The 56,649-nt window shown below is 40.6% G+C and carries 61 protein-coding genes and 10 tRNA genes (1 of these 71 only partly in view); 23 read left to right on the top strand and 48 right to left on the bottom strand.

Annotation, left to right across the window (positions count from 1 at the left end):
* The 9 genes from ptsN to F8B77_RS12130 form a co-directional block, all read right to left on the bottom strand.
* Positions 1-99, bottom strand: the 5' portion of a protein-coding gene (gene ptsN, locus F8B77_RS12170) for a PTS IIA-like nitrogen regulatory protein PtsN (protein ID WP_151655532.1). The gene continues 345 nt to the left of window position 1, outside the view; only the first 99 of its 444 coding nucleotides appear in the window; its start codon is at positions 97-99; the stop codon falls past the left edge of the window.
* 1 nt (position 100) lies between these two features.
* Complete coding sequence (hpf, locus tag F8B77_RS12165; RefSeq protein WP_151655531.1) at positions 101-388, bottom strand: ribosome hibernation promoting factor; 288 nt, start codon at positions 386-388, stop codon at positions 101-103.
* Positions 389-407: 19 nt separating this feature from the next.
* Complete coding sequence (locus F8B77_RS12160) at positions 408-1,835, bottom strand: RNA polymerase factor sigma-54 (RefSeq protein WP_425277989.1); 1,428 nt, start codon at positions 1,833-1,835, stop codon at positions 408-410.
* A 66-nt stretch (positions 1,836-1,901) separates the two neighbouring features.
* The gene (gene lptB / locus F8B77_RS12155; RefSeq protein WP_130044394.1) at positions 1,902-2,627 is read right to left on the bottom strand and encodes an LPS export ABC transporter ATP-binding protein; all 726 of its coding nucleotides are present in this window, start codon (positions 2,625-2,627) and stop codon (positions 1,902-1,904) included.
* A 2-nt stretch (positions 2,628-2,629) separates the two neighbouring features.
* Complete coding sequence (lptA, locus tag F8B77_RS12150; RefSeq protein WP_151655529.1) at positions 2,630-3,127, bottom strand: lipopolysaccharide transport periplasmic protein LptA; 498 nt, start codon at positions 3,125-3,127, stop codon at positions 2,630-2,632.
* Positions 3,108-3,635, bottom strand: coding sequence for an LPS export ABC transporter periplasmic protein LptC (lptC, locus tag F8B77_RS12145; protein ID WP_244298257.1), 528 nt, complete (start codon positions 3,633-3,635; stop codon positions 3,108-3,110). The genes lptA and lptC overlap by 20 nt, the downstream gene beginning before the upstream one ends.
* 32 nt (positions 3,636-3,667) lie before the next feature.
* Complete coding sequence (kdsC, locus tag F8B77_RS12140; RefSeq protein ID WP_151655527.1) at positions 3,668-4,228, bottom strand: 3-deoxy-manno-octulosonate-8-phosphatase KdsC; 561 nt, start codon at positions 4,226-4,228, stop codon at positions 3,668-3,670.
* Complete coding sequence (gene kdsD, locus F8B77_RS12135; RefSeq protein ID WP_151655526.1) at positions 4,228-5,202, bottom strand: arabinose-5-phosphate isomerase KdsD; 975 nt, start codon at positions 5,200-5,202, stop codon at positions 4,228-4,230. Before kdsD ends, kdsC begins: the two co-directional genes overlap by 1 nt.
* A 199-nt stretch (positions 5,203-5,401) precedes the next feature.
* Positions 5,402-6,370: a calcium/sodium antiporter gene (locus tag F8B77_RS12130; RefSeq protein ID WP_151655525.1), complete on the bottom strand. Its 969-nt coding sequence runs from the start codon at positions 6,368-6,370 to the stop codon at positions 5,402-5,404.
* A gap of 199 nt (positions 6,371-6,569) precedes the next feature.
* On the opposite strand from F8B77_RS12130, the gene mlaF reads away from it, so the two are divergent.
* The 9 genes from mlaF (at position 6,570) to idi (ending at position 12,586) form a co-directional block, all read left to right on the top strand.
* Positions 6,570-7,376, top strand: coding sequence for a phospholipid ABC transporter ATP-binding protein MlaF (mlaF, locus tag F8B77_RS12125; protein WP_167512817.1), 807 nt, complete (start codon positions 6,570-6,572; stop codon positions 7,374-7,376).
* Positions 7,369-8,163 carry a lipid asymmetry maintenance ABC transporter permease subunit MlaE gene (gene mlaE, locus F8B77_RS12120; protein ID WP_151655523.1) on the top strand — a complete coding sequence of 265 codons (795 nt, stop codon included), beginning with the start codon at positions 7,369-7,371 and terminating at the stop codon, positions 8,161-8,163. The genes mlaF and mlaE overlap by 8 nt, the downstream gene beginning before the upstream one ends.
* A 2-nt stretch (positions 8,164-8,165) precedes the next feature.
* Positions 8,166-8,660 carry an outer membrane lipid asymmetry maintenance protein MlaD gene (gene mlaD, locus F8B77_RS12115; RefSeq protein WP_130044386.1) on the top strand — a complete coding sequence of 165 codons (495 nt, stop codon included), beginning with the start codon at positions 8,166-8,168 and terminating at the stop codon, positions 8,658-8,660.
* Positions 8,660-9,301: a phospholipid-binding protein MlaC gene (gene mlaC, locus F8B77_RS12110; RefSeq protein ID WP_130044385.1), complete on the top strand. Its 642-nt coding sequence runs from the start codon at positions 8,660-8,662 to the stop codon at positions 9,299-9,301. The genes mlaD and mlaC overlap by 1 nt, the downstream gene beginning before the upstream one ends.
* Complete coding sequence (locus F8B77_RS12105) at positions 9,301-9,621, top strand: STAS domain-containing protein (protein WP_130046914.1); 321 nt, start codon at positions 9,301-9,303, stop codon at positions 9,619-9,621. Before mlaC ends, F8B77_RS12105 begins: the two co-directional genes overlap by 1 nt.
* Positions 9,621-9,878 carry a BolA family iron metabolism protein IbaG gene (gene ibaG, locus F8B77_RS12100; RefSeq protein WP_122036590.1) on the top strand — a complete coding sequence of 86 codons (258 nt, stop codon included), beginning with the start codon at positions 9,621-9,623 and terminating at the stop codon, positions 9,876-9,878. The genes F8B77_RS12105 and ibaG overlap by 1 nt, the downstream gene beginning before the upstream one ends.
* 12 nt (positions 9,879-9,890) lie before the next feature.
* Positions 9,891-11,159, top strand: a complete 1,269-nt coding sequence (gene murA / locus F8B77_RS12095; RefSeq protein WP_130046913.1) for a UDP-N-acetylglucosamine 1-carboxyvinyltransferase — start codon at positions 9,891-9,893, stop codon at positions 11,157-11,159.
* A gap of 88 nt (positions 11,160-11,247) precedes the next feature.
* Positions 11,248-11,973, top strand: a complete 726-nt coding sequence (locus tag F8B77_RS12090) for a 1-acylglycerol-3-phosphate O-acyltransferase (RefSeq protein WP_130044382.1) — start codon at positions 11,248-11,250, stop codon at positions 11,971-11,973.
* A gap of 73 nt (positions 11,974-12,046) precedes the next feature.
* Entirely contained in the window at positions 12,047-12,586 is a 540-nt protein-coding gene (gene idi, locus F8B77_RS12085; protein ID WP_130046912.1) for an isopentenyl-diphosphate Delta-isomerase, read from the top strand.
* Between the two features lie 79 nt (positions 12,587-12,665).
* Here idi and F8B77_RS12080 read toward each other — a convergent pair whose 3' ends face one another.
* The 5 genes from F8B77_RS12080 to arcA all read right to left on the bottom strand — a co-directional run bounded on the left by F8B77_RS12080 (position 12,666) and on the right by arcA (position 17,168).
* Complete coding sequence (locus F8B77_RS12080; RefSeq protein ID WP_005417516.1) at positions 12,666-13,055, bottom strand: RidA family protein; 390 nt, start codon at positions 13,053-13,055, stop codon at positions 12,666-12,668.
* A 116-nt stretch (positions 13,056-13,171) separates the two neighbouring features.
* Positions 13,172-13,636: an aspartate carbamoyltransferase regulatory subunit gene (gene pyrI / locus F8B77_RS12075; RefSeq protein WP_130087030.1), complete on the bottom strand. Its 465-nt coding sequence runs from the start codon at positions 13,634-13,636 to the stop codon at positions 13,172-13,174.
* Between the two features lie 12 nt (positions 13,637-13,648).
* Positions 13,649-14,578: an aspartate carbamoyltransferase gene (pyrB, locus tag F8B77_RS12070; RefSeq protein WP_130046911.1), complete on the bottom strand. Its 930-nt coding sequence runs from the start codon at positions 14,576-14,578 to the stop codon at positions 13,649-13,651.
* Between the two features lie 267 nt (positions 14,579-14,845).
* Positions 14,846-15,850 (bottom strand): ornithine carbamoyltransferase, encoded by a 1,005-nt coding sequence (gene argF, locus F8B77_RS12065; protein WP_130046910.1) that lies wholly within the window; start codon positions 15,848-15,850, stop codon positions 14,846-14,848.
* A 97-nt stretch (positions 15,851-15,947) separates the two neighbouring features.
* Complete coding sequence (arcA, locus tag F8B77_RS12060; RefSeq protein ID WP_151655522.1) at positions 15,948-17,168, bottom strand: arginine deiminase; 1,221 nt, start codon at positions 17,166-17,168, stop codon at positions 15,948-15,950.
* A gap of 153 nt (positions 17,169-17,321) precedes the next feature.
* On the opposite strand from arcA, the gene rraB reads away from it, so the two are divergent.
* Together rraB and F8B77_RS12050 are read left to right on the top strand one after the other, a co-directional pair.
* A complete protein-coding gene (gene rraB, locus F8B77_RS12055; protein ID WP_151655521.1) occupies positions 17,322-17,738 on the top strand; it encodes a ribonuclease E inhibitor RraB in 417 nt (138 codons plus the stop codon).
* Between the two features lie 75 nt (positions 17,739-17,813).
* Complete coding sequence (locus F8B77_RS12050; protein WP_151655520.1) at positions 17,814-18,656, top strand: glycosyl hydrolase 2 galactose-binding domain-containing protein; 843 nt, start codon at positions 17,814-17,816, stop codon at positions 18,654-18,656.
* Between the two features lie 110 nt (positions 18,657-18,766).
* Here the strand turns inward: F8B77_RS12050 and F8B77_RS12045 are convergent, their stop codons facing one another.
* The 3 genes from F8B77_RS12045 to pepA form a co-directional block, all read right to left on the bottom strand.
* Positions 18,767-21,628, bottom strand: coding sequence for a valine--tRNA ligase (locus tag F8B77_RS12045; protein ID WP_130044439.1), 2,862 nt, complete (start codon positions 21,626-21,628; stop codon positions 18,767-18,769).
* Between the two features lie 111 nt (positions 21,629-21,739).
* On the bottom strand, positions 21,740-22,183 hold the full coding sequence (locus F8B77_RS12040; RefSeq protein WP_130044376.1) for a DNA polymerase III subunit chi: 444 nt from the start codon (positions 22,181-22,183) through the stop codon (positions 21,740-21,742).
* A gap of 95 nt (positions 22,184-22,278) precedes the next feature.
* On the bottom strand, positions 22,279-23,787 hold the full coding sequence (gene pepA, locus F8B77_RS12035; protein ID WP_130046907.1) for a leucyl aminopeptidase: 1,509 nt from the start codon (positions 23,785-23,787) through the stop codon (positions 22,279-22,281).
* Between the two features lie 190 nt (positions 23,788-23,977).
* Between pepA and lptF the strand changes: the two genes are divergently transcribed.
* Positions 23,978-25,090 (top strand): LPS export ABC transporter permease LptF, encoded by a 1,113-nt coding sequence (lptF, locus tag F8B77_RS12030; protein ID WP_151655519.1) that lies wholly within the window; start codon positions 23,978-23,980, stop codon positions 25,088-25,090.
* Complete coding sequence (lptG, locus tag F8B77_RS12025; RefSeq protein WP_151655518.1) at positions 25,083-26,159, top strand: LPS export ABC transporter permease LptG; 1,077 nt, start codon at positions 25,083-25,085, stop codon at positions 26,157-26,159. The genes lptF and lptG overlap by 8 nt, the downstream gene beginning before the upstream one ends.
* Positions 26,160-26,235: 76 nt before the next feature.
* Here lptG and F8B77_RS12020 read toward each other — a convergent pair whose 3' ends face one another.
* A complete protein-coding gene (locus F8B77_RS12020; RefSeq protein ID WP_167512813.1) occupies positions 26,236-26,700 on the bottom strand; it encodes an RDD family protein in 465 nt (154 codons plus the stop codon).
* A 180-nt stretch (positions 26,701-26,880) separates the two neighbouring features.
* Between F8B77_RS12020 and F8B77_RS12015 the strand changes: the two genes are divergently transcribed.
* Positions 26,881-26,965, top strand: a tRNA-Leu gene (locus F8B77_RS12015).
* Between the two features lie 132 nt (positions 26,966-27,097).
* Here F8B77_RS12015 and F8B77_RS12010 read toward each other — a convergent pair.
* The 14 genes from F8B77_RS12010 to mutY form a co-directional block, all read right to left on the bottom strand.
* Entirely contained in the window at positions 27,098-27,355 is a 258-nt protein-coding gene (locus tag F8B77_RS12010; protein ID WP_151655516.1) for a DUF2999 domain-containing protein, read from the bottom strand.
* A 21-nt stretch (positions 27,356-27,376) separates the two neighbouring features.
* Entirely contained in the window at positions 27,377-27,763 is a 387-nt protein-coding gene (locus F8B77_RS12005) for a diacylglycerol kinase (RefSeq protein ID WP_130044358.1), read from the bottom strand.
* A gap of 108 nt (positions 27,764-27,871) precedes the next feature.
* Positions 27,872-27,947: transfer RNA gene (locus F8B77_RS12000), tRNA-Asn, on the bottom strand.
* Positions 27,948-27,954: 7 nt separating this feature from the next.
* A tRNA-Phe gene (locus tag F8B77_RS11995) sits at positions 27,955-28,030 on the bottom strand.
* A 7-nt stretch (positions 28,031-28,037) separates the two neighbouring features.
* Positions 28,038-28,113, bottom strand: a tRNA-Thr gene (locus tag F8B77_RS11990).
* Between the two features lie 75 nt (positions 28,114-28,188).
* Positions 28,189-28,264, bottom strand: a tRNA-Asn gene (locus F8B77_RS11985).
* 32 nt (positions 28,265-28,296) lie between these two features.
* A tRNA-Thr gene (locus F8B77_RS11980) sits at positions 28,297-28,372 on the bottom strand.
* Between the two features lie 43 nt (positions 28,373-28,415).
* A tRNA-Asn gene (locus F8B77_RS11975) sits at positions 28,416-28,491 on the bottom strand.
* Positions 28,492-28,497: 6 nt separating this feature from the next.
* Positions 28,498-28,573 (bottom strand) — tRNA-Phe (locus F8B77_RS11970).
* Between the two features lie 7 nt (positions 28,574-28,580).
* Positions 28,581-28,656: transfer RNA gene (locus F8B77_RS11965), tRNA-Thr, on the bottom strand.
* 76 nt (positions 28,657-28,732) lie between these two features.
* Positions 28,733-28,808: transfer RNA gene (locus tag F8B77_RS11960), tRNA-Phe, on the bottom strand.
* Positions 28,809-28,917: 109 nt separating this feature from the next.
* Entirely contained in the window at positions 28,918-30,054 is a 1,137-nt protein-coding gene (gene mltC, locus F8B77_RS11955; protein WP_151655515.1) for a membrane-bound lytic murein transglycosylase MltC, read from the bottom strand.
* A 103-nt stretch (positions 30,055-30,157) separates the two neighbouring features.
* Positions 30,158-30,430 carry an oxidative damage protection protein gene (locus tag F8B77_RS11950; RefSeq protein ID WP_151655514.1) on the bottom strand — a complete coding sequence of 91 codons (273 nt, stop codon included), beginning with the start codon at positions 30,428-30,430 and terminating at the stop codon, positions 30,158-30,160.
* A 2-nt stretch (positions 30,431-30,432) separates the two neighbouring features.
* Complete coding sequence (mutY, locus tag F8B77_RS11945; protein ID WP_151655513.1) at positions 30,433-31,485, bottom strand: A/G-specific adenine glycosylase; 1,053 nt, start codon at positions 31,483-31,485, stop codon at positions 30,433-30,435.
* 218 nt (positions 31,486-31,703) lie between these two features.
* On the opposite strand from mutY, the gene trmB reads away from it, so the two are divergent.
* A complete protein-coding gene (trmB, locus tag F8B77_RS11940) occupies positions 31,704-32,420 on the top strand; it encodes a tRNA (guanosine(46)-N7)-methyltransferase TrmB (protein ID WP_151655512.1) in 717 nt (238 codons plus the stop codon).
* A 130-nt stretch (positions 32,421-32,550) separates the two neighbouring features.
* On the top strand, positions 32,551-33,471 hold the full coding sequence (gene glsB, locus F8B77_RS11935) for a glutaminase B (protein WP_130046899.1): 921 nt from the start codon (positions 32,551-32,553) through the stop codon (positions 33,469-33,471).
* Between the two features lie 304 nt (positions 33,472-33,775).
* Here the strand turns inward: glsB and hemW are convergent, their stop codons facing one another.
* The 7 genes from hemW to F8B77_RS11900 form a co-directional block, all read right to left on the bottom strand.
* A complete protein-coding gene (hemW, locus tag F8B77_RS11930) occupies positions 33,776-34,936 on the bottom strand; it encodes a radical SAM family heme chaperone HemW (protein WP_151655511.1) in 1,161 nt (386 codons plus the stop codon).
* A 3-nt stretch (positions 34,937-34,939) separates the two neighbouring features.
* The gene (locus F8B77_RS11925) at positions 34,940-35,536 is read right to left on the bottom strand and encodes an XTP/dITP diphosphatase (RefSeq protein WP_130044351.1); all 597 of its coding nucleotides are present in this window, start codon (positions 35,534-35,536) and stop codon (positions 34,940-34,942) included.
* Between the two features lie 10 nt (positions 35,537-35,546).
* Complete coding sequence (locus F8B77_RS11920) at positions 35,547-35,978, bottom strand: DUF4426 domain-containing protein (RefSeq protein ID WP_130044350.1); 432 nt, start codon at positions 35,976-35,978, stop codon at positions 35,547-35,549.
* An 89-nt stretch (positions 35,979-36,067) separates the two neighbouring features.
* Complete coding sequence (yggU, locus tag F8B77_RS11915) at positions 36,068-36,361, bottom strand: DUF167 family protein YggU (protein ID WP_130044349.1); 294 nt, start codon at positions 36,359-36,361, stop codon at positions 36,068-36,070.
* Positions 36,362-36,368: 7 nt separating this feature from the next.
* Positions 36,369-36,923 carry a YggT family protein gene (locus tag F8B77_RS11910; RefSeq protein WP_151655510.1) on the bottom strand — a complete coding sequence of 185 codons (555 nt, stop codon included), beginning with the start codon at positions 36,921-36,923 and terminating at the stop codon, positions 36,369-36,371.
* Between the two features lie 64 nt (positions 36,924-36,987).
* Entirely contained in the window at positions 36,988-37,806 is an 819-nt protein-coding gene (proC, locus tag F8B77_RS11905) for a pyrroline-5-carboxylate reductase (protein ID WP_151655509.1), read from the bottom strand.
* A 64-nt stretch (positions 37,807-37,870) separates the two neighbouring features.
* Positions 37,871-38,566 carry a YggS family pyridoxal phosphate-dependent enzyme gene (locus F8B77_RS11900; RefSeq protein ID WP_151655508.1) on the bottom strand — a complete coding sequence of 232 codons (696 nt, stop codon included), beginning with the start codon at positions 38,564-38,566 and terminating at the stop codon, positions 37,871-37,873.
* A gap of 23 nt (positions 38,567-38,589) precedes the next feature.
* Between F8B77_RS11900 and F8B77_RS11895 the strand changes: the two genes are divergently transcribed.
* Both F8B77_RS11895 and F8B77_RS11890 read left to right on the top strand, forming a co-directional pair.
* Positions 38,590-39,627 carry a type IV pilus twitching motility protein PilT gene (locus F8B77_RS11895; RefSeq protein WP_151655507.1) on the top strand — a complete coding sequence of 346 codons (1,038 nt, stop codon included), beginning with the start codon at positions 38,590-38,592 and terminating at the stop codon, positions 39,625-39,627.
* Positions 39,628-39,629: 2 nt separating this feature from the next.
* Positions 39,630-40,736, top strand: coding sequence for a PilT/PilU family type 4a pilus ATPase (locus tag F8B77_RS11890; RefSeq protein ID WP_151655506.1), 1,107 nt, complete (start codon positions 39,630-39,632; stop codon positions 40,734-40,736).
* A gap of 128 nt (positions 40,737-40,864) precedes the next feature.
* On the opposite strand, the gene ruvX is transcribed toward F8B77_RS11890, so the two are convergent.
* The 7 genes from ruvX to metK form a co-directional block, all read right to left on the bottom strand.
* Entirely contained in the window at positions 40,865-41,290 is a 426-nt protein-coding gene (gene ruvX / locus F8B77_RS11885) for a Holliday junction resolvase RuvX (protein WP_130046893.1), read from the bottom strand.
* Positions 41,287-41,850 (bottom strand): YqgE/AlgH family protein, encoded by a 564-nt coding sequence (locus F8B77_RS11880; protein WP_151655505.1) that lies wholly within the window; start codon positions 41,848-41,850, stop codon positions 41,287-41,289. The genes ruvX and F8B77_RS11880 overlap by 4 nt, the downstream gene beginning before the upstream one ends.
* An 82-nt stretch (positions 41,851-41,932) precedes the next feature.
* Positions 41,933-42,880: a glutathione synthase gene (gshB, locus tag F8B77_RS11875; RefSeq protein ID WP_151655504.1), complete on the bottom strand. Its 948-nt coding sequence runs from the start codon at positions 42,878-42,880 to the stop codon at positions 41,933-41,935.
* Positions 42,881-42,893: 13 nt separating this feature from the next.
* Positions 42,894-43,625 carry a 16S rRNA (uracil(1498)-N(3))-methyltransferase gene (gene rsmE / locus F8B77_RS11870; protein WP_130044340.1) on the bottom strand — a complete coding sequence of 244 codons (732 nt, stop codon included), beginning with the start codon at positions 43,623-43,625 and terminating at the stop codon, positions 42,894-42,896.
* Positions 43,626-43,703: 78 nt separating this feature from the next.
* The gene (gene endA / locus F8B77_RS11865; protein WP_151655503.1) at positions 43,704-44,408 is read right to left on the bottom strand and encodes a deoxyribonuclease I; all 705 of its coding nucleotides are present in this window, start codon (positions 44,406-44,408) and stop codon (positions 43,704-43,706) included.
* A gap of 114 nt (positions 44,409-44,522) precedes the next feature.
* Positions 44,523-45,014 (bottom strand): SprT family zinc-dependent metalloprotease, encoded by a 492-nt coding sequence (locus tag F8B77_RS11860; RefSeq protein WP_151655502.1) that lies wholly within the window; start codon positions 45,012-45,014, stop codon positions 44,523-44,525.
* A gap of 286 nt (positions 45,015-45,300) precedes the next feature.
* Positions 45,301-46,455 carry a methionine adenosyltransferase gene (gene metK / locus F8B77_RS11855; protein ID WP_151655501.1) on the bottom strand — a complete coding sequence of 385 codons (1,155 nt, stop codon included), beginning with the start codon at positions 46,453-46,455 and terminating at the stop codon, positions 45,301-45,303.
* A gap of 386 nt (positions 46,456-46,841) precedes the next feature.
* On the opposite strand from metK, the gene tkt reads away from it, so the two are divergent.
* The 4 genes from tkt (at position 46,842) to fbaA (ending at position 52,566) form a co-directional block, all read left to right on the top strand.
* Positions 46,842-48,836, top strand: coding sequence for a transketolase (gene tkt / locus F8B77_RS11850; protein WP_130044336.1), 1,995 nt, complete (start codon positions 46,842-46,844; stop codon positions 48,834-48,836).
* A gap of 149 nt (positions 48,837-48,985) precedes the next feature.
* Entirely contained in the window at positions 48,986-50,005 is a 1,020-nt protein-coding gene (gene epd / locus F8B77_RS11845) for an erythrose-4-phosphate dehydrogenase (protein WP_151655500.1), read from the top strand.
* 166 nt (positions 50,006-50,171) lie between these two features.
* A complete protein-coding gene (locus F8B77_RS11840; protein WP_151655499.1) occupies positions 50,172-51,335 on the top strand; it encodes a phosphoglycerate kinase in 1,164 nt (387 codons plus the stop codon).
* A 154-nt stretch (positions 51,336-51,489) separates the two neighbouring features.
* The gene (gene fbaA, locus F8B77_RS11835; protein WP_130044335.1) at positions 51,490-52,566 is read left to right on the top strand and encodes a class II fructose-bisphosphate aldolase; all 1,077 of its coding nucleotides are present in this window, start codon (positions 51,490-51,492) and stop codon (positions 52,564-52,566) included.
* 351 nt (positions 52,567-52,917) lie between these two features.
* Here fbaA and srmB read toward each other — a convergent pair whose 3' ends face one another.
* Both srmB and F8B77_RS11825 read right to left on the bottom strand, forming a co-directional pair.
* Positions 52,918-54,162 carry an ATP-dependent RNA helicase SrmB gene (gene srmB / locus F8B77_RS11830; RefSeq protein ID WP_130086940.1) on the bottom strand — a complete coding sequence of 415 codons (1,245 nt, stop codon included), beginning with the start codon at positions 54,160-54,162 and terminating at the stop codon, positions 52,918-52,920.
* 87 nt (positions 54,163-54,249) lie between these two features.
* The gene (locus tag F8B77_RS11825) at positions 54,250-54,954 is read right to left on the bottom strand and encodes a tRNA1(Val) (adenine(37)-N6)-methyltransferase (protein WP_151655498.1); all 705 of its coding nucleotides are present in this window, start codon (positions 54,952-54,954) and stop codon (positions 54,250-54,252) included.
* Positions 54,955-55,241: 287 nt separating this feature from the next.
* Here F8B77_RS11825 and brnQ point away from each other — a divergent pair, with 287 nt between their 5' ends.
* Positions 55,242-56,555: a branched-chain amino acid transport system II carrier protein gene (gene brnQ / locus F8B77_RS11820; protein ID WP_151655497.1), complete on the top strand. Its 1,314-nt coding sequence runs from the start codon at positions 55,242-55,244 to the stop codon at positions 56,553-56,555.
* Positions 56,556-56,649 lie beyond the last annotated feature (94 nt).

The raw sequence follows: 56,649 nt of genomic DNA, 5'->3' as shown, positions 1-56,649 counted from the left end.
TGCCGCAATTTCACTAATAAGTTCTAATGCGCGTTTTTTACTTGAGCATTGGACTGCGCTTTTAGTGCAGTCCAATGAAAGAATGGTGCTTAATTGCATGTTAATGACTACTTAGTTTTTCTTTATGTTTATTGAGCTGGCGAACGAGTTTGTCCACCAAACCATCAATAGCGGCATACATATCTTCTGCGTCAGAATGGGCGTGTATGTCACCTTGATTTACATGAAGTGTTGCTTCAGCTACATGCAGTACTTTTTCTAATTTTAGTACAACATGGGCATGGTTAATGTGTTCAAAAAAGCGTTCGAGTTTTTGGAATTTGGTATCGACATACTCACGAAGGCTATCGGTTAGTTCGACGTTTTGACCTGTGATGTTTATTTGCATAACACTTCCTTTCTGTTAATTAAAGTAAACGCTTACGCTGATTCGATGGGGCAATACCTAGTGATTCACGATATTTAGCTATGGTGCGTCGTGCTACTTGGATACCTTGTTCAGCTAATAAGGTTGCGATTTTACTGTCACTTAACGGTTTGGCTTGATTCTCAGCCGCGACCAACTTTTTCACTAGTGCTCGAATAGCGGTAGATGAACACTCACCCCCATTATCCGTACTAACATGACTAGAGAAGAAATATTTTAATTCAAAAATACCACGAGGGGTATGCATGAATTTTTGTGTTGTTACACGAGATATCGTTGATTCGTGCATTTCAACGTCTAAAGCGATGTCATTGAGTACCATTGGCTTCATCGCTTCTTCACCATATTCGAAGAAATCTTGTTGATGTTCAACTATACAACGCGCAACTTTGAGCAGCGTCTCGTTTCTGCTCTCTAAGCTTTTAATTAACCACTTTGCCTCTTGCAAATTGGTTCGAATGAATTGTCCGTCAGGACTGTTACCTAATCCTTTACCTAATGCGGCATATTCTGCATTTACTTTTAGGCGAGGTATGCTGTCTGGGTTAATCGTCACAACCCATTTGCCATTATGTTTAAAGACTGAAACGTCAGGAATAACGTATTCTGTGTCAGTATCAATAACTCGATTTCCAGGCCTAGGATCAAGTTCATGAATTAGCATCATGACTTGTTTTAAGTCAGTCTCTTTAAGCTTAGTCTCTTTTGCTAATTGTCGGTAGTCACGATTGCCTAATAGATTAATGTAATTGGTTAAGATCAATCTTGTTTCTTGAAGCCAAGGTGTATCCGCTGGATAAGTGGCAAGTTGTAACATTAAGCATTCAGCAAGATCGCGTGAAGCTACGCCTAATGGATCAAATTGTTGAATGCGTTTTAATACGACCTCAACCTCATCCATTTCAACATCATCATTACCAAGGCTTTCTAATACGTCATCAAGACTGATGGTTAAATAACCATAGTCATCTAATGATTCAATAATGGTGGTTGCAATAGTACGGTCAATATCACTGAAAGGGGTCAAATCCGCCTGCCACATTAAATAGTCTTGCAGGCTTTCAGTCGTTTCACCCTGATATAATGGCGTATCATCATCAATAGCTAACCCTGTACTGCCACTGTTAGCGCTATATACATCATCCCAGCTCGCATCCATTTCAAGCTCTTCTGAAATATTATTGCTTTCAATAACATCGCTACTGTCAGTAATAGGATCTTCTTGTTCTGCACTTGCAGTTTCTTTTTCAGGCGTTGGCTCTGGAGATAATAAACTTTCAGGCGTACTTAATTGCTCTTCTTCAACATCAAGGAGAGGATTAGAGTCGAGAGCTTCTTGAATCTCTTGCTGTAGGTCAAGGGTCGACAATTGTAATAATCGTATTGCTTGCTGTAACTGAGGCGTCATAGCAAGTTGTTGGCCCATTTTTAACTGAAGAGATGCTTTCATTATATAGTGATACCTTTATATAAATTACAACTTAAACTGATCACCAAGATAAACGCGTTTAACGTGTTCATCATTTAATACATGGTCAGGAGTCCCATTGGCAATCATGTGGCCTTGGCTTACGATATAAGCGTGCTCACATACATCAAGTGTTTCACGAACGTTATGGTCTGTAATTAACACTCCTAAACCGCGATCTCGTAAATGTTGAATGATTTTTTTGATATCAATTACAGAAATAGGATCGACACCAGCAAAAGGTTCATCAAGTAGAATGAACTTTGGATTTGCAGCTAGTGCGCGCGCAATTTCAACTCGACGACGTTCACCACCTGAAAGCGCCATACCATTACTGTTACGAATATGCTGAATGTTGAACTCATCTAATAGCTCTTCAAGCTTATCTAAGCGCTCTGCTTTTGATAAATCTTTACGGGTTTGCAGAACAGCCATAATATTATCAAAAACAGACAGTTTTCTAAAAATAGAGGCTTCTTGAGGTAGGTAACCTATGCCCATTTTTGATCTGTTATGCATTGGCTGTAATGAAATATCAACACCATCGATAGTGATAGAGCCTTCATCACGAGAGACAAGACCTACGATCATATAGAAAGAGGTCGTTTTACCTGCGCCATTTGGTCCAAGTAAACCCACAATCTTTCCTGATTCAACCGTCAAGCTCACATCGGTAACCACTTTACGGCTGCCGTATGTTTTTGCGAGGTTTTTTGCTTCTAAAATGGCCATAATTATTTTTTATTCAATTGGCTAGGCTGAAGTATGGTAGTAACTCGTTCATTTTTACCACCATCAGCAATTAATTTTTGAGTCTTCATATTATAGGTAATTACTTTACCTTTAATGATGCTGTCGTCTTGAGTTAATTCAGCGTTATTCGTCATTTTTAGAAATTCTTTTTCTAATTCATAACGCAATTTATCAGCTTTACCTCTTAAGGTTTTACCGTCATCTGTTAGCTGACTAAAACGAGCGGGTTTACCATAAGCTTCTAATATTTCACGACCTTCTTGTCCTTGAGGGCGGATAACGATAAGTTTATCAGCAAAAATTTCAATACTGCCTTGCTTTAAGGTTACATCACCAATAAATGTCACTTGATTACTTTGCATATCAAAGTCTTGTGAATTTGAATTAATGTGAATTGGTTGCTCTGTGTCGCTGCTTAATGCCCAGCTTGGAGAGCTTAACAATAAGCCAGCAAGTAGACTAACGTGTGAAAGCTTCATAGATACCTTGTACATTTTTTAATAGGGTCGTTTGTTGGCTAGTAAAGTTACCTTTCATACCTACGCCTGTTGTTTCAAACGTTGGGCCAACTAAGTTAACGACATCTTCTGTCGAAAAATCCTTGGTGGAAAGTTCTATTGTTATGCTATCGGTTGTCATTGTGTCAAATGCTGCGCCAGGCAGTAAATTTTTCACAATGACATTACCGCTTAAATAGAGCTCATGTTTTTTATTTAGGACACCAATATCAGAAATTACTTCCCACTCTTTTAATTCGCCATCTTTAAAAACAAAAAGGTGCGGGGTTGTAAAATTAGTTTCACCAGTTTTAGCAAAACGCTCCAAGGCTTTTGCATCGATTTGGTAATTACGAACACCACTTTCGTCATAGTTATTATTGCTAATGTCTCTGCCTGTAAAGACAGGAACTTGTTGATCTGGCGCTATTTGCTGATTATTTTGAGCGTATTCGTAATACAAGTAATACCCTGACCAGCTGGAGATCATCAATAATATTGCCATGAAAAAGTGTTTCAAGGTCATATGCTTAAACCTTTATGTTGCTCAAGTTCGCCTTTGGCTTCTAGGATAAGATCACTGACTTCGCGAACTGCACCATGGCCTCCCTTAATGGTGGTCACATAATTTGCACGTTGTACGAGTAGTGGATGCCCATCAGAGACGCAAACTTTTAACGCGACCTTTTCCATTACTGGCCAGTCAATAAGATCATCACCAATATACCCAGTATGCTCAGGCGCGACATTGAGTTTAGTTAAAATATCTTGATAGGCTTGCAGTTTATTATCTTGTCCTTGATAAATTAGTTTAATACCAAGGGCCGTCATACGGTTTTCTACAATTTTAGAATTGCGTCCTGTGATGATGGCGATTTCTACGCCCGCAGACATTAATGATTTAACACCGTAGCCATCGCGAGTATGGAAGGTCTTTAACTCTTCACCATCATTACCCATATAAACTAGGCCGTCAGAAAAAACGCCATCCACATCGCAGATAAGTAATTTAATGTCTTTTGCAATATTAAACACGGTTTCGTCGACATTACCGTAGAGTGTTGAAATGAACTTAGTCGACATTACATTACCCCCGCTTTTAGTAAATCGTGCATATTAAGTGCTCCGACTAAACGATGGTTTTCATCGCATAACAGTAGGCCATTAATTTTCTTATCTTGCATTAAGTTGAGGCCTTCAACTGCCAGCAGGTTTGGATTTGCAACGGCTGGAGAGTGTGTCATCACCTCACCAATTGTTTGGGTGTGAATATCAACTCGATTATCCAATAAACGACGTAAATCACCATCAGTAAAAATACCAATGACTTTTTGTTCGTTATCAACAATGGCTGTCATCCCTAATCCTTTTTCAGACACTTCAAGCAGTGCTGTTTTAATTAGAGCGTCTTTGGTTACCATTGGCAGCTCATCATCTTTGTGCATGATATCAGACAATAATAGCAGTAATTTACGGCCAAGTGCCCCACCAGGGTGAGATAAGGCAAAATCATCCGCAGTAAATCCTCTTGCTTGCAGCAGAGCGACAGCAAAAGCATCACCCATAGCAAGAGTTGCTGTGGTGCTTGACGTTGGTGCTAACCCTAAAGGACATGCTTCTTGAGGTACGGTAATCTGTAAGTTTACATCGGCTACTTTTGCCATGCTTGAATCAGGGTTACCTGTCATGGTGATTAATGTAATACCAAGGCGTTTAATAACCGGTAATAGCGCTAAAATTTCACCCGCTTCACCTGAATTTGAAATGGCAATTACTACATCGCCTTTTTCTATCATCCCCAAGTCTCCATGGCTGGCTTCACCTGGGTGCACAAAGAAAGAGGAGGTGCCTGTACTTGCTAATGTTGCTGCAATTTTATTACCAATGTGGCCCGATTTCCCCATGCCCATTACAACTACTTTACGCTTACATTCCAACATTAATTGGCATGCTTTAGCAAAATCATTATTAATGTAGTTGTTCAGTTGAGTGAGTGCATCTATTTCAATTTGAAGTACATTTTTTCCTGCGGTGCAGAAATCAAACTGAGTTGCCATCGGAGTACCACCTTTATTTTGGTTATAACAGATGTATGATTTGGATGAGTAGCGTATACAATTATTATGCCATATACCAGAGGTAGTTCAAGCTAGTGGGGATGGTTATGAGGATGAATAAATGAAATGTGTATGGGTTGTTAATTAATAACGTGTTTTTACTAATTCACAACCCTATATTTTTTAAATGAGAGTACGCTTATATCGTGTAAAAAAGGTAACCTTGATATACCAAGAAGCATGTCACTAACACACCGCCTTCAATTCGGTTAATACTACGACTCTTACCTAATGCCATAAATAGCAATAAAACAGAAACGCCCATCATGACATAAAAATCACGACTCATTAAATCAGGGCTAATTGCTGATGGGTTGATAAGTGCTGGTAGCCCCATAACCGCAAGAATATTGAAGACGTTTGAGCCGATAATATTACCTGCGGCCATGTCATCTTCACCTTTTAATACACCCGCGACAGACGCAGCCAGTTCAGGAAGGCTTGTGCCTAATGCAATAATCGTCAAGCCGATCACTAGATCACTCATGCCAAAGAATTTAGCAATAACAACGGCATTATCAATCAGCATGTTTGCACCAACGGGTAGCAAAATAAGCCCAACGACAACCCAAAATAAGGCAATTTTATTATCTACGCCTTCAGGAATTTCAGACTCTTGCTCTTCGAGGAGGATATCCCCATTTTGCTGTTCGCTTTTACTGATATAGAGCATTGCGATAATGAAAACAGCAAAAAGCGCAATCAGTAACACACCTTCGTAAAAGCCAAGGTAGTTGTTATACATGATAGCCCCAGCAAGCAAGGTTACAATCAGCATGAGAGGTAATTCTCGGCGGATAATGCCAGAACTAATCGCAAGCGGTTTAATTAATGCAGTAATACCTAAAATTAACGCAATGTTCGCAATGTTAGAACCTATTACATTACCTACTGCAGTATCTGTTTTACCATCTAATGCCGCTGCGGCTGATACCATCATTTCTGGTGCGGATGAGCCCATAGCCAAGATAGTCATACCAATCACAAGAGGAGAGATACCGTAGTTTTTCGCTAATGCAGCAGAACCAAATACCAGTTTATCAGCGCCCCAAACGAGCAGAGAGAGGCCGACAATAAGAAGTAGAGTTGGCATGAGCAGCTCTGTCATTGTGTTAATTTCCTTTTTTAGAAGATATTTTATAGTTGAGGGGAACAATTTTGACGCTTATCTGACAAAAAGGAAAGAGAAAAGGACACCTTTACTTAGGGATTCTCGCAAGAATGTTGAAAAAAGAAATAGAATCGGTAACTTAACGTATACTTATGCAGGTGTTGTTAGAAAGTGATTTTAAATGAATTATATTGATATGGATAACGAAACAACCTTAATAAAAGTAGAAAACCTCACTTTTAAACGTAGTGAGCGAGTGATTTTTGATGGCATTAGTTTGTCTGTCCCAAAAGGAAAAATCACCGCCATTATGGGGCCGTCAGGGATAGGTAAAACGACACTATTACGATTGATTGGTGGGCAGATTTTACCTGAGTCTGGAGATATTCATTTTGAAGAGTGGAATATTCCTAAACTAGGCAGAAAGGCGCTTTACTTAGCTCGAAAAAAAATGGGGATGCTATTTCAATCAGGGGCACTTTTTACTGATATGAGTGTGTTTGATAACGTCGCTTTTCCATTACGAGAGCACACTCGATTACCAGAAAAGCTTATACGTACTTTAGTGCTATTAAAGCTCGAAGCTGTAGGGTTGCGCGGTGCTTCTGATTTAATGCCGAGTGAGTTATCGGGTGGTATGGCCCGTCGTGCAGCATTAGCTCGCGCGATTGCATTAGATCCTGATTTAATTATGTATGACGAACCTTTTGTTGGCCAAGATCCTATAACCATGGGGGTCTTGGTTGATTTGATCCGTAATTTAAATGATGCATTAGGTTTGACATCAGTGGTGGTCTCTCATGATGTACCAGAAGTCATGAGTATTGCGGATTATGTTTATTTATTAGCAAATGGAAAAGTCATCGCTCAAGGCTCGCCAAAAGAATTAGAAGAGAACCCAGACCCTCAAGTACGGCAGTTTTTGGATGGACGATCTGATGGCCCTGTTCCTTTTCGATTCCCAGCCAAACCATTAAATGAGGTGTTATTTTCTCATGAGTAACTTTTCTCTTATCGCATCTATCGAGCAACTTGGTAAGCGTTCTTTATCGGTTTGTGAAGCATTTGGGCGTGCGACGTTCATGTTATTAGGCGCTTTGATTTCAAAACCTCAACCCCTCAAAATGTTTCCATTGCTATTAACGCAGCTGTATTCAGTTGGGGTTCGCTCTTTAGTTATTATTGTCGTCTCTGGCTTATTTATCGGAATGGTTATCAGTTTACAAGGCTACATTATCTTGGTTGATTACGGTGCTGAGACTAGCTTGGGACAGCTTGTCTCTTTATCACTATTAAGAGAGCTAGGGCCTGTGGTTACGGCATTATTATTTGCAGGGCGCGCTGGCTCTGCTTTAACCGCAGAAATTGGGTTAATGAAAACCACCGAGCAACTCTCAAGTATGGAAATGATGGCGATTGATCCTCTACGCCGTGTTATTGCACCGAGATTATGGGCTGGAATTATCTCAATGCCATTACTTGCAATGATCTTTATGGCGGTAGGAATATGGGGCGGTCAAATTGTCGGTGTTGAATGGAAAGGGATTGATTATGGTAGCTTTTGGTCATTAATGCAGTCATCAGTTGATGTGCGTTATGACATCGTAAACAGTTTAATTAAGTGTGTGGTGTTTGCGTTTATAGTTACGTGGATTGCCTTATTTAATGGTTATGATGCGACGCCAACGTCTGAGGGTATTTCGCTGGCAACAACACGAACGGTAGTGCATTCGTCACTGGCGGTATTAGGAATTGATTTTGTGCTGACAGCACTGATGTTTGGGAATTAATTATGCAACAGACACGTAAAGTAGAATTTTTTGTTGGCCTTTTTGTATTAGCCGGAATGGCAGCGTTACTCATGCTATTACTTAAAGTTGCGGATGTTCGAAGTGGTGGCAGTGGTGAGTATTATACGCTAAATGCTCAGTTCGATAATATTGGCAGTTTAAAGTCACGCTCGCCTATAAAAGTTGGTGGTGTTGTGGTTGGGCGTGTAGAAGGCATCACGCTAGATACTGAAAGTTATTTACCAATAGTAAGCATGGAGATCGATAAACAATTTGGTTCTTTTCCTGAAACCTCTGCGGCACAAATTTTAACCTCAGGATTAATTGGTGAACAATACATAGGCATAGTACCTGGCTTTATTGATGAAGACATTGATATGCTTGGAGACGGTGATTATATAGAAGACACTAAATCGGCTTTAGTTCTAGAAGATATGATAGGCCAAGTGCTGTATAGCATTGGTGGTGATTCGTCAGAGAAAAGTGAGAATGAGTAATGAAACAGTGGATTAGCCTATTTGCCCTTATAGTAAGTTTATTTACAGGTACAGTTCAGGCTCAAGATATCGATAAAACAAAACCATACGAAATGATGGCTCAGGTATCTGAAATGACGTTTGCACGCTTGAAAGCAGAGCAAGCTGCGATTCAGTCTGATCCTAACGTATTAAAAACGGTGGTTGATGAAGAGTTAATGCCATACGTCAATGTGAGATATGCCGCTTATAAGTTATTAGGCACTCATTTAAAGAAAACCTCACCAGAAGAACGTGCTGAGTTTGTTACTGCGTTTCGTGATTATTTAGTGTCATCTTATGCTCAAGTATTAACGCTATATACAAACCAACAAATTGTATTAGAAAAAGCGAAAAAAATACCTGAGGGTAAAAGAATTATCAGCGTTCGTGTTGATATTTTAGATTCTGCTCGCCCAACGGTAAAAGTGGATTTTAAACTGCGTAAGAATAAGAAAACGGGAGAGTGGCAGGCATTTGATATGGTTGCCGAAGGCGTCAGTCTTTTATCCACCAAACAGTCAGAGTGGAATGGTAAAATTCGCAAAGAAGGCATTAGCTCAGTAAGTAAAGAATTGGCTTCTTTAGCGCAGCAACCTATTCGCCTAGAAGGCAGTAAATAATGCTAATGATGGACTTATGTGAGACGAAAATAGATGAAATTCATCTAAATGGAGCCCTTGATCGTGAGACTGTGCCGAATATTTGGAAAGAATTGACAGAATGGAAACCTAAATCAACACAAGTAAAGGTAGACTTAGGTCACGTTAATCGCATTGACTCAGCAGGGGTAGTATTACTTTTACACCTAATAGAGCATGCAAAAAATCAAAACTGTCATATAATGCTAGCTTTCGTCCCTGATCAGCTCATTACATTAATTCAATTAAGTAATGTGGAATCATTGTTTGCTGATCACTTAATAACGCAAAAGGTAGAGTAATGGAAAGCGCCGAGATTAAAGAATTATTAGACGCAGCACTTCAACTTCAAGAGATTCACGTTAAAGGTGAAGGAAGCCATTTTGAAGTTATTGCTGTGGATGAATCGTTCAATGGAATGAGCCGAGTTAAAAAACAACAAACCATCTACGGACCTTTGATGGAACACATCTCAACAAATACCATTCACGCTCTATCAATAAAAGCGTTTACTCCGGAAGAGTGGGCACGAGATAAAAAATTAAATAGCTTATTCTAAGAGGCCCTTTGAATGTATAAGTTTCGAATTCAAGGAAGTGAACAACCACTTTCTGGAGAAGTTACGATTTCTGGTGCAAAAAATGCTGCACTGCCAATTTTATTTGCAGCACTGCTGGCTGAAGAACCAGTAGAAGTTGCAAACGTTCCAAAATTACGTGATGTAGATACAACTATGGAGTTATTACAACGCCTAGGTGCTAATGTTTCTCGTAATGGTTCAGTTCATATTGATGCTAGCGGCGTTAATGATTTCTGTGCACCGTATGATCTTGTAAAAACGATGCGTGCATCAATTTGGGCGCTTGGCCCATTAGTTGCTCGCTTTGGTAAAGGCCAAGTGTCGTTACCTGGTGGTTGTGCTATCGGTGCTCGTCCTGTTGATCTTCATATTCACGGGCTTGAGCAACTTGGTGCAACGATTAAGCTTGAAGAAGGTTACGTTAAAGCGGAAGTTGATGGTCGTCTGAAAGGCGCTCATATCGTAATGGATAAAGTAAGTGTTGGTGCAACAATCACTGTAATGTGTGCAGCAACATTGGCTGAAGGTAAAACTATTTTAGAAAACGCAGCGCGTGAACCTGAAATCGTTGATACTGCTAACTTCCTAAATGCGATTGGTGCGAAAGTATCAGGCATGGGTACAGATACTATTACTATCGAAGGCGTAGAGCGTCTTGGTGGTGGTTATCATGAAGTGGTTGCTGACCGTATTGAAACCGGGACTTTCTTAGTTGCTGCTGCGGTATCTGGCGGTAAAGTTGTTTGTAAGAACACAAAAGCGCATCTACTTGAAGCCGTTCTTGCTAAGCTTGAAGAAGCCGGTGCAAAAGTTGAAACGGGTGAAGATTGGATTAGCCTGGATATGACTGGTCGTGAGCTTAAAGCGGTAAATATCCGTACAGCACCACACCCAGCATTCCCAACAGACATGCAAGCACAGTTTACTTTGCTAAACATGATGGCAAAAGGCCCAGGCATTATTACTGAAACGATTTTTGAAAACCGTTTCATGCATATTCCTGAACTGCAACGCATGGGCGCTCATGCTGAAATCGAAGGTAATACCGCTATTTGTGGTGATACTGATGGTTTAAGTGGTGCTCAAGTGATGGCGACGGATTTACGTGCCTCTGCAAGCCTTGTTATTGCTGGTTGTATAGCGAAAGGTGAAACAATTGTTGATCGTATTTATCATATCGACCGTGGTTATGATAAGATCGAAGATAAGTTAACCGCATTAGGTGCGAACATCGAAAGAGTTCGTAGCAGCGAAATCTAATCAATAGATTAGTTTGCTAAAAAAGCTAAGCGGAAACCGGGTATGTAATGACCCGGTTTTTTATTGTTTGTATGTAGGAGAAACACTTATGATCGCATTGTTACGCCTAATTGCTTTGGCTATCTTTGCTGTCTTTACGTTTGTATTTGGTTGTGGCTATTGTTTACTTAGCCCACGAAACCCAAAACACGTTTATACGTTTGGCTTGTGGTTTGCTCGTATGTCACGAGTGTTTGGTATTAAACTTGAAGTACGCGTTCCTGATAGTGTAAAAAATGCAGGCCCAAGTTTGTACATTGCCAATCACCAGAATAACTGGGATCTATTTACTGTTTCTGGTGCTATCCAGCCTCGTACAGTAACGGTTGGTAAAAAGAGCTTAGCGTGGATGCCACTGTTTGGTCAGTTATATTGGATCACTGGTAATATCTTGATTGATCGTAATAATCGTAGCAAAGCGGTGGGTACGATTGCTCAAGTTGCTGACAATATTAAAAAACGTAATGTGTCTGTTTGGATGTTTCCAGAGGGTACTCGTTCACGTGGTCGTGGTTTATTGCCATTTAAAACTGGCGCATTTCATGCCGCGCTTGCTGCTGAAGTACCAGTAACTCCAATTGTATGTAGTAGTACAGATGGCGTTAAATTAAATCGTTGGAATAACGGCACTGTTATTGTTGAAATTTTACCTCCAATAAGTACTGACGGTTACGACAAAAATAACGTTCGTGATTTTGCAAACGAATGTCGTGAACAAATGAAAGTTAAGCTAGAAGAATTAAATAAAGAAGTTGCCGAGCGTAACCAAGCTTAAATTTTAATTATAATAATTATTAAGGGGTGTATGGCTTGCTATATGCCCTTTTTATTTAGTGTGTAGAATAAAAATGACTGAACAAGTTATCCTTGTAAATCAACAAGGTGAAACCATTGGGACCATGGAAAAGCTAGAAGCCCACCAAAAAGGGTTATTGCACTTGGCTTTTTCCGTTTTGCTGTATCGAAAAACAGAAGATGAGTATGAATTTCTATTACAGAAGCGTGCAGACTGTAAATATCACAGTAAAGGAAAGTGGAGTAATACTTGTTGTTCTCATCCAAGGTTACATGAATCGGTCGAGCTTGCTGGCGAGAGACGATTGGAAGAAGAGATAGGTATTACGAGTGTTAACGCTAATGTGTTTGAAAATCTAGGTTGGTTTATTTATCAAGCTGAGTTGGAGAATGGATTGAGTGAACATGAGCAAGACTACATATTACTGGCTAATACACCTGATGTGGAATTTACGCTGAATCCTGATGAAGTGAGTGATATTCAGTGGTGGAGCCAGAGCCGCATTAAGCAAGAATTAACAAATAATCCTGCTGTATTTTCTGTATGGTTTGAAACGGTTTTTGATAAAGCGACACAATATTTATCGAATTAATTGTATTGGCATAAAAATAAGGCAGAGATTAGTGATACCAATGGCTGCCTTACTTGATTTACTGCATTGCTGGTGTTAATTATTTACGAACAGCAATCGCTTCAATCTCAATACCAACATCTTTTGGAAGACGAGCGACTTCAACACAAGAACGTGCAGGGTAGTTCGCTACTTTATGCTCATCAAAGAAGTTGCCATACACTTCGTTTACTGTGCCAAAGTCATTCAGATCTTTTACGAAAACGGTCATTTTTACAATGTCAGATACCGTTAGGCCTGAAGCCTCTACAACGGCCTTAACGTTCTCTAAAGATTGGCGAGCTTGCTCTGCAATATCATCAGACACTTCACCTGTCGCAGGGTTTACAGGGATTTGGCCTGAAGTTAGTACCATATTACCAAGATCAACACCTTGAATGTATGGGCCAATTGCAGCAGGTGCATTGTCTGTATGAAGAACTTTAGTCATTGTAATGATTCCTTTTTGATTGGTATTAGGTTCAATAAATCCAATATAAAACAAACCTTATCAATAAAAAAGCCCCAGAAGATCTGAGGCTGAAAAATATTGAACTAAGTATGAGATTAATTTAAATCAGTAACCACTTCGCGTGAATATACTTTTTCACAGTATTTGCATTTTAAATGGATATCATCTTTTTTAGTGATAACTTTAAAACTGCTATCAACCGGCTCACCATGAGTAATACAGTTACTGTTTGGGCACTCGAATACCCCAGTAATGTGTGAAGGAAGAACAAGAGGAATTTTTTTCACTACCTCATAATTTTCAATTTGATTTACTGTTGCGTGTGGCGCATATAATGACAATTTGCTCGCTTGCTCTGGCGTGACAAACGTATTTTCAATTTTAAGTAAATCTTTCGCTCCTAACGCAGAAGAGGGAAGGTTTAAACCAATAGTCACTCGTTCTGCTGTCTTATCCATTTGAAACAGTTTAAGTACTTTCACCCCAATGTTTGCAGGGATGTGATCGATTACCGTACCGTTATTAATTGCTTCAACGCGTAATTGAGTTTTGTTAGGCATCATCATTTCTCCCTAAAGTGTTTCGTTAAGAACAAGAGCTAATAAAGCTTGTCGAGCATAAACGCCATTTTCTGCTTGTTGGAAATAGTAAGCATACGGGGTGCTATCAACATCAGTATCAATCTCATCAACACGAGGTAGCGGGTGTAATACTTTCAAGTTATTACGTGCAGGCGTTAGGTTTTCTGCAGATAGGATATAAGCAGATTTAATGTGCGCGTATTCTGATTCATCAAAGCGTTCTTTTTGAACGCGAGTCATATACAGAATATCTAACTCAGGAATTGCTTCATCCATGCTATTTAGCACTTGATATTCAATGCCAAGTTCGTCTAACTCTTCACAGATATAATCTGGCATTGCTAAGACTTCAGGTGCGATAAAGAAGAACTTAATACCATTAAATTTTGCTAATGCTTGGGTTAATGAATGAACGGTACGACCGTATTTTAAATCCCCTACAAAAGCGATGTTTAGATTATCTAAACGGCCTTGGGTTTCATAGATGGTGTATAAGTCTAATAGTGTTTGCGTCGGGTGTTGGTTTGCACCATCGCCCGCATTAATAACTGGAGTACCGTTAGAGAATTCAGAAGCTAAACGTGCAGCCCCTTCTTTTGGATGACGCATAACATAAGCATCAACATAAGAGGTAATCACTTGAACTGAATCAGCCAGTGTTTCACCTTTTTGAGCAAGGGAAGTATTGCCTGCAGTATCAAAACCGATAACAGAGCCACCTAAGCGTTGAATTGCGGTTTCAAAAGAAAGACGGGTACGAGTTGACGCTTCAAAAAAACAGCTAGCAACCACTTTATTTTTTAATAAATCAGGTTGAGGTTCTTTTTTAATGTTCCCTGCAGTTTCTACAATCAGTTCTAACTCTTGACGAGAAAGTTCTGGAATAGAAAGGATGTGCTTTTGGTATAGCGAGTTAGCCATAGTCTCTCTTCCCTTTTATTTATCATATTGAAGTCAAAAAAAAGCCCCCTATAAAATAGGAGGCTTTAAAAAATCGTTAATTAGGAAACTCAAAAAATAGGGGACCACCACACTTTGCTAGTGCAGATACATGGTCAACCACTGTATGAAGATAAGTCAATAACATCACAATTTCCTAATAAATTGCGCGGGATTATACTCGTATCGAAATTCTAAGCAAGCGTTTGCATCAAATTTTCTTTTGATTACATTTTAAAACAAGAGGGATTAAGCCCCTAGTGTTGCAACCATAACAGCCTTGATGGTGTGCATTCTATTTTCTGCTTCATCAAATACAATAGAGTAGTCAGATTCAAAGACTTCATCAGTGACTTCGAGCCCATTCATGCCATATTTATCTGCAATTTCTTTGCCTATTGTTGTCTCGTCATTATGGAAGGCTGGCAGGCAGTGCATGAATTTTACGTTCGGATTATTGGTTGCTTTAATCACATCCATATTGATTTGATAAGGGGTCATTAAGGCGACGCGTTCATCCCAAGCTTCGGGTGCTTCTCCCATAGAAACCCAAACGTCAGTGTATAAGAAATCACAATTCTTCACGCCTTGTTGTACCTCTTCGGTCAGCACAATTTTAGCCCCTGTTTGCTTCGCAATGTCTTGGCACTGAGCAACGAGTTCCTCTTCTGGCCAAAATTGTTTTGGTGCAACAAGGCGGATCTCCATGCCCATTTTAGCGGCACCAACCATAAGAGAATTTCCCATGTTATTACGTGCATCACCAAGGTATGCAAAAGTAAGTTGGTTTAATTGCTTACCATTTGCATATTCTTGCATAGTAAGAAAATCAGCTAAAATTTGAGTTGGATGGAATTCATCCGTTAATCCATTCCATACAGGAACACCAGCATGCTCACCCAGTTCTTCAACAATCGATTGACCAAAGCCGCGGTATTCGATGCCATCGTACATGCGTCCGAGTACACGAGCGGTATCTTTCATTGATTCTTTTTGACCAATTTGAGAGCCAGACGGACCAAGATAAGTGACTCTTGCGCCTTGATCAAAAGCGGCAACTTCAAAGGCACAGCGTGTGCGAGTAGAGGCTTTTTCAAAAATAAGTGCAATGTTTTTACCTGACAGGCGAGGTTGCTCATACCCCGCGTATTTTGCTTTTTTTAGCTCAGCAGATAGCTCGAGTAAATGTGCAATCTCTTTAGGGGAAAAATCTAATAGTTTTAAAAAGTTTCTATTACGTAAGTTAAAAGCCATCGTGTGCTCCTTGCCATGCATGCTAATCTGATAAAATCCATTTAAACATATAAATGCAGATAATGTGAATTTATATTTAATTTATTTTATATTGAGGCTAAATGCCATCTCTTTCTATTGGGCAACTCATGCAACGCGCACCACCACGACCACGGCCTAATTCATCGCCTGTAATTGGAAGAACCTTGATACCTGCTTTGTCATATTTCTCATTGGTATAAGTATTACGCTCATACGCTACGACAACGCCAGGTTTTATTGTTAACACGTTATTGGCATCGTGCCATTGCTCTCGTTCGGCTTCATAGCTGTCCCCGCCTGTCGTAATGATATTCAACTCATCGAGATCTAACGCTGCCATTAATACATTTTGAAAATTAGGCATCTCTTTAATCGCAAGGTGCTGTTCACCACAAGGCGTGATTGACCAGCAAGGCATATTTTTATTAACTACTCTTGGGTAGACTGAAAAAACGTTATGATCCATATGTGTCATAACCGTATCTAAATGCATACATGACCGATCTTCAGGTAGTTTAATAGCGATAACTTGCTCTGCTTGATGAGTTCGGAATAATTGTTTTGCTAGATTCTCAATACCTTGGGGAGTGGTTCGTTCAGAAATACCAACCAATACGTTACCTTTGCCAATCACTAACACATCCCCACCTTCAATGGTGGCATTGTCGTAATCTCGGTTTTCATCTTCAAAATATTGTGAAAATACTTGCTGAGAAAACAAAGGGTGCCAGCGATAAATTGCACGTAAATGGTTCGATTCTCTTTTTCGTGCGTCTTTAGCCATTGGGTTAATAGAAACGCCACCATAGATCCAGCATGAAGTATCTCGAGTAAATAAATGGTTTGGTAATGGCTCAATGACAAAATCAAAAGGGTCACTCAGTTGCTGCAACATAGAAGGAGCTTTAAATGGCAGCTCAATAAAGGCTAATCCTCCTAATAAGATAGAGGCAAGTTCCTTGTTATTTTTTTCAAGAAGAAATGCTCTGATTTGATTAGCAAAAGTAGGGCCAAAGCGATAATGAGAAATTTGATGTTTTAACAACCATTGTTTGGCCTCAGGGTGTTGTAGCGTTTCTTCAAGTAAATTTTGTAGTAGTAATACTTCTACGTCTTGAGATTCTAACGTTGCTACAAATTGGTCGTGTTCTAGTAACGCTTTTTCAACAGAGAGCACATCATCAAACAGTAAGTCGTGGCAGTTTGTTGGGGTAAGGTGAGCAAGCGCTCTTTCTGGACGGTGAAGAATAACACGGCGTAATTGACCAATTTCAGAGCCAACAAATAGCTTATTCATAAGATTCCTTTCTAATATCTACAGCTAGTAAGAGAAATAATACCGTATAGTAGGGGATTATTCTTTAATTATTGAAGTATTAGGGGATTTGAGTTGGTCAGGCTATAATGGCTACTTACTCATTTATTATTTAATACAGTGTGGAGTCTTACTATGCCTCAAGAAGATGAATATCTATCGGTTGAGCAATTTCTTGAATTGCAAAAAGCGGAAACGCGTGAAATTATTGAGTCGCTAAAAGCCGATGGTAGTGAGCCGGATGCACTGTATGCGATTGAGCACCATTTAATGGCTGAAGATTTTAAAGCGCTTGAAAATGCGGTTGTTGAAGCATTTAAAATGGGCTTTGAAGTACTAGAAGCGGAAGAGCTTGAAGACGAAGACGGTGCGAAGATCTTATGCTGTGACGCAGTAATGGATTCAGTATTAGACGCTGATGTGATTGATGCTCAAGTTGAAAAATTAGTAAACCTAGCTGAAAAGCACGACATCATCTATGATGGTTGGGGTACTTACTATGAAGGCGAAGACGCTGAATACGACGTTATTGAAGATGGCGACGAAGATTAATTCGTAGCAAAAATTCAAAAGAACATATATGCCCTAGACGTGAACCACTTCTAGGGCATTTTTTTAAGGATGAATATGTCAGTCAATTCAAGAATTTTACTTAATAATGAGCAAGCGCTGTGGCAAGTTTCACCGCTCAGTGAGACCTCATTACCCATTAAAGATATTCCAATTCAGCAAGGTATTGCTTCTGCTTATGCGTCATTATCTGCTTCTGAAGTTAATGATCAAGAGTGGCATGTGATGCGATTTTTTGAGGTGGATGAAACCTTACTAAATTACCCTGCGATTGAATTAGTAATGAGTGGCGCCTCTCGTTACGCAGAGGTTCGAATTAATGGTGTCGCTGTATTTGATTGCACTGATAACATGACGCGTTACCGTAAAAATATTAAAGACTACCTTCAATTAGGCGGTAATCGTTTTGAAGTTCTATTCTTAGAAGAAGACGAAGATGATTGGTTACTGGATGATGACTTTAGTGAGCAAGTCTGTGAAATAAATCAGGCTTATCATCGCCGTTTTGGTGCTGTTCAGGATGTTGATATTAAAGATGATATTGGTATTTTTGGCGTGTGTTTCTTCCAACCAATCCCACACCTGGCGTTAGAGCATATTAGTGTTGAGCAAATTTGGCATCATGGCTGTGAGTTAAAGGTAAATGTTTATTTTAAGACATATAAGCCAGATTTAATCTCAGCAAGTGTTAAGTTTGATGGCATGACGTTGACGTTACCTGTAAACGTAAGAGGCGATCATATTTCTGCATTGTTTCAAGTTGAGGCGCCAAAATATTGGGATGATAACGCTCAAGATCCTAATGATTTATACTCAATTATTGTGACGCTTGATGGGCAACAGCATGAGTTAGAAATTGGCTTATGTCGTACAGAGAATGTCATTCATTTCCCGTTATAGTTGATAGCGCTATTACTGCATTTTCTTTAGATAATAAAAAAGGTCGATGCGTTCACATCGACCTTTTTTTATGCGTTTCAGTAAATTAACTTAATAATATTAAGGGTAATTTACAGCGCAGCAATTGTTACTTTCTGTGCTTCTAGTTTAGCCAGTGTTTCTTTATAGCCTTCTAGTTTTTCACGCTCTTTAGCGATAACCACTTCAGGTGCTTTAGCAACAAAACCTTCGTTACCTAATTTACCTTCAATGCGTTTAATCTCGCCTTGGATTTTTGCTGATTCTTTATCTAAACGAGCAAGTTCTGCATCTTTATCGATAAGACCCGCCATTGGGATCATTAACTCTGATTTACCAACAAGAGAGGTTGCACATGCTGGTGTCTCTTCATTGTCAGCAAGCACTTTGATGCTGTCTAGTTTCGCTAGAGAAGTCAGAACAATCTCATTGGCTTGAATACGCGCAGCGTCTTTTTCGTCAGCGACTTTAATCATCACATCTAAGCCTTTGCTTGGTGCGATGTCGTATTCAGCACGTAAGTTACGAATGCTTGTAATGAAGGCTTTAACCCACTCAAGATCAGCAACCACATCAGCATTGAAGTTTTCTTCATTAAACTGAGGTAATGCTTGAGTCATGATAGTCTCACCTTCAACACCGTTAACTAGCGGCTTAACGCTCTGCCAGATAGATTCAGTGATGTAAGGAAGAACAGGGTGAGCAAGACGTAATGTTTTCTCAAGAACCGTAATTAGCGTGTAACGCGTTGCACGTTGTTGTGCTTCAGTGCCTTTCCAAAGAACAGGTTTAGTTAGCTCTAAATACCAGTCACAGAATTGGTTCCAAATGAATTCATACAGCGTATTTGCTGCCATATCTAGACGGTAGTTTTCTAGATGAGCATTAAATTCTTTTGCTGCGATTTCAAACTGAGATTCGATCCACTTGTCTGCTAGTGAGAACTCAAGTTCTGCACCTTCAGTCATGCCACAATCGTGCTCTTCTGTGTTCATTAATACGTAACGGCTTGCGTTCCATAGTTTGTTACAGAAGTTACGGTAACCTTCAAGACGTTTCATATCCCAGTTGATATCACGACCCGTTGAAGCCATTGCAGCAAGAGTGAAGCGTAAAGCATCAGTACCGTATGGTTCGATACCGTTTTCAAAGGTTTTACGTGTTGCTTTTTCAATCTTCTTCGCTAGTTGAGGTTGCATCATGTTGCCACAACGTTTTTCAACTAATTCTTCAAGACCAATACCATCGATCATATCGATAGGGTCAAGTACGTTACCTTTAGATTTAGACATCTTGTCGCCGTTTTCATCACGGATAAGGCCCGTCATGTAAACTGTCTTAAATGGTACCTGTGCATTGCCTTCTTCGTCTTTTACGAAGTGCATGGTCATCATGATCATACGAGCAACCCAGAAGAAGATAATATCAAAACCAGATACTAATACTTCTGATGGGTGGAATGTTTTTAGTGCATCTGTGTTTTCAGGCCAGCCTTGTGTGCCGAATGTCCAAAGTGCAGAAGAGAACCATGTATCAAGTACATCGTCATCTTGGCGTAGAACAACAACAGGAGCGAGATTGTTTTTCTCACGAACTTCTTCTTCAGTACGACCTACATATACTTTACCGTCGTTGTCGTACCATGCAGGGATACGGTGGCCCCACCAAAGTTGACGAGAGATACACCAATCTTGTACATCACGCATCCAAGCAAAGTACATGTTTTCGTATTGCTTAGGAACGAATTGGATTTGACCATCTTCAACCGCTTTAACCGCAGGTGCAGCAAGAGGAGCAGTACGTACGTACCACTGGTCAGTCAGCATTGGTTCGATAACAACGCCACCACGGTCACCGTAAGGAACGGTTAAATCGTGATCTTTAATTTCTTCAAGAAGACCTAGCTCATCAAACTCAGCTACGATGGCTTTACGAGCAGCAAAGCGCTCCATACCACGGTATTTCTCTGGGATCTCAGTGCTATAAACATCACTTTCTTCGCCGTTTGTTGTGAATACTTCTGCAGTATCACGAATATCCGCGTTGAATGTTAGGATGTTGATCATTGGTAGGCTATTACGTTTACCTACTTCGTAATCGTTAAAGTCATGAGCTGGAGTGATTTTCACACAACCCGTGCCTTTGTCCATATCCGCGTGCTCATCGCCAACGATAGGAATTAAACGACCAACGATAGGAAGTTCGATGTGTTTACCGATAAGATCTTTGTAGCGAGGATCTTCAGGGTTTACCGCAACACCAGTATCACCAAGCATGGTTTCTGGACGCGTTGTTGCTACAACAATGTAGTCTTTACCGTCAGCAGTTTTAACACCGTTTGCTAGTGGGTAGCGGAAATGCCACATGAAGCCTTTTTTGTCTTTGTTTTCAACTTCAAGATCAGAAATAGCAGTGTGCAGTTTCGGATCCCAGTTAACTAGACGCTTACCACGGTAGATAAGATCTTCTTCGTATAGACGAACAAAGACTTCTTGAGTTGCAGCAGATAGGCCATCATCCATTGTGAATCGTTCACGATCCCAATCGACAGATGCACCTAAGCGACGAAGTTGTTTCGTAATTGTGCCGCCTGATTCTGCTTTCCATTCCCAAATTTTGTCGATGAAAGCGTCACGACCGTAATCGTGTTTTGTTTTGCCTTCTTCTGCCGCAATCTTACGCTCAACAACCATTTGAGTTGCGATACCTGCGTGGTCAGTACCCACTTGCCAAAGCGTATTCTTACCTTTCATACGTTCAGCACGGATAAGTGTATCCATGATCGTATCTTGGAAAGCGTGACCCATGTGTAGGCTACCAGTGACGTTTGGTGGCGGGATCATGATGCTATAAGCTTCTTTTGATGTGTCACCGTGTGGCTTAAAGTAGCCTTTTTCTTCCCAAGTCTGGTACAGAGCTTGTTCTATTGATTGCGGGTTATATGTCTTTTCCATAGTGTTCGTCACGAATATCTCTATTAAAAAGTGGAATGCCAAATATCATAATTAATGGCTCATTATTAAAAAAGAACAAATATATGAGTCATTTAGCTATGATGATTGGCACTATTTTAATGTCTCGGTTTGCATGGCTCGGCCTGCATTGCGGTATATTTTATACCTTTCTCGAGCGTGTTGTTTGCTTTTTTCTTCACAAGGTACGAAGTCTACCACTTGAGCAAAGGAAACCGCAAAATTTGCGACCTCTTGAGCTAAATTTATTAATACATGACGTCGGCCTGATGATCGTAACGTTCCCCAACCAATCTCAATAGGGGAGCCAGATTTTGGTCCCTCTCCAATTAAGTTGTGTGGAGTAAATTCTGATACTTCATTCTGCCAAAGCGCTTCATCAATTGATAAAGCCTGTTCCTTATCTTGAGCTAATATATACACTCTCGCATTTTGAGAATAATAATAATGAGCAAGCTGACACACAAATTTCAACAGTCCATCTTGAGTGGCTGTTGGGGATGTGGGTTCAAGGACATAAAAAAGTGCTTGGCTCATAATCTCTCTTACTTAATAAATGACGGAAAGAAGCTAAATCGCATGTATTAAAAAAGGGCCATTTAGAGGCCCTTTATATCATAAAACGAAGTTATTTATTCTACGTTTTCTTGGCCTGAACGATTCAGTAAGAACTGGACAAGCAATGAGACTGGTCGGCCTGTAGAGCCTTTATTAGCACCAGAGACCCAAGCGGTTCCCGCACTGTCAATATGAGCCCAGTGGTATTTCTTAGCAAAGCGAGCCAGGAAACAACCAGCGGTGATAGTACCAGCTGCTTTTCCGCCAATGTTAGCCATGTCTGCAAACGGGCTGTTTAATTGCTCGTTGTACTCTTCAGACATTGGTAAACGCCAAGCGCGATCACCTGATTGCTCAGAGGCATTAATAAGTTCATGAGCTAAAGGATTGTGGTTTGCGATTAAACCATTGATATGATGACCAAGTGCAACAACACAAGCCCCTGTTAATGTTGCCACATCGACAACACACTCAGGCTCATAACGCTCAACATAAGTCAGTGCATCACACAGGACTAAACGACCTTCAGCATCGGTATTTAATACTTCAACTGTTTGGCCTGACATCGTGGTTAAGATATCACCAGGGCGGTAAGAATTACTGCTTGGCATGTTTTCACAACCAGCAAGAATACCTACAACGTTTAATGGTAGATTAAGCTGTGCTAGCGCTTTCATTGCACCAAATACAGACGCAGCACCACACATGTCGTACTTCATCTCATCCATACCATCACTTGGTTTGATAGAGATACCGCCTGAATCGAAAGTCAGACCTTTACCAATAAGTACGATAGGTTTCGCAGTTGGATCAGAATGGCCTTTATATTCCATAATCGACATCATAGATTCATTATGAGAACCTTGACCAACGGCTAAGTAAGACGTCATGCCTAGTTTCTTCATCTCTTCTTCACCGATAACTTTAGTCGTTACGGTTTCATAATCGTCAGCAAGACGACGAGCTTGAGAAGCTAAGTATGCAGGGTTTGCTACGTTTGGTGGCATGTTGCCTAAATCTTTCGAGGCTTTTACGCCAGAAGCAATAGACAAACCATGGTTGATTGCTTTTTCACCTAAGTTTAGTTCACGGCGAGTTGGTACATTAAATACTAACTTGCGTAATGGACGACGCGTCTCAGGTTTATTGCTCTTAAATTGATTAAAGGTATATAGGCTGTCTTTAGTAGACTCAACAGCTTGGCGAACCTTCCAGTACGTATCGCGACCTTTAACGTGAAGCTCTGTTAGGAAACATACCGCTTCCATAGAGCCTGTTTCATTTAGTGTGCTGATGGTTTTTTTGATGATATCTTTATATTGACGTTCACCAAGCTCACGCTCTTTACCGCAACCTACTAATAAAACACGCTCAGAAAGAATATTTGGTACTTGATGCAATAACAGCATTTGGCCCGGTTTACCTTCTAGATCACCACGACGAAGTAATGAACTAATGTAACCGCCGCTAATTTTATCGAGCTGTTCTGCTATTGGAGATAAACGACGTGGTTCAAAGACACCAACAACGATACAAGCGCTGCGTTGTTTCTCTGGACTGCCACTTTTTACACTGAACTCCATGCGTACTCCTACATCCTAAAGACAAATAGAACTAAATGTTAGATAATGAGCAAAATCTAGTTAGATACTATACTATGTAGTGTTCCGATTTCGCAGGCTAACATCTAGCCAAAGATTAAAAAATAAATGGTTTACACGGAAATTATAGTGATTCTGGCAAAAATACAAGTTTTCTATAGGTAGATTCGACGTGATTATTATTAGATATTTGATCAAGGAGACATTAAAGAGTCAATTTGCGGTCTTTTTTGTGCTTTTTTTGATCTTCATGAGTCAAAAGTTTATCAGCATTTTAGCGGATGCTTCTGATGGTGACATTCCTGGTGGTTTGATTTTGTCTTTGGTTGGTTTGAATATGCCAGCAATGGGCTTATTGATGCTTCCATTGAGTATTTTTATTGGTATTTTACTTACCTTTGGTCGTCTCTATGCTGAGAGTGAAATAACGGTAATGAATGCGACAGGAATGGGAAACGCTATCCTTATTCGTGCCGCATTATATCTGGCTTTAATCACCGGAGTTGCTGCGGCGGTAAACTCATTGTGGTTGTCTCCTTGGAGCCAAGAAAAAACCACTCAACTAATGGAAACGGTTGAATCGGATGCCGGTATTGATTTACTGCAAAAAGGTCAGTTTCAACGATCTCCAGATGGTAACGCTGTTGTATTTATTGATGATATCAGCAACAAAAATGGTAAGCAGCTAGAGAATATATTTTTAGCTCAGCCAGTGCCACATGAGTCATTACGCCCAAGCGTACTCGTCGCTGAAAAAGGGGTCGTTAAAGAACTTCCAGATGGTCGTCAGGTCTTAGACTTACAAGACGGAACTCGTTATGAAGGGATACCAACACGTTTGGATTATCTTGAAAGTAACTTTAAATCTTATGAGCTCTTAATTGGCCAGAAAGATGTGAAAGAGAAACGTCGAGACTGGGATGCGATACCGACATTAGATTTAATGAAACGTGGTGAGTTAGAAGCAAAAGCAGAGCTACAATGGCGTATTTCTTTGATTATTTGTATTCCATTATTAACCATGGTTGTTGTGCCTTTATCTGCCGTTAACCCACGTCAGGGACGCTTTGCGAAATTAGGGCCTGCGGTTCTTTTGTATCTTGCCTATTTCCTATCATTAAGTGCAGGAAAGTCAGCCATTGAAGATGGTGGATTGGCTCCTTATGTTGGATTGTGGGCCATTAATGCCGTGCTATTAATTATCGGGATTGTATTGAACTCAATGGACAGTGTGTTTGTAAGGCAATTGAAAGAAAAAATGCGGAGAAAACCAAAACATGTTTAAGATTTTAGATTGGTATATTGGCCGTACAATCATTGCGACCTCTGCATTATGCTTGGTTACCTTGGTTGGTTTATCTTCAATTATCAAATACGTTGAGCAATTACGTAAAGTGGGTAGAGGGACATACGATCTTCTCGATGCGTTGTATTTTGTTATTTTAAGTATGCCACGTGATATTGAAATGTTTTTTCCAATGGCTGCATTACTTGGCGCCTTGATCGGCCTTGGTATGTTAGCTGCAAGCTCTGAATTGGTGGTAATGCAAGCTGCAGGCTATTCAAAGCTAGATATTGGTATCTCAGTACTAAAAACGGCTATTCCTTTAATGTTAATCGTCATGGCATTAGGGCAATGGGGCGCACCGCAAGCACAAAAGATGGCACGTGATTTACGAGCATTTGCCACATCGGGCGGTAATATTGCAGCGGTAAGAGCTGGGGTCTGGGCAAAAGATGCCAATGATTTTATCTATTTAGCCCGAGTGGATAATCAAGCTAAGCTTTACGGTGTGACGGTATGGCAGTTTGATGATGAGCATAAACTAAATAATATTTTATTTGCACGTAAAGCGGATTATCAATCTAAAGATGCGGGTTGGATGCTGAGTGATGTTTCTATTACTCAGATGAAAAATGAAGCAAAAATCAGTGAAAAGAAAGTGGATACGTTGAATTGGGCTACGACATTAACACCAGATAAGTTGGCGGTGGTAACGGTTAAGCCTGAAGAGCAGTCTCTTACTGGTCTTTATGATTATGTGAATTACTTAAAAGATTCAGAGTTAGATGCAGCTCGTTATGAGTTGGCATTTTGGCGTAAAGCACTGCAGCCTATATCGGTTGCGGTAATGATGCTCTTAGCGCTCTCATTTGTGTTTGGCCCATTACGAAGTGTAACCATGGGGGCTCGTATCTTATCTGGTGTGATTGCTGGCTTTTCCTTCTATATTTCGAATGAAGTGTTTGGTCCAATGACATTGGTATATAACATTCACCCGATATTCGGAGCTTTAGGGCCCAGTTTGATATTTTTATTTATAACCTTAGGGTTACTAAATAGAAAGCTTTAACGTAAAAAGGAGGTACTGCAGAGTACCTCCTTTTTTCCTACGCAATTATCTGAACAACTACTTATCCAGAATGGTATTAAACGGCTTTATCTAAAACGATAACACGAGTTTTTGCCCAAGTATCTTGAAAAGCTGCATTGTCTTTAGAGATAAACACAAGCAGGTTGCCTAAACCAAAAGCTGAAGTCGACATACGAATAATCGCTTGAGTTAGGGTGATTGGTGAGCCATCAAGCTGCTGTACTTGAAGTTTCCAAGCGCGCATTCCAAGCGTTTGGCCTTTACACCAAAAATAAGCAAAGAAGCCTATAAATATAGAGATAAGAGTAATTGGGTAAAGATTGCGCCATAATGGATCATGGTTTAAATAAGAGCTTACATCGGGAAAGTCACCATAACTAATGATCCCTGCACCATAAAGCATTTCAAGAGTAGCGACGATAGCGCCACCAGTTAGCATCATGATAGCGCTGATGATTAATGTATCGTAGAACCAAGCTCCCATGCGACGCATAAAGCCCGCTTGTTTTTGTGTTGTCATTTTATCTTCCATAAATTAAAAAAACTGACAGCAGTATAACGATAGTGAAAGAAAAAATGAAAATCAGATTGTAAATAAATGCTGATTATTTCAACAAACAAAAAACTAAGAGTAATAAAGAGCTTGCGCCAAGAATATCTCTGAGTATAATCAATCACATCAAGCAGCAATGCTGATAAAGCCGGTATGGTGAAATTGGTATACACGACGGATTCAAAATCCGTTGCCTTCGGGCGTGGCGGTTCAAGTCCGCCTACCGGTACCATATTTAAATGATAAAGCCTCGATGAAAATCGGGGCTTTGTTGTATCTGGGATATAGAAAGCACACCATCGTTCTCTCGATATAAAAAAGCCCCAACCGAAGTCAGGGCTTTAGTGTTGCTCATTGAAAAGGTTTATTGATTCTCTTCAAGCTTTGCTTTTGCTTCTTCTACTTTAGAGAAATCTAAACCTAGTTCTTCTACAGCTTCTTTAATTAAGCTTGGATTTGTCATCACTTGCATCATTAGCGGTTGCAGTTTCTCTTGTGGGATACCAAGAGATTGAATCGTTGCCATTGCTGCTAATGGATTTTGTGTTAGCGTTTGAAATACTTCAGCGATCTTCTCATCACTCACAGTGTGTTCTTTTAATGTTTGAATAATAGGGTTCATTAGAATCGTCCTTATAATTAATTAAAGGTAGTTGCTGCCTAGGATCATTAACCAAGTAAAGCCAGCAAAGCACAGAGCGACAAATACAGCCGCAGAACCAATATCTTTAGCTCTGCCACTTAATTCATGATGTTCAGGGCCTATACGGTCTACAACTGCTTCTATCGCCGAGTTTAAAAGCTCAATCATAAAGATAAGAACAAACACACCAACCAATAAGATTTTTTCTACTACAGTCACATCTAAAAGTAGGGCAATAGGAGTTGCAATAACGAGCATCGCTAACTCTTGGCGGATGGCCGCTTCGTGTTTAAAAGCAGCTTTAAGACCTTGAATAGAAAAACCTGTCGCTTTGATTACACGCTTGATACCTGTGTTGCCTGGTTTTCCTGATGGAGTATCAGTCATTGTTTAACCTTAGATGAAGAGCCAATATGAATGGAAGGTATGGTAGTGCTGCATTTAATAAATAACAAGCATAAAAAAAGCCTCATCAAATGATGAGGCTTTTTAATATGGCTCCCTTTGCTGGACTTGAACCAGCGACATACGGATTAACAGTCCGCCGTTCTACCAACTGAACTAAAAGGGAATTGTAATGGTGCCTCGAGGCGGAATCGAACCACCGACACGAGGATTTTCAATCCTCTGCTCTACCGACTGAGCTATCGAGGCAAAAAAATGGTGCCGACTACCGGAGTCGAACTGGTGACCTACTGATTACAAGTCAGTTGCTCTACCTACTGAGCTAAGTCGGCACACTTAATTTTTTTGCTATCACTGAATTAAATCAGTGATAAGAAAACCTCATCTTATGACAAGATTTTTTAATATGGCTCCCTTTGCTGGACTTGAACCAGCGACATACGGATTAACAGTCCGCCGTTCTACCAACTGAACTAAAAGGGAACAGATTTTGTGTTCTTCTTACAAGGAAGAAATGGTGCCGACTACCGGAGTCGAACTGGTGACCTACTGATTACAAGTCAGTTGCTCTACCTACTGAGCTAAGTCGGCACTAATTTTTTATTAATCTTTAAACTATAAAGACTAAATTGTATGGCTCCCTTTGCTGGACTTGAACCAGCGACATACGGATTAACAGTCCGCCGTTCTACCAACTGAACTAAAAGGGAATTGTATGGTGCCTCGAGGCGGAATCGAACCACCGACACGAGGATTTTCAATCCTCTGCTCTACCGACTGAGCTATCGAGGCAAAAGAATGGTGCCGACTACCGGAGTCGAACTGGTGACCTACTGATTACAAGTCAGTTGCTCTACCTACTGAGCTAAGTCGGCACACTAAATTCTTTTGACTATTCGTGATCTAGCATTTAGTTAATAAATCTAGAACTACACCAACAATCTTATTGTATGGTGCCCGGAGGCGGAATCGAACCACCGACACGAGGATTTTCAATCCTCTGCTCTACCGACTGAGCTATCCGGGCAACGAGCGCTATTAAACGGATTTTTGCCTCAACCGTCAACTTTTTTTTTCAAAATAGTCTCTTTTTTTGATTGTTTGATTGATAATTCATCGAATAGGCGGTTTTATCGCTAAATCTTCCCTAAATTAAACTCTTTTTTAAACGCGGTAACCTTTTCTAAATAGCGACGAGCTTCCGCGTTTTTGTGTTTTTTGGTTAAAGCCCAGTAAACTTGATTTGGATTTAAGCTATTAATATCTTGAATTGCACGACTTCGGCTACTACTAAAGGTAGTAAATACGCCACCGGCTCCACCATTATAGGCTGAAATCATGCTGTATTGTTTGGACACTGGATTACGAATGTCTTTTAAGTAACGCGTTTTTAAAATATAGAAGTAAGCCGTTCCAGTATCAATGTTGTTATGAGGGTTGAAAAGATACTCGGGGGTTGGATCTCCCGGTTTATTCTTAACTAGTTTAAATACATCACGGCCTGCGGTTTTAGGAACCACTTGCATTAAACCATACGCATTTGCCCAACTTACCGCATAAGGGTTAAAACTACTTTCTGTTCTAATAATAGAATAAATGAGATCTTCAGGGATGTTGTAGCGTTGAGATGCGCCACGAACAATATCAGCATATTGATATTCTCGTAGCTGAGTGTGGTTTTTAACCATAGGGATATCAACATAGTAAGCTTTTTTATAGTCAATATTTTTGGTTTTTAAATGGTGAGCGATGAGGTAATCAGCATAACGGCTAGCGCGCCAAGACCATTCAATCGGTTTATTATCCTGATCGACAACCTGTTGGTATAAAAACGGCTTTCCACCGAGAGTTACTGCGGCATCAGAGTAAAGATCGACACCTGCAGGGTCATCAGGCGTTAAAAGGGTGGTAATAATAGCTTGGCGTAAATGTGCTTTTGGCTCTGTTCCAGCGACGGTTTCAACAGTGACTTGGCCCGTTGAAAAGTTAACTTGAGAGCGACTTAGATAACCATCAGTGTATTTTACGTAAGAGCGTTTACCGGCAATCACTAAGTTATTTTTTCCCCAACGTTTTTCAATATTACCGCTAAAACTACTAATAAGCGAATCTAACGCTTTACTATCTTTAGTGAATTGGCCAGGCAAAGGCGCTAGATTTTTGGCAAAACGGTTAGTGGTATCGTAGTTTACCCCAAAAGTAGATTCTATTGATTCTCGGCTACAACTAGTAAGAAAAAGGCAAGCGGAAGCAATCAGGATAATTTTTTTCATAAAAACAATGTAGATAAGTATTCAATAATTAGATTTACGGCAGAAGTGTATAGTACTGAAATAGATAAAAAAGCAGCCATCAGACTGCTTTAGTTCGTATAAATTATTCGCTTGGTGGTGTGTAGCCATCGATAATAACGTCTTTGCCATCAAACAAGAAACCTTCCATTTCTGTTTCTAGCAATTTACGGTGCTCAGGATCCATCATGTTCAATTTCTTTTCATTGATCAGCATCGTTTGTTTATGTTGCCATTGAGCCCATGCTTCTTTTGAGATGTTATCAAAAATACGCTTACCTAGTTCACCAGGGTAAAGTTGAAAATCTAGGCCATCGGCTTCTTTATTTAAAAGAACGCAAAATACAGTGCGACTCATGGTTATTCTCCATTAGAAATTTCGAACGGTAAAGCATCCAGCAGTTTTTGAACTGGTGCTGCTAATCCTACCGTCATTGGTTGGGATAAGTTATACCAAACTCCACGCGTTCCTTCCATCACCATGTTCGGTTTCTTGTTCAGAGTGATAAGTACGGGAGTTATATCTAGGTGGTAATGACTAAAGGTATGACGAAAAGCAATCAATTGCTGGCTTGATTTTACCTCCATACCATAGCGAACGGATAAATCATTTAAGGTATTTTCTGGTTGTTCAGGGAAACAATATAATCCTCCCCAGATACCAGTTTGAGGTCGCTGTTCTAGTAACACCTCACCATCATGATAGTAGATAGCAAACCATGCCTCTTTGGTTGGTTTATCTTTTTTAGGTTTTTTAGTCGGAAACTCTAATTGACGATCTTGGGCTTTGGCTTGGCAAAGATCATTCACTGGGCATAATTCACATTTGGGTTTAGATCGAGTACATACCATTGCACCCATATCCATCATGGCTTGATTATAGCGCTCAACACCTTCTTTAGGAGTATGCTCTTCTGCTACCTCCCACATGGCATTCTCAACGGATTTTTTACCTGACCAACCTTCAATAGCAAAGCAACGAGATAAGGTTCGCTTTACATTACCATCTAAAATAGGGTGGTGTTGTTTTAATGATAATGACAAAACAGCGCCAGCAGTAGAGCGCCCAATACCGGGAAGAGCAATGACTTCTTCAATGGTTTCAGGAAACTTCCCATTATATTGTTCAGCAATGATCTGTGCCGCCTTATGTAAGTTTCGGGCGCGAGCGTAATAACCAAGTCCAGTCCATAAATGCAGCACCTCATCTTGTTCCGCATTGGCTAAATCAACAACCGTTGGGAAACGAGCCATGAAGCGCTCAAAGTAGGGAATCACGGTAGTGACTTGGGTTTGCTGTAGCATGATTTCTGACAACCATACTTTATAAGGCGTTTTATTTAATTGCCAAGGCAAGGTCTTACGGCCGTAATTGTCGTACCACTCTAGAATGGCGTGAGAAAAAGAAGTCATGACATGCTCGATCATATTTTTATAATTAACTGTGATCTCATCACACTGTGGTGGTTTTGTACACCCGATAGAAAATAGGGTTATTAATTAAGGGATATAATTACCTTAATAGAGCTTGTTTATAGCGAAAAGCAAAGATAATACTTGAACACTGAGCTAAACTTTGGATAATGCCGGATCCACAATCCTTGTTCAGAGAATAACCAGGTTATCCAATCATGACTGAAGTGACTAAAAACGACTTTACCGAAGAAGGTAAAATTGTTCGTAAAATTCGCAGCTTTGTACGCCGCGAAGGACGTTTAACGAAAGGCCAAGAAGGCGCTATTACTGAGTGCTGGTCTAACATGGGTATCGATTTCGTTGAGCAAATGCTTGATTGGAACGAGGTGTTTGGTAACAACAACCCTGTCGTTTTAGAAATCGGTTTTGGTATGGGTGCATCTTTGGTTGAGATGGCTCAGAACTCTCCTGAGAAAAACTTTTTAGGTATTGAAGTTCACCGTCCTGGCGTTGGTGCTTGTCTTGCAGCAGCAAAAGAAGCTGGCGTAACAAATTTACGTGTTATGTGCCACGATGCGGTTGAAGTGTTTGAATCAATGATCCCAGATTCTTCTGTAAATACTTTACAGTTGTTCTTCCCAGACCCATGGCATAAAGCTCGTCACCATAAGCGTCGTATCGTTAAGGCTGAATTTGCTGAGATGATCCGTCCTAAGCTGATTGAAGGTGGTATCTTCCACATGGCAACAGACTGGGAAAATTACTCAGAGCATATGATTGAAGTAATGAACGCGGCACCAGGTTATGAGAATATTGCTACCGATGGCGATTTCATTCCTCGCCCTGATGAGCGTCCGTTAACAAAATTTGAAGCACGTGGCCACCGTTTAGGTCATGGCGTATGGGATATTAAATTCCGTCGTAACGCATAATCCGTTTATTTTTAAACGGTATGACAGCGCACGATAAGCGCTGCATGGCTCTTATGCCAATGTAAATAAGTACTAAAGCCAACCTTTGTGTTGGCTTTTTTGTCCTTGCTATCAAAAGGAAGTAAAAATAGTGAAGCCAACAAAACAAATATTAGATGATATTTTGAATGAAGTGCGTCCTCTTATTGGACAAGGAAAAGTAGCAGACTATATTCCAGCACTGGCTTGTGTTCCGAGTGATAAATTAGGCATTGCCGTATATACCAACGATGGTGAAGTCATTATCTCTGGTGATGCAGAAGAGTGTTTTTCGATTCAATCAATCTCAAAGGCATTGAGTTTAACGCTTGCTATGGAGTTATATCAGCCAGAAGAATTATGGCAACGCGTTGGAAAAGAGCCTTCAGGACAGGCATTTAACTCATTAATTCAGCTTGAAATGGAGCAGGGGGTTCCACGTAATCCTTTTATTAATGCTGGTGCGATTGTTATTTCAGATATGCTCTACAGTCGATTTTCTGCTCCTAAACACAGACTATTAGAATTTGTACGTAAGCTCTCAGGTAATGAACATATTATGTATGATCGAGCGGTAGCGAATTCAGAAATGGATCACAGTGATCGAAATGCATCGATTGCCTATTTGATGCGTTCATTTGGTAACTTCGATAATGAAGTGATGCCAGTATTAAAGAATTACTTTCACGCTTGTGCGCTAAATATGAGCTGTGTTGATTTAGCAAGAACGTTTGGTTATTTAGCCAATAAAGGCATTCAACCAGAGACAAATGAGTTCATCGTAACGCCAATGCAGAGTAAACAAATTAACGCTTTAATGGCGACGTGTGGTTTATATGATGGTGCCGGTGAGTTTGCGTATCGTGTAGGTATGCCAGGTAAATCCGGTGTTGGTGGTGGTATTATCGCGATAGTTCCTGGTGAGATGACGATAGCGGTATGGTCGCCAGAGCTTGACCCATCAGGGAATTCGTTAGCTGGCACTAAAGCGTTAGAGCTGCTTTCAGAGCGTATTGGTCGTTCGATATTTTAAGATAAGATCAGGTTTCAGGAAAAGCAGAGTCGTGAAATGTTCGATTTTATCACTAACAACCCCCTCTAACTCCCCCTTCTATTAATATCATCGATCTCAATGCTTGGTCGATAAAGGGGGAGAATTTTCTTTGATGCTGGTATATCAACGATCACAATACTGTTCCTCCCCTTGTTCACCGCTGTTACTTGGTAGTCAGTATTGATATAAGGGGAGGCTAGGAGGGGTTGCTGGTTGTTTAATTTAGAGTTTCGATTCTTTGCTCTTCCTGAAACCTTTAAGCGAAGCGATCTGAACCCTGAACTTAGTCCTCATCACTCACAAACGCTTCCAACATATCATTCAAAAATAACTTGCCGTGCTTTGTGATCTGCCAGTGCGTCTCGGTTTCATCGAGATATTTTTTCTCTTTAGCCCAATCAATCGTCTCTTGAATCGACTCAAAACCTAATCCAGTTTTATCAAGAAAATCTTGTTTAGGGCAGGCTTCTAACAGACGAAAACGGTTCATGAAGAACTCGAAAGGTCTATCGTGATCCACAACCTCTTGTTCGTCAATTAAGTAAGGTTTCGTTAAATCTAAGAAGCCGCGTGGGTGCTTGATTTTAGTGGTTCGAACAATACGACCATCAGCAAAACTTAGCTTGCCATGAGCCCCGCAACCAATGCCTAAATAATCCCCAAAGCGCCAATAATTCAAATTATGTCGGCATTGATAACCGACTTTACTGTAGCCTGAAATCTCATATTGAACATAACCGGCGTCAGCAAGAATTTGGTGGCCTTGTTCAAAAATATCCCATAAATCATCATCATCTGGCAACGTTGGTGGTTTATAGTAAAACACCGTGTTTGGTTCAATCGTCAGCTGATACCAAGATAAATGTGGCGGATTAAGGTCAATCGCTTGTTTTAAATCAGACAAGGCATCATCAATACTTTGGTTCGGCAATCCGTGCATTAAATCAAGGTTGAAGCTGTTTAATCCGGCTTCATGAGCAAGGCGAGCAGCACGAATGGCTTCATCTTTACCGTGAATACGTCCCAGTTTTTCTAACTTCTCTTGCTGAAAACTTTGTACACCAATGGAGATGCGATTAACGCCTGCTTCACGGTATTCAATAAAACGACCTGCTTCTACGGTTCCAGGGTTTGCTTCCATTGTGATTTCAATATCATCAGCAAAAGGTAAGCGTTTTTCAACTTCGATCAATAAACGCTTAATCTCAGGAGCGGTAATTAAGCTTGGTGTACCACCACCAATAAAAATAGAGTGCAGCTTACGTGATTCATTTTGCATATCATAACGCGCAAGATCGGTATCAAGATCGTCAATTAACGCTGAAATATATTGTGCTTCAGGGATTGTCGTTTTCAATGCATGAGAATTGAAATCGCAATATGGGCATTTTTGAATACACCATGGAATATGAATGTATAAGCTTAGTGGTGGTGGAACTAGCATTACTTATTTACCTTCTTTTAATGCAGCAAACAGTTTTTTCAGCGCTTTACCACGGTGAGAAAGTTGTTTTTTACGCGCAGGCTCAAGCTCTGCTGAAGAACAGTTATCTTCACTTACCCAGAAGATAGGGTCATAGCCAAAGCCATTTTCACCCTGTTGTTCAGTAGTAATGTGACCTTCCCATGAACCATGACAAATAAGTGGCGTAGGATCGTTCTCGTGCTTCATTAGTACTAATACACAATGAAAGCGTGCAGTACGTTTTTCTGCAGGAATACCGTCCATTGCTGCTAGCATCTTATCAATGTTCTTTTGGTCAGTTGCGCCTTCACCTGAGTAACGTGCAGAGTAAACACCAGGTGCCCCATTTAATGCGTCGACCTCTAGGCCTGAATCATCAGCAATCGCCGGTAAGCCTGTTTCTTTTGCTGCGTGACGCGCTTTAATAATGGCATTTTCAATAAAGGTTGTGCCAGTTTCTGCTACATCAGAGACGTTGAATTCACTTTGTGCAACCACATCAAATCCAAAGTCAGACAGCACATCTGCCATTTCACGAACCTTACCTTGGTTGCCTGTTGCTAGTACGATTTTGCTCATAATGATTCTCTTATTCTTCTACGTAAAACTTTTGATTGAATTTTAATTTTCCAGCACCCTTGGTATCGGCAGATACATCGATATCAAAGCGAAAGGTTTCTTCGTTAGTGATTGGTAGCTCTGCAATGTAGTAAATTGCGTTTTGCTCTTTAATTTCACGGAAGGTTAACGTTTTTGTTTGGCCGAGTAAATTTTTAGCGGTCCCTGTAATTTTTGCAGCAATAGCAGGCTTACCTGCTTGTGATATATCTAACACGCTGATGTTAATTAAGGCGTTGTAGCCAGAGCGTTTTAGTTGATAAGCGCGTGCTACTTTTGGAGTTAGAAATGTTGAGTTGAAGGCGGAATAATGAACCTCAACATTTTTAATTTGTACAAATTGACCTGCAAATGTGGGTAAACTAAAAAGAAACAGGGACAAAAGTAAGGTTATTTTTTTCATAGTGATCTTCATATAAAGGCCTCCATATAATACCAAATCCAGTAATTACATTGGTATAAAAAAGCCGAGGATTAACTCGGCATTAATAGTTATTTTGACAGTAATAATTGCTTTATGGCTTCAGGAATTATTTCAGGTGAATGAATTCGAACTTGTTTATGACGATTAAGTTCTCCTTTTTCTACCGTAATTTTTCCTTTAGCCACTTTAAACAGTTTGGAGAAGTACTTAATTAAATGCGCATTTGCTTTTCCATCAACAGGAGGAGCTGTAATCGCAATTTTAAGTTCTTCACCATGTACTCCAACAATTTGATCTCGACTGGCTTTTGGTTGCAGATACAGTCGTAAGATCAAATCATCATTATCGTATTTAACCGGCATCGTTAAATTACAAGCTATACCAAATAGGACCAATAAAATCGCCCATTAAGAAGTTAGCAAATTGAAGTACGATAAATAGCACTAATACGCTTAAATCGAGTCCGCCCATTTGAGGAAGAATTTTACGAATAGGCGCTAACATTGGTTCTGTTAATTGATGCATCACGTATTCAATTGGACTGCGGCCTTGGCTCACCCAGCTTAAGATAGCGCGTACTAATAAGATCCAGAACAGCAAACCACCAGCGGCCTTAGCAAGGGCAATCAAACCAATGAATAAAAACTCAGGACCAAAAGCAACACCGCCTGATACGACTAATTGTAGAGCAATAAACTTCACCACACACAGTACATAAGCAAATAATACAGTGGCTAAGTCTAAGCTACCAATCGATGGGATAACACGACGTAAAGGAGAGACGATTGGTTGTGTCGCTTTTACGATAAATTGTGAAAATGGATTATAGAAGTCAGCTCGTGCAACTTGTAACCACATTCGTAGGATCACGACCATGATGTATAAATCAAAAACGGTCGAGATTAAAAAGCTCATTGCATTCATAGTTTATTAACCTTAAAAATCATTGGTTTGAAAATAAAGTGGTTCTGAACATAGAATTACTATTTTAAAATAGAGATTCCATCTCTTCTGCTCGAGAGACCGCAGCTTGCATGGCCTTAGCGACGATCTCTTGCAGATTATGTTCGTTAAAAGTGCGCAGTGCTTCTGCAGTCGTACCTCCTTTTGAGGTTACTTGCTCGCGCAGTGTTGATAACTCTGTCCCAGGATTTGCTACCACCATTTCAGCAGCACCAAGTGCCGATTGTTGAACGAGTAGACGCGCAGTCTCTTCACTAAAGCCTTGTTTAATCGCTTCCGCTTGCATCGCTTCCATGAACAAGAAGAAATACGCTGGAGCGCTTCCTGCTGCCGCAATAACCGAGTTAATGCCAGATTCCTTCTCTACCCAACAAACCTCTCCTACCGCTGAAAGTAAATTACCAGCATAGGTTTTGTCTTGTTCTGAGATATGCTCTACCGCAAACAAGCCACTCATGCCTTTACCAACCAGTGCTGGGGTATTTGGCATAACACGAACTAGATTCAATTCAGTGGTAAACATCTCATTGAGGCGCTTTGCTGAAATACCTGCGGCAATTGAGATAACTAACTTATCTGAGAAATCGACAATTTGTAAGGGTTCTGCTGCTACTGCCATCATTTGTGGTTTTACAGCCAAGACAATTACTTCAGCCTGTTGAGCTGCCGTTAAATTATCTGTACTCGTATTGATACCATAGCAACTTTTTAAATGCTCAAGCTTCTCTGTACTTGGGTTGGTTGCTGTGATTTTTCCCTTTGGATAGCCACTGCTAATTAATCCAGCCATGATAGAGCGAGTCATATTGCCCGCACCAATAAAAGCAATGTTGCGATGTTCCATTCGTGCTCCTTACTTTATACCAATCAATTTAGTGATATTGATATTATTCGAGTTGAGATTCTTTTTAGCCTCTAGCACCAAAAATAGCGGTACCAATTCGAACCATTGTTGAGCCGGCTTCAATTGCGGCATTCATATCGCCACTCATTCCCATTGATAGGGTATCCACTTGCGGATATTGTGCGCGTAATTGGTTTTGAATGGAAGCAAGTTGTGTAAATGCTGCCAGTTGTTCATCATAATTAGAGACGTTAGCAGGGATCGACATTAATCCACGTAACGTTAGGTTTGGCATCTCATTGATTGCCGCTGCCAGTGCCATGACGTCTTCAGATGTGGTGCCTGATTTACTTTCTTCTGAGCTGATATTGACCTGAATAAGCACATTTAGTTTCCCAAGGCTTTCCAGACGTTGCTCATTCAAGCGTTGTGCTATTTTCAGGCGGTCAATAGAATGCACCCAATCAAAGTGTTCCGCTATGGGACGAGTTTTATTGGATTGAATAGGTCCAATGAAATGCCATTCTAATTCTGTATTAGAATGGGTACTTTGGAAGTATTGCACCTTTTCAACGCCTTCTTGAACGTAGTTTTCACCAAATGCGCGTTGACCAGCTTCTATCGCTTGTTCGAGTAAGTCGATAGGTTTGGTTTTACTGACTGCCAGTAATTGCACAGAATCTGGCTGTCGACCACATTTTTGAATGCTATTCCCTATCTGAAGGGTGATTTGATTGATATTTTGCTTAATACTAGTCATAGAAACGATTACCGAGGAAAATTATGGACATCACAGAGCTACTGGACTTTAGTGTAAAACAAAATGCGTCAGATCTACACCTATCTGCAGGAGTTCCTCCTATGGTGCGTGTAGATGGGGATGTTCGTAAACTGACATTACCAGATTTTACACACGCAGAAGTTCACCGTTTAGTGACGGACATTATGAATGATGCTCAGCGTAGTGAGTTTGAAGAAACGTTAGAAGTTGATTTTTCATTTGAATTGCCGAATGTTGGACGCTTTCGTGTCAATGCATTTAACCAATCTCGTGGATGTGCAGCAGTATTTAGAACCATTCCTGTTGAGATCCCATCATTAGAACAACTTGTCGCACCAGAGATTTTTACTAATATCGCTAATTATCAAAAAGGGCTGGTATTAATTACGGGGCCAACAGGTTCTGGTAAATCAACGACGCTTGCAGCGATGGTTGATTACATTAATGAAAATCACAATAAGCACGTATTAACGATTGAAGATCCGATTGAGTTTGTGCACAAAAATAAGAAATGTTTGATTAACCAGCGTGAAGTACATCGAGACACACACAGCTTTAAAGCGGCATTACGCTCAGCGCTACGTGAAGATCCTGATGTTATTTTGGTGGGTGAACTTCGTGACCAAGAAACCATTAGTTTAGCATTAACCGCAGCAGAAACGGGTCACTTGGTATTTGGTACCTTACACACCAGTTCAGCAGCTAAAACCATCGACCGTATTATTGATGTGTTCCCGGGGAGTGAGAAGTCTATGGTGCGCTCAATGCTGTCAGAATCATTAAGGGCGGTGGTCGCTCAGACGTTGCTAAAGCGTAATGGTGGTGGTCGTGTGGCATGTCATGAAATTATGATCGCGACGCCTGCAATTCGTAACTTGATCCGTGAAGATAAAGTCGCGCAGATGTATTCGATAATTCAGACGGGTTCTTCTTTTGGAATGCAGACAATGGAACAAAATGCGAAGAAAATTATAGCCCAAGGTCTAGTCGACCCCGATGAAGTGGCAAAAAAAGTTGATATTAGTAGTGTAGGTTTTTAACTATGAAGTTAGATCAACTGCTAGATAACATGGTACAGAAAAAAGCGTCTGATGTTTATATTACAGTGGATGCCCCATGTTTATTGCGTGTTCACGGTGAGTTTCAGCAGCTAGGTGAAAAACAGACGGTTGATTCTGTTACGGCATTATTAGCTGAAATGATGAGCGACGAGCGTCAAAAAGAGTTTAACCAAAAACTAGAAGCCAATTTTGCGATTGTAAAAGAGATCGGCCGCTTTCGTGTTAGTGCGTTTTGGCAACGTGAGCAGCCGGGTGCGGTGATCCGTCGTATTGAAACAACAATACCTTCGATGGATTCGTTAAATTTACCTGAGGTAATGAAGGGTCTTGCAACCTCTAAGCGTGGTTTAGTTCTTGTCGTTGGGGCTACTGGCTCGGGTAAATCTACCTCAATGGCGGCGATGACTGGCTATCGAAATGACAATCGCTACGGCCACATATTAACAGTAGAAGATCCGATTGAATTTGTTCATCCGCATAATAAGTGCATTGTCACTCAGCGTGAAGTTGGTTTAGATACACAAAGCTATGAAGTGGCATTGAAGAACTCTTTACGACAAGCACCAGATATGATTTTAATTGGTGAGATTCGTAGTCGTGAAACCATGGAATATGCAATGACGTTTGCGGAAACCGGTCATCTTTGTATGGCGACGCTGCATGCAAACAATGCTAACCAAGCATTGGAGCGTATTCTTCATTTAGTACATAAAGATCATAAAGAGCAGTTCTTATTTGATCTTTCAATGAACTTAAAAGGGATCATTGCTCAACAATTGGTACCTGATATGAATGGAAATGGTCGTCATGGAGTTTATGAGGTGCTGTTAAATACTCCTCGAATTTCAGATTTGATCCGCCGTGGTGATTTGCATGAGCTAAAAGCAACCATGGCAAAATCACGAGAGTCAGGCATGCAGACGTTTGATCAGTGTTTGTTTGATTTGGTTGTGTCAGAGAAGATTTCTGAAGATGAAGCGTTGCACAGTGCGGATTCAGCGAATGACTTGAGGTTGATGTTAAAGATGAAGCGTGGTGATCCATTTAGCTCGTCGAAGCTTGATAATGTATCGATATCGTTAGACTAAAAAAGCAGGGTTCAGGACGCTTCGCGCTTAGGATTCAGAGGAGTTTATTGTGAGTATTATACTTACAGCGAGTGCCTCTGAACCCTTTAAGGGAGCTTGCGACCGATCTGAAACCTGCTCTTATGCTTTTAGCCCCACTGATTCTCAAACCAGCTTTCTAAAATCACTACCGCAGACTGGCAATCAATATTGCCTTTCGATAATGCTTTATAACCACCGTATTCAAACAAATCAGCGCGAGCCTCAGCGGTTGACAGGCGCTCGTCATGCAACTCAACTTGCTTACCAAAACGGCCATGCAGACGATTGGCAAATTTCTTTGCGCGAGGAGTGATGGTTTCGAGTTCTTTACCATGAAGATCAGTCGGTAAGCCGACAACGATCAAATCTGGGTTCCACTCTTTAATTTGTTTTTCAATATCATCCCAATTAGGGGTGCCATCTTGAGCTTTAAATGCTTTTAATGGACTTGCAGTACCTGTGATCTCTTGCCCAATGGCAGAACCAATGCTCTTGGTGCCAAAATCAAATGCCATGATGGTACGTGAACTCATGCGTGTCCAACCTCGCTAGATAGGTTTGCTGGGCTAATGCCTAAAATTTCAATCGCTCTTCGCCATCGATCTGGTATCGGGGTATCAAAAATAATCGAAAGATCAGCTTCTAAAACAAGCCAGCTGTTTTCGGACAGTTCTTGTTCAAGTTGTCCTGCGTCCCATCCTGAATATCCGAGTGCAACCAAGTACTTACGTGGCTGAGATTCGGTACCAAGCGTCGCAAGAATATCCTTTGATGTAGTTACTGAAAGTTCGCTTGTCACTCGTATACTTGATGTATAGCGATCTTTCACTGAATGTAATACAAAGCCTCGATCATCAGATACAGGACCACCATTCAATACTGGTTGAGTTAAGGATTGTGGAAAAATAATAGGAGAGGCGTTCTCTAGTTTTATTTGATCGAGCATTCCTTCCAATGAAATGGGAACAGTTTCATTAATACGAAGCCCCATAGTTCCCTCTGAATCATGCTCACAAATATAGATAACACTTCGATGGAAAAATGGGTCTTTCATACTTGGCATTGCTACTAAAAAATGGTTTTTTAAATCCACAAAGCCTCCTAAAAATTCAGTGTAACTGATGTCGCTATGTTACAAAAGGGAGTGATGAACTCCCTTTGTTATGAAGGCACAATTAAGCGTTAATACGACGCTCGATAGCATCCATTAATTTGCCTGTGATTGAGATATCGAATGCAGCTTCGATCTCTTTAATGCACGTCGGGCTTGTTACGTTAATTTCTGTCAATTTGTCACCAATGACATCCAGACCTACAAAGATTAGACCTTTTTCTTTTAATGTTGGAGCAACGGCATTAGCAATCGCCCAGTCAGTCTCACTTAATGGACGCGCTTCACCAGTACCGCCAGCGGCTAAGTTACCACGAGTCTCGCCTTTTGCTGGGATACGAGCTAAGCAGTAAGGCATTGGTTCACCATCAACAACAAGAATGCGTTTGTCACCATTGCTAATATCTGGAACAAAGGTTTGTGCCATACAGTAATTCTGTTCGTGATTAGTTAGTGTTTCAATGATCACAGATACGTTTGGATCGCTAGCTTTGACACGAAAGATTGACGCGCCACCCATACCATCAAGTGGTTTAAGGATAATATCGCCATGCTCTTCACGGAAGGCTTTAATTTTTTCCGCTTTACGCGTTACTAGTGTTGTTGGTGTTAACTCAGGGAACCAAGCCGTAAATAGTTTCTCGTTACAATCACGTAAGCTTTGTGGTTTATTAACAATCAATGCACCTTGAATCTCAGCACGCTCTAAAATGTAAGTTGCGTAGATATATTCAGTATCGAATGGAGGATCTTTACGCATTAGTACAGCATCAAGATCAGCAAGGTCGATAGTTTGCTCTGATTTGAATTCATACCAACTTGCTGGGTCTTCTGTTAGTTCAACCACTTTGGTATCAGCAACTGCTTTACCTTGATCTAGGTGCAGGTCAGCCATTTCCATGTAATGGATTTCCCAGCCGCGCTTTTGTGCTTCAAGCATCATGGCAAAGCTAGAGTCTTTTTTGATGTTAATGGATGAGATAGGATCCATTACGATACCGAGTTTGATCATTGTATTTCTCCAGTTAGCCAAGATCGCCAAAACGAACTTGTAAGGCTGTAATTGCGGTAAGCGCTGCGGTTTCAGTTCTTAGAACTCGAGGACCAAGCAACGTTTCTTCAAATTGATATTGTTCTGTCATGTTAATTTCGTCAGACGATAAACCGCCTTCAGGGCCAATTAACAAGCGCACATTTGTCACGGGTTCCGGCAATGTATTGATCGAGTATTTTGCTCTTGGATGAAGGTTTAGTTTTAATCCGTCATACTCTTCAGCACACCACTCTTCTAAAGACATAATTGGGCGAATTTCAGGAACCGTATTACGACCACATTGTTCACAGGCGGCAATCGCTATTTTTTGCCACTGGTCGAGTTTTTTCTCGAAACGCTCTTTATTTAGCTTCACGCCACAACGTTCTGAAATAAGAGGAGTAATGGTATTAACTCCTAGCTCGACAGATTTTTGAATAGTGAATTCCATTTTATCACCACGAGAAACCACTTGGCCTAAGTGTAAATTTAATGGAGATTCACTGCTGCGCTCTATACGTTCGCTGATCTCAACTTCTACGCTTTTCTTTGATGCGGAAGTAATTACAGCAGGAAACTCAGCACCGCTGCCATCAAACAGTAATACGGCTTCACCTTCTTTCATTCGCATAACGCGGCCAACATGGTTAGCAGCATCATCGCTTAAATTAATTTTTCCTTGTGAAGGAAGCAGTTCGGGATGATGGATTCTTGGTATTCTCATGGTCTACTTTTCTTTAACTATCTTACATTTAAGGATGGAGGTTAATGGTTGCTTTTTCAACCTCTAAGTTAGTCTATGTTATTTCATACAGGCTTTATAGACAAATTGGTTATGGTTACCTTGAATTTTAGCAATACGTTTATCACGCTCACATTCCCATGCTGAGACAGGGTATTGTTTATTCCACGCTTCCATTAATTGACGCTGTGCTTTGGATAAATTAAAACGATATTCATTATTCATGTATAAATAAGTACGAGCAATGGCACCTCTAGATTGTGCTGGCGGCTCTGCTACACGGCCTTTAAAATCAACTTTAAAAGCACATTGCCCATAATTGGCACCTTTATTACCATTCCATTGTGAAAAACGGAAATTAGAACGATCGCCATTCACTTCGCCAATGGCAGGAACTAAATTGTGTAAGTCAGCTTCCATCATTTTGAATTGTTTGTCTTTTCGGGTGCAATTCTTGCGTCCACCATCTTGCCAGCATTGGCGTTGATGGCCAAATTGCCAAGCTGGGACTATGTGCTCCCACTCGATACGGCTAGCACGCTTTTCTTGTTTACGAACGTCATAGCCACAACTTTGTAAATCAGGAATGCCTTTCTTTTTATCTTTCCATGTAATGTCACAGCCACAATAGAAAGAGGTTGGGTGATCAAGATAGATTTTCACGGCTAGTTTTTTAGCTTTAGAAAATGAAGAAGGGGGAGCTGAAAGCGCATTGAAGCTGAAAGTTATCGCGATGATGCTAATAACTAAGCGAATTAATGTCATGGTAAACCTACTGATTATATTGTTAATACAGCAAGGGTATCTTATTGTTAATTCGCATTATAGATAAATTGATAACTAGGATAAAAAACGGCTGAAATATGTACTTTCATACCGCTATGAGCGAGGTTTAATCCATTTTAGTGGGGACTGACACGCTTTACAGAGGTATTGAGTTTCTTTGCGTTGAACTCGATTATGACGGCGAACAGTAAGTTCGTGTGTTGTGCATTTGCAACGATAAGGAAAGGTTTCTCCCTTTACCGAATCAACACTAAAGCTATGCGTGGTTCTTGCCGGTAAATTGAAAACTTGATTCATCACACCTTGCCATTCTTTTCCGTGAGGACGCACTCGACCATATAGTTTGAATGTGATTAGGTGAGCGATTTCATGAGGGATCACTTCGTTAATAAAGGTGTGTTGATTCTCTTCTAATAAAATAGGGTTAATACGTATTTCCCAACCTTGAAGGCGAGCCGTCCCTGCGATTTTTCCACGCTGAGTAAATTTAATTTCTGGTAAAGAAAAAGGGCGATTAAAAAAAGTAGAAGCTTGTTGAATGCATTGCTGAGCTTTAGCTATGGATGCTTGCTGAAGTGGTGTCATTGAATCTCTTTATTTTTAGTATTTAATACCAATCTACATAAGTATTTGATCATTCTTGCTTGTTAAAATCGATTATATCAGCGTTATAAATTTTGTAATTAGATCCACTAGTTACTGTAATTTATGCCTTGCTCTAATCGATTTTTCCTAAGCAATTATCTGAACAACTACTTATCCAGAATGGTATAAGTTTTAATACCAAGGTAATTATAAAGAGTATATGGGGCTAGAAAACAAAAAAGGAAGCCGAAGCTCCCTTTTAAATTCAAGGATAAGTAATTAATGCTTACTTAATGCCTGCGAAATCACGAAGGATGTCTGCTTTGTCTGTTGCTTCCCAAGGAAACTCTTCACGACCGAAGTGACCGTATGCTGCCGTCTTCTTGTAGATTGGCTGAAGAAGGTTAAGCATTTCTTGTAGGCCGTACGGGCGTAGGTCGAAGTGCTGACGAACCGCTTCAATGATGATGTCGTGAGATACTTTTTCAGTACCAAAGGTTTCAACCATGATTGATGTTGGATCCGCAACACCGATAGCGTATGAAAGTTGAATTTCACAACGTTCAGCCATGCCTGCAGCAACAATATTTTTCGCTACGTAACGTGCTGCGTATGCTGCTGAACGGTCAACTTTTGATGGATCTTTACCAGAGAATGCACCGCCACCGTGACGAGCTGCGCCGCCGTAAGTATCAACGATGATTTTACGACCAGTCAGGCCACAGTCACCCATTGGGCCACCGATAACAAAGCGACCTGTTGGGTTAATAAAGAACTTAGTCTCTTTATTTAACCATTCTGCAGGAAGTACTGGCTTGATGATCTCTTCCATTACCGCTTCACGAAGATCTGGAGTGGTTACTGAATCACAGTGTTGTGTTGAAAGAACAACGGCATCAATACCAACAATCTTACCTTGGTCGTATTGGAATGTTACTTGAGATTTTGCATCTGGACGTAAGAAATCCAGTTTTCCGCTCTTACGTACTTCCGCTTGCTTTTTAACAAGTAGGTGAGAGTAAGTAATTGGCGCTGGCATTAAGATAGGTGTTTCGTTTGTTGCGTAACCAAACATGATGCCTTGGTCGCCCGCGCCTTGTTCTTTTGGATCGGCTTTATCAACACCTTGGTTGATGTCAGGAGATTGCTTACCAATTGTGTTTAATACAGCACAAGAGTTCGCATCAAAGCCCATATCTGAATGAACATAACCGATATCACGAACGGTTTCACGAGTGATTTCTTCGATATCAACCCACGCAGAAGTAGTTACTTCACCACCGACCATAACCATGCCCGTTTTTACGTACGTTTCACAAGCAACACGAGCTTTTGGATCTTGTTCTAAGATCGCATCAAGTACCGCATCTGAAATTTGGTCGGCAATTTTATCTGGATGACCTTCTGATACAGACTCAGAGGTAAATAGGTGCTTAGCCATAAGGGAGCTCCACTTCTATAAATAATAAGTTCTAAAAATACCCACAATCTATATAAGTCTATACGTATAACAGTGTAGGTGTTCTTCCATCTAGACGGCTATAATAGAGAAATATTGATTAATTACAACTCATTTCATAGAAGAAAATAAATATAAGACATAACCAATCGTTTGCGTCTGAACATGGGATTTACTTCAGCAAACAAGGTTTTCTTTCAAAATCGTGAAAAAAAGCGCTTTATTTTATAAGTAATCGTTTGCAGTGCAGATAAGCCTTTGCGACAATACGGACCTGCAAATTTAGGTTAATTCATAACGATGAGTTAGCCAGTCAAGAGTTAACTCGCTCAATAAACATATAGTCCTTCGAATTTTCAGGAGCAGGCATGTCTTCACGTAAACATCTAGCAAATGCAATCCGCGCTTTAAGCATGGATGGTGTTCAACAAGCAAATTCTGGTCACCCTGGCGCACCTATGGGTATGGCAGACATCGCTGAAGTATTATGGCGTAGCCACCTAAATCACAACCCACAGAATCCAGAGTGGGCTGATCGCGACCGTTTCATTCTTTCAAATGGTCACGGTTCAATGCTGATTTACTCTCTGCTTCACCTTTCTGGTTATGACCTTTCTATCGAAGACTTAAAAAACTTCCGTCAGTTGCATTCTAAAACACCAGGTCACCCTGAGTACGGTTATGCACCAGGTATCGAAACAACGACTGGTCCATTAGGCCAAGGCATCACAAACGGTGTTGGTATGGCAATGGCTGAGAAAGCATTGGCAGCGCAATTTAACCGTGAAGGCCATGATATCGTTGACCACAACACTTACGTGTTCATGGGCGACGGTTGTTTAATGGAAGGTATCTCTCACGAAGCGTGTTCTTTAGCGGGTACTCTTGGTCTTGGTAAGCTAGTTGCTTTCTGGGATGACAACGGTATTTCTATTGATGGTGAAGTTGAAGGTTGGTTCTCTGATGACACACCTAAACGTTTTGAAGCGTACGGCTGGCATGTAATCCCGGCGGTTGATGGTCACGATGCTGATGCAATCAACGCTGCAATTATTGCAGCAAAAGCGGACCCTCGTCCGACGTTGATCTGTACTAAAACAGTGATTGGCTTTGGTTCTCCAAACAAGCAAGGTACACACGACTGTCATGGTGCTCCACTAGGTGCTGATGAAATTGCAGCAACTAAGAAAGCATTAGGTTGGGAGTTCGGCGCATTTGAAATTCCAACAGACGTAGCTGCTGAGTGGGATGCAAAAGAAGCGGGTTCTGAAAAAGAAGCAGCTTGGAATGCTAAATTTGATGCGTATGCAGCGGCATACCCTGAGCTTGCAGCTGAATACAAGCGTCGTGTAAATGGCGATTTACCTGCAGAGTGGGAAGAAAAAGCATCGGCAATCATTGCAGATCTTCAAGCGAACCCTGCAAACATCGCTTCACGTAAAGCCTCTCAAAATGCACTAGAAGCGTTTGGTGCTATGTTACCTGAATTCATGGGTGGCTCTGCTGACCTTGCGCCTTCTAACCTAACTATGTGGTCTGGTTCTAAGTCTCTAACTGCTGAAGATTTCTCTGGTAACTACATTCACTACGGTGTGCGTGAGTTTGGTATGACGGCGATCATGAACGGTATTGCTCTGCACGGTGGTTTCGTACCGTACGGCGCAACTTTCCTAATGTTCATGGAGTACGCTCGTAACGCAATGCGCATGGCTGCACTGATGAAAGTGCAAAACATCCAAGTTTACACGCATGACTCTATCGGTCTTGGCGAAGATGGCCCAACTCACCAACCAGTTGAGCAAATTGCTTCTCTACGTCTAACACCAAACATGAGCACATGGCGCCCATGTGACCAAGTTGAATCTGCAGTTGCATGGAAACTGGCTATCGAGCGTAAAGATGGTCCTTCTTCTTTAATCTTCTCTCGTCAAAACCTTGCACAGCAAGAGCGTACACAAGAGCAAGTAGCAAACATTGCTAAGGGTGCTTACATCCTAAAAGATTGTGAAGGCCAACCTGAGCTTATCCTTATTGCAACAGGTTCTGAAGTCGAACTAGCGGTTGAAGCTGCGGCTCAACTGACTGCTGAAGGTAAATCAGTACGTGTTGTTTCTATGCCATCTACTGATGCATTTGATAAACAAGACGAAGCGTACCGTGAAGCGGTTTTACCATCATCAGTAACTAAGCGTATCGCTGTTGAAGCGGGTATTGCTGATTTCTGGTACAAGTACGTTGGTTTCGGTGGCAAGATCATCGGTATGACAACGTTTGGTGAATCTGCACCTGCTGATGAGCTATTCAAAATGTTTGGTTTCACTACAGAAAACGTAGTAAACACAGCAAAAGAGCTTTTGGCTTAATTAAATAAAAGCATTCGCTTAATTTAGTGATAAGTCATACATAAAATTGACAGCGAAGTTATCGAAAGGTGGCTTCGCTTTTTTGATCCTTTAAGAAATAATGGAAAAGGGTACAATAGCCTTAAATGGAATTGAGGAAACAAAGCGTTATGTTGAGAGTGGCGATAAATGGATTTGGTCGAATTGGGCGTAGCGTACTTCGCGCGTTGTATGAAAGTGGTAAACGCGATCAAATTGAAGTGGTAGCGGTTAATGAATTATCGCAGCCAGAAGGCATGGCTCATCTTCTTCAGTACGATTCTACTCATGGACGCTTTGCCCATAAAGTCACTCATGATCAAGAATATCTTTATATCGATTTCCCTGATGGCTCTCAAGATAAGATTAGAATCGTACATCAAGCTGATCTTTCTCTTTTGCCGTGGCAATCATTAGGTGTTGATTTGGTTTTGGACTGTACAGGGGTTTATGGATCTAAAGCGGATGGTGAAAAGCACATCGAAGCAGGCGCTAAAAAGGTTCTGTTTTCTCATCCTGGTGGTACTGATTTAGATAACACAATTATCTATGGCGTGAATCACGATACATTATTACCAGATCACCGAATTGTGTCGAATGGCTCGTGCACCACCAATTGTATTATTCCTGTGATTAAAGCCATTGATGATGCGTTTGGGATTGATTCTGGCACCATTACCACTATCCATTCTTCTATGAATGACCAGCAAGTGATTGATGCTTATCACTCTGATTTGCGTCGAACTCGAGCGGCAAGCCAATCAATTATTCCTGTTGATACTAAATTGCATAAAGGTATTGAGCGAATATTTCCGAAATTTTACAACAAGTTTGAAGCGATTTCCGTGCGAGTGCCGACAGTAAATGTCACCGCGATGGATTTAAGTGTAACAATTAATACAAATGTGAAAGTTAATGACATAAATCAAACCATTGTTAACGCATCTCGGTGTACATTACATAACATTGTTGACTATACTGAAGCACCGCTTGTTTCTATCGACTTTAATCATGATCCCCATAGCGCCATTGTCGATGGCTCACAAACAAGGGTGAGTAATGGGCATTTAGTTAAAATGCTAGTCTGGTGCGATAACGAGTGGGGATTTGCTAATCGGATGTTAGATACCGCATTAGTAATGAGAAAATAAAAGCATCAATCAAACAATTTGTGATGGAAAGAGAAAAAAGATTAATTTTCACCTTGAAAAAAGTGAACTCCATCCCTATTTACTGAATAATGCAGTAAGAATTTAATCGGTTTGGCAATGATGCCGAGCTTGAAAACTTTTTATTATTTAATTGAGAGGACAAAACATGTCTGTAATCAAGATGACTGACCTGGAACTTGCAGGTAAACGCGTATTTATCCGTGCTGACCTAAACGTACCAGTTAAAGATGGTAAAGTAACTTCTGATGCTCGTATCCTTGCATCTCTACCAACTATCAAGCTTTGCTTGGAAGCTGGCGCTAAAGTAATGGTTACTTCTCACCTAGGTCGTCCAACGGAAGGCGAGTACAACGAAGAGTTCTCTCTAGCTCCTGTAGTTAACTACTTAAATGACGCACTAGATTGTGACGTTAAACTAGCGAAAGATTACCTAGATGGTCTTGAATTAAACGCTGGTGAGCTAGTTGTTCTTGAAAACGTTCGCTTTAACAAAGGCGAGAAGAAGAACGAAGAAGAGCTTTCTAAAAAATATGCAGCATTATGTGACATCTTCGTAATGGACGCATTTGGTACTGCTCACCGTGCACAAGCATCTACTCACGGTGTTGGCATGAACGCTCCTGTAGCGTGTGCTGGTCCTCTTCTAGCAGCTGAACTTGAAGCACTTGGTAAAGCAATGGACAACCCAGCTCGTCCATTAGTTGCTATCGTTGGTGGCTCTAAAGTATCTACTAAGCTGACTGTTCTTGAGTCTCTATCTAAAATCGCTGACCAACTTGTTGTTGGTGGTGGTATCGCGAACACATTCATCGCTGCTGAAGGCCACAATGTAGGTAAGTCTTTATACGAAGCTGACCTAGTTGAGACTGCTCAAAAATTAATGAAAGAGTGTGCAATCCCAGTAGCTACTGATGTTGCATGTGCAAAAGCATTTGATGAAAACGCTGAAGCTGAAATCAAGCACGTTTCTGAAGTACAAGACGACGACATGATCTTCGACCTTGGTCCAGATTCAACAGCTGCTCTTGCTGAAATCATCAGCAATGCAAAAACAATTCTTTGGAATGGCCCAGTTGGCGTATTTGAATTCAAAAACTTTGAAGCAGGTACTGCGGGTATTTCTAAAGCAATCGCTGATTCTGAAGGTTTCTCTGTAGCAGGTGGTGGTGATACGCTAGCAGCTATCGATAAGTTCGGTATCAAAGCTGACGTTTCTTACATTTCTACAGGTGGCGGTGCATTCCTTGAGTTCGTTGAAGGTAAAGTACTTCCTGCAGTAGCAATGCTTGAAGAGCGTGCTAAAGCATAATTATTTAAAAGCGGGAATCTAATCATTCCCGCTTTTTACGTTTGTTGATGACCATGTTTATTGATACAATAGCAAGAGTTGTGAGCAAACGTTTGCAAAAATTTAAACGTAAGTTTTTTAATTTTAAAACGATAGAATAAATAGGACTATTTCCATGTCTAAGATCTTCGATTTTGTAAAACCTGGTGTTATTTCTGGCGACGACGTACAGAAAGTATTTGAAGTAGCAAAAGAAAACAAATTTGCTCTTCCTGCTGTAAACGTAGTTAACACAGATTCAATCAACGGCGTTTTAGAAGCTGCTTCTAAAGTTAAAGCTCCTGTTGTTGTTCAGTTCTCTAACGGCGGTGCTGGTTTCTTCGCTGGTAAAGGCGTTAAACTTGAAGGTCAAGGTGCACAAATCCTTGGTGCTGTAGCTGGTGCAAAATACGTACACGCTGTTGCTGAATCTTACGGTGTTCCAGTTATTCTTCACACTGACCACGCTGCTAAGAAACTTCTTCCATGGATCGACGGTCTACTAGACGCTGGTGAAGAGTTCTTCGCTCAAACTGGTAAGCCTCTATTCTCTTCTCACATGATCGACCTTTCTGAAGAGTCTCTAGAAGAAAACATCGAAATCTCTGGCCAATACCTTGCGCGTATGGCTAAGATGAACATGACTCTAGAAATCGAACTAGGTTGTACTGGCGGTGAAGAAGACGGCGTTGATAACTCTGATATGGACGCATCTGAGCTTTACACTTCTCCTGAAGATGTTGCATACGCATACGAGAAACTAACGGCTATCAGCCCACGTTTCACTATCGCTGCATCTTTCGGTAACGTACACGGTGTTTACCAAGCTGGTAACGTTGTACTTACTCCAACTATCCTACGTGACTCTCAAGCATACTGTGCAGAGAAGTTTGGTATCGCACCTAACGCTCTAAACTTCGTATTCCACGGTGGTTCTGGTTCTTCTGAAGCAGAAATCCAAGAGTCTATCGGTTACGGTGTTATCAAAATGAACATCGATACTGATACACAGTGGGCTACATGGGATGGTATCCGTACTTACTCTGCTGAAAACTTCGATTTCCTACAAGGTCAAATCGGTAACCCAACTGGCGAAGCTGCGCCAAACAAGAAGTACTACGATCCACGCGTATGGTTACGTGCTGGTCAAGCTTCTATGGTTACTCGTCTTGAGAAAGCATTTGCTGACCTTAACGCAATCGACGTACTATAATTTTTATTATAGACCGCTCGAATTGAGTTAATAAAAAACCCGCTGATTAGCGGGTTTTTTTATGCCTGAAGAAAGGGAAGAGCAGGGTTCAGATCGGTCGCAAGCTCCCTTAAAGGGTTCAGGGTATTTGTATTTAGAGAGTAAATAGTTCATTAATATGGATTTAGCAGGTTAAAAAGTTTGGTGTTGTTTCAATGTTTTGTAGAAATAGCAGCGAATAGTCCTGAATCCTTTGAGCGAAGCGATCTGAAGCCTATCTATTTCTTTTAAATATAAAAAAAGCAGCCTGTAATACAGACTGCTTTTATCGTTTCTAGCGCGTAGCGTTCTAGCTAGTGAAGCGTATAGAAATTACTTTTTCTTCTTCTTCTTCGGTGCGTTTTTCTTCGCTAGAGCCGCTTTCTTCTTCGCATTTTTTTTCTGTTTGTTTTTGAAAACAGGTTTTTTATGCTGAGGTTTTAAGCCCTCAATAAAGCGCTCTTTAATCACTTCTTCTTCTTTTACGTAACGGCCAACACGTTCCATCATTGGTTGGTCATGTGCTTCGATTAACGAAACCGCATTACCTTTATTACCCGCACGAGCAGTACGACCGATACGGTGTAGGTACACGTCAGCAGTACGAGGCATATCAAAGTTAATTACATGACTTACGTTTGGTAAATCGATACCACGAGCAGCAACGTCGGTTGCAATAAGCACATTCACTTTACCATCACGGAAACGAGCGATAGCGTTGTTACGGCTCTCTTGTGGCATATCGCCTTGTAACCATGCACATGAAATCTTAGCGGTTTCTAAGTGGCCGCGAAGCTCAGCAAGACGCTCGCGCGTTTTAACAAAGACAATTGAGCGCTCAGCTTGTTGAGTTAAGATGCTTTTTAATAGCTCAATTTTATGAGGCATATTATCGGCACGGTGATACCACTGTGTGATCTTCTTACGCTCACGACGTGATGGCTCAGCATTAATTTCAGCTGGCTCATTCAGTAGGTCGGCTGTGAAACCTTCAACACCACGACCTTCTAATGTTGCAGAAAACAAGAAGGTTTGTTTACGCCAGCGACACTCTTTTGAAAGACGGTCAACGACAGGGCCAAAACCCATGTCTAGCATGCGGTCAGCTTCATCAAGGATCAGTGTTTCAATCGCTCGACAGTCAAAGCGCTCAGCTTCAATGTATTCCATCAAACGACCTGGTGTAGCGACAACGATATCTTGAGTAGTAGCAAGAATATCAGCGTGATCTTGGTAGCTAATGCCGCCAGTGATCGTAAATACTTTATGGCGTGTGTACTTTGATAATTCACGAGCTTCATCGGCCACTTGAATAGCAAGTTCACGAGTTGGCGTCAGGATCAGAATACGCGCAGGTCCAGGATCACGACGAGGGAAATCATCAAGATGTTGCAATGCAGGTAATAAGAAAGCCGCAGATTTACCTGTGCCTGTTGGAGCAGAAGCAAGAATGTCTTTTCCTTCTAATGCTTCAGGAATAGCCATAGCCTGAACTTGAGTAGGACGTTGATAACCAATCTCCTCAAGAGCGCGCAGTAGGTTAGGGGATAGATCGAGATCAGCAAACGTTTTGATCACTGTAGATTCTCCGTTCAGGTCTAAAGAGTATAAATATGATGTTAGCCAGACATTATAGTGATTTATTAGAGATGGATCACCGATCTTTTAGTCCATATTCAGATAAAAGCATCTTGTGAGCTTAATAAAGTCATCACTATAGCCATTTTCACTGTGTATTATTAATATATTCTCTTGAAAATTATAAGGAAAAATAGAAAACTCAATCAATAAACGAGAAACCTCTTTTTTTTCTGTTGTTTTCACATTTGTCAGTTTAGTTAAGCTAAAACCGTTATTTTTAGCGATTTCAATAAATTTGGTGCCTTCAAAGAGTGGAAGAATGAAACTAGCTCGTCCTTTTGGTGAGAGTAATTTCTTGCTTTGCGATAAAAGATCACCAAATGATAAAGAGTCTGTGTGGCGAGCAAAAGAGCGCTCTCCTTTTTTTGATTGCTCTCCATTACTGAAATAGGGCGGATTACAAATGATCGCGTCGTATGTTTTTTCAGGCAGATAGGAAAGAATGTCCTGATGAAATAATTGAATTCGATCATGCCATGGGCTGTGGTCAATATTTTTTTGTGCGATTTTAGCGGCAGCAGGCATTAATTCAACAGCATCAATATGACTTAGAGCCTCTCTTTGAGCGCACATTAAGCTTAATAACCCTGTCCCACAACCAATGTCTAATATGGATTGGCATTTATTAATATCAGTCCAAGCACCGAGTAACACACCGTCTGTGCTTACCGGCATTCCGCATTGACCTATATCGATATGAAATTGTTTGAAAGTAAAGCTTTTATTCATGGCTGTTCCAATATAGCAATAGTTGTTAATGTTGTAATAATATTGTTAATTAGTTTGATGTTCTATTTTTAATATTTTGTTGATTCTTTTAATATTAACTGATCACTCTTTGATAAAAGAAATTAACAGAGTAATAAACTGCTTATTAAGTATATAGCAATTCAATTATGGTGTTTTTCTCTGGGGTATTGCGAATTATCGATAATTTGTTCATTATTCTGACATAAATATCAAAAAAGATATAAAACACAACATTAAATACACACAACATTATACAAGGGTTTCTTATGAAACAATCATTAAAACTCACCGATATCATTGCCGTTGGCTTTATGCTTTTTGCCTTCTTTTTAGGCGCTGGTAATATCATTTTCCCACCAATCGCAGGTCAAATGGCGGGTGAGCACGTATACAGTGCAATGGGTGGCTTTCTCATTACCGCGGTCGGTTTACCATTATTAACAATCATTGCTATTGGTATTGCTGGCGGTTCTTGGCAGCAGCTTACTCGTGATTTACCACCAAAAGTCGCAATGATCATGGCAATCCTGATGTTTGTGATTATTGGGCCTGCGTTTGCTGCACCACGAACTGGTTTGGTTGCATATGAAATGGCGGCAAAACCATTTATGTCAGCAGAGGCTGGACAGTTATCGTTAACGCTATTCTCAATTGCCTTCTTCTCAATCGCAATGTTTTTTGCATGGTCTCAAGGTAAGCTTATCGATACGATAGGTAAGTTCCTAACACCAGCACTATTCATCGGTTTAATCATTTTAGCAATTGCGGTATTTGTTAATCCACAAGGTGATATTGTGGCAGCAACGGGTAACTATATTGAGCAACCATTAACGACGGGCTTCTTTGAAGGTTATAACACCATGGATACGTTTGGTGCGTTAATGTTTGGTATTTTAATTATTGATGCGTTAAAAAAGAAAGGCATTACAGAGCATAAAGCAACGACTAAGTATTTAACGGCTGCGGGTTGTATTGCAGCATTAGGCTTAGCATTTGTTTATGTCTCTCTATTCTATTTAGGGGCAACCTCAAGCACGGTGGCACCTGGTGCGACCAACGGTGGTGCGATTCTAACGGCTTATACTCATGCATTGTTTGGTTCTTCAGGCCAAATCGTATTATCAGTTATCGTATTAATTGCATGTTTAACCACGGCTATTGGTCTTATCTCTGCATGTGCAGACTACTTTAGCTCTATCTGTAAAGTGACGTACAAAACATGGGTTATTGTTGTTGGTGTTGCTTGTGCAGTGGTTGCTAACGTAGGATTAACTCAATTGATTACACTGTCTGTTCCTGTGTTATTTTTACTTTACCCAGTGGCAATTGCATTAGTTGCGTTAGCATTTACTCGCAAATTTATGCCTAATCCTCGTCTTGCATACCGTGTTGTGATTTTAGTTGCGACCTGTTTTGCAGTATTAGATGCAGCGAAAGTGGCGGGAGCGGATATGTCAGCGTTCTCAATACTACCATTATTTAATCATGGTATGGCTTGGGTTATCCCAACGTTTGTGTCGATGATTGCCGTTCGTTTTGTTGGCAAGAAAGAAGACGAGCTAGTGACTAAGAATGCATAATTAAAAGATAAGGGTTCAGATCGGTCGCAAGCTCCCTTAAAGGGTTCAGGAGTATTCGTTGCTAGTTATATATGAGCAATTAGTATTCCTGAAA

This window comes from Aliivibrio finisterrensis (genome assembly GCF_008933155.1).
Taxonomy (GTDB): domain Bacteria; phylum Pseudomonadota; class Gammaproteobacteria; order Enterobacterales; family Vibrionaceae; genus Aliivibrio; species Aliivibrio finisterrensis.
This window is presented reverse-complemented; position numbering and strand designations above follow the sequence as displayed.

Coding starts and splice junctions, on each gene's coding strand:
- ruvX (WP_130046893.1), bottom strand. CDS start 41,290: ATGAGTTCACGTACCATCATGGCATTTGATTTTGGCACCAAGAGCATT.
- lptA (WP_151655529.1), bottom strand. CDS start 3,127: ATGAAGCTTTCACACGTTAGTCTACTTGCTGGCTTATTGTTAAGCTCT.
- hpf (WP_151655531.1), bottom strand. CDS start 388: ATGCAAATAAACATCACAGGTCAAAACGTCGAACTAACCGATAGCCTT.
- rraB (WP_151655521.1), top strand. CDS start 17,322: ATGCCTCAAGAAGATGAATATCTATCGGTTGAGCAATTTCTTGAATTG.
- F8B77_RS12160 (WP_425277989.1), bottom strand. CDS start 1,835: ATGACGCCTCAGTTACAGCAAGCAATACGATTATTACAATTGTCGACC.
- kdsD (WP_151655526.1), bottom strand. CDS start 5,202: ATGGCAACTCAGTTTGATTTCTGCACCGCAGGAAAAAATGTACTTCAA.
- epd (WP_151655500.1), top strand. CDS start 48,986: ATGTTGAGAGTGGCGATAAATGGATTTGGTCGAATTGGGCGTAGCGTA.
- kdsC (WP_151655527.1), bottom strand. CDS start 4,228: ATGTCGACTAAGTTCATTTCAACACTCTACGGTAATGTCGACGAAACC.
- mlaE (WP_151655523.1), top strand. CDS start 7,369: ATGAGTAACTTTTCTCTTATCGCATCTATCGAGCAACTTGGTAAGCGT.
- tkt (WP_130044336.1), top strand. CDS start 46,842: ATGTCTTCACGTAAACATCTAGCAAATGCAATCCGCGCTTTAAGCATG.
- F8B77_RS12045 (WP_130044439.1), bottom strand. CDS start 21,628: ATGGAAAAGACATATAACCCGCAATCAATAGAACAAGCTCTGTACCAG.
- gshB (WP_151655504.1), bottom strand. CDS start 42,880: ATGATCAAACTCGGTATCGTAATGGATCCTATCTCATCCATTAACATC.
- endA (WP_151655503.1), bottom strand. CDS start 44,408: ATGACATTAATTCGCTTAGTTATTAGCATCATCGCGATAACTTTCAGC.
- arcA (WP_151655522.1), bottom strand. CDS start 17,168: ATGAATAAGCTATTTGTTGGCTCTGAAATTGGTCAATTACGCCGTGTT.
- F8B77_RS11840 (WP_151655499.1), top strand. CDS start 50,172: ATGTCTGTAATCAAGATGACTGACCTGGAACTTGCAGGTAAACGCGTA.
- F8B77_RS12105 (WP_130046914.1), top strand. CDS start 9,301: ATGCTAATGATGGACTTATGTGAGACGAAAATAGATGAAATTCATCTA.
- F8B77_RS11920 (WP_130044350.1), bottom strand. CDS start 35,978: ATGAAAAAAATAACCTTACTTTTGTCCCTGTTTCTTTTTAGTTTACCC.
- F8B77_RS12040 (WP_130044376.1), bottom strand. CDS start 22,183: ATGAGCCAAGCACTTTTTTATGTCCTTGAACCCACATCCCCAACAGCC.
- brnQ (WP_151655497.1), top strand. CDS start 55,242: ATGAAACAATCATTAAAACTCACCGATATCATTGCCGTTGGCTTTATG.
- trmB (WP_151655512.1), top strand. CDS start 31,704: ATGACTGAAGTGACTAAAAACGACTTTACCGAAGAAGGTAAAATTGTT.
- F8B77_RS12005 (WP_130044358.1), bottom strand. CDS start 27,763: ATGACTGATACTCCATCAGGAAAACCAGGCAACACAGGTATCAAGCGT.
- idi (WP_130046912.1), top strand. CDS start 12,047: ATGACTGAACAAGTTATCCTTGTAAATCAACAAGGTGAAACCATTGGG.
- rsmE (WP_130044340.1), bottom strand. CDS start 43,625: ATGAGAATACCAAGAATCCATCATCCCGAACTGCTTCCTTCACAAGGA.
- pepA (WP_130046907.1), bottom strand. CDS start 23,787: ATGGAGTTCAGTGTAAAAAGTGGCAGTCCAGAGAAACAACGCAGCGCT.
- fbaA (WP_130044335.1), top strand. CDS start 51,490: ATGTCTAAGATCTTCGATTTTGTAAAACCTGGTGTTATTTCTGGCGAC.
- mlaC (WP_130044385.1), top strand. CDS start 8,660: ATGAAACAGTGGATTAGCCTATTTGCCCTTATAGTAAGTTTATTTACA.
- ibaG (WP_122036590.1), top strand. CDS start 9,621: ATGGAAAGCGCCGAGATTAAAGAATTATTAGACGCAGCACTTCAACTT.
- F8B77_RS11950 (WP_151655514.1), bottom strand. CDS start 30,430: ATGAGTCGCACTGTATTTTGCGTTCTTTTAAATAAAGAAGCCGATGGC.
- yggU (WP_130044349.1), bottom strand. CDS start 36,361: ATGCCGGTTAAATACGATAATGATGATTTGATCTTACGACTGTATCTG.
- mutY (WP_151655513.1), bottom strand. CDS start 31,485: ATGACTTCTTTTTCTCACGCCATTCTAGAGTGGTACGACAATTACGGC.
- F8B77_RS11825 (WP_151655498.1), bottom strand. CDS start 54,954: ATGAATAAAAGCTTTACTTTCAAACAATTTCATATCGATATAGGTCAA.
- pyrB (WP_130046911.1), bottom strand. CDS start 14,578: ATGGCTAACTCGCTATACCAAAAGCACATCCTTTCTATTCCAGAACTT.
- F8B77_RS12020 (WP_167512813.1), bottom strand. CDS start 26,700: ATGACAACACAAAAACAAGCGGGCTTTATGCGTCGCATGGGAGCTTGG.
- F8B77_RS12130 (WP_151655525.1), bottom strand. CDS start 6,370: ATGACAGAGCTGCTCATGCCAACTCTACTTCTTATTGTCGGCCTCTCT.
- F8B77_RS11910 (WP_151655510.1), bottom strand. CDS start 36,923: ATGAATGCAATGAGCTTTTTAATCTCGACCGTTTTTGATTTATACATC.
- pyrI (WP_130087030.1), bottom strand. CDS start 13,636: ATGCCTAACAAAACTCAATTACGCGTTGAAGCAATTAATAACGGTACG.
- F8B77_RS12090 (WP_130044382.1), top strand. CDS start 11,248: ATGATCGCATTGTTACGCCTAATTGCTTTGGCTATCTTTGCTGTCTTT.
- mlaD (WP_130044386.1), top strand. CDS start 8,166: ATGCAACAGACACGTAAAGTAGAATTTTTTGTTGGCCTTTTTGTATTA.
- F8B77_RS11900 (WP_151655508.1), bottom strand. CDS start 38,566: ATGACTAGTATTAAGCAAAATATCAATCAAATCACCCTTCAGATAGGG.
- proC (WP_151655509.1), bottom strand. CDS start 37,806: ATGGAACATCGCAACATTGCTTTTATTGGTGCGGGCAATATGACTCGC.
- F8B77_RS12080 (WP_005417516.1), bottom strand. CDS start 13,055: ATGACTAAAGTTCTTCATACAGACAATGCACCTGCTGCAATTGGCCCA.
- lptB (WP_130044394.1), bottom strand. CDS start 2,627: ATGGCCATTTTAGAAGCAAAAAACCTCGCAAAAACATACGGCAGCCGT.
- argF (WP_130046910.1), bottom strand. CDS start 15,850: ATGGCTTTTAACTTACGTAATAGAAACTTTTTAAAACTATTAGATTTT.
- F8B77_RS11925 (WP_130044351.1), bottom strand. CDS start 35,536: ATGAGCAAAATCGTACTAGCAACAGGCAACCAAGGTAAGGTTCGTGAA.
- lptG (WP_151655518.1), top strand. CDS start 25,083: ATGTTTAAGATTTTAGATTGGTATATTGGCCGTACAATCATTGCGACC.
- F8B77_RS11895 (WP_151655507.1), top strand. CDS start 38,590: ATGGACATCACAGAGCTACTGGACTTTAGTGTAAAACAAAATGCGTCA.
- hemW (WP_151655511.1), bottom strand. CDS start 34,936: ATGCTAGTTCCACCACCACTAAGCTTATACATTCATATTCCATGGTGT.
- mltC (WP_151655515.1), bottom strand. CDS start 30,054: ATGAAAAAAATTATCCTGATTGCTTCCGCTTGCCTTTTTCTTACTAGT.
- metK (WP_151655501.1), bottom strand. CDS start 46,455: ATGGCTAAGCACCTATTTACCTCTGAGTCTGTATCAGAAGGTCATCCA.
- murA (WP_130046913.1), top strand. CDS start 9,891: ATGTATAAGTTTCGAATTCAAGGAAGTGAACAACCACTTTCTGGAGAA.
- F8B77_RS11890 (WP_151655506.1), top strand. CDS start 39,630: ATGAAGTTAGATCAACTGCTAGATAACATGGTACAGAAAAAAGCGTCT.
- F8B77_RS12050 (WP_151655520.1), top strand. CDS start 17,814: ATGTCAGTCAATTCAAGAATTTTACTTAATAATGAGCAAGCGCTGTGG.
- lptC (WP_244298257.1), bottom strand. CDS start 3,635: ATGATCTCCAGCTGGTCAGGGTATTACTTGTATTACGAATACGCTCAA.
- F8B77_RS11860 (WP_151655502.1), bottom strand. CDS start 45,014: ATGACACCACTTCAGCAAGCATCCATAGCTAAAGCTCAGCAATGCATT.
- F8B77_RS12010 (WP_151655516.1), bottom strand. CDS start 27,355: ATGAACCCTATTATTCAAACATTAAAAGAACACACTGTGAGTGATGAG.
- mlaF (WP_167512817.1), top strand. CDS start 6,570: ATGGATAACGAAACAACCTTAATAAAAGTAGAAAACCTCACTTTTAAA.